The organism is Anabaena azotica FACHB-119 (assembly GCF_014697625.1).
Classification (GTDB): domain Bacteria; phylum Cyanobacteriota; class Cyanobacteriia; order Cyanobacteriales; family Nostocaceae; genus Trichormus; species Trichormus azoticus_A.
On sequence record NZ_JACJSG010000065.1, the window covers coordinates 1 to 40,572 of the forward strand.

The 40,572-nt window shown below is 41.9% G+C and carries 36 protein-coding genes and 1 rRNA gene; 23 read left to right on the forward strand and 14 right to left on the reverse strand.

Features of this window, described 5'->3' with window-relative positions:
* Positions 1–194: 194 nt before the first annotated feature.
* On the reverse strand, positions 195–1,784 hold the full coding sequence (locus H6G83_RS30930; protein ID WP_190479304.1) for a photosystem II high light acclimation radical SAM protein: 1,590 nt from the start codon (positions 1,782–1,784) through the stop codon (positions 195–197).
* 525 nt (positions 1,785–2,309) lie between these two features.
* On the opposite strand from H6G83_RS30930, the gene H6G83_RS30935 reads away from it, so the two are divergent.
* Both H6G83_RS30935 and H6G83_RS30940 read left to right on the forward strand, forming a co-directional pair.
* Positions 2,310–2,684: a DUF1830 domain-containing protein gene (locus H6G83_RS30935; RefSeq protein ID WP_190479370.1), complete on the forward strand. Its 375-nt coding sequence runs from the start codon at positions 2,310–2,312 to the stop codon at positions 2,682–2,684.
* 714 nt (positions 2,685–3,398) lie between these two features.
* On the forward strand, positions 3,399–3,698 hold the full coding sequence (locus tag H6G83_RS30940) for a ferredoxin (protein WP_190479306.1): 300 nt from the start codon (positions 3,399–3,401) through the stop codon (positions 3,696–3,698).
* Positions 3,699–4,143: 445 nt separating this feature from the next.
* Here the strand turns inward: H6G83_RS30940 and mrdA are convergent, their stop codons facing one another.
* Complete coding sequence (mrdA, locus tag H6G83_RS30945; RefSeq protein WP_190479308.1) at positions 4,144–5,979, reverse strand: penicillin-binding protein 2; 1,836 nt, start codon at positions 5,977–5,979, stop codon at positions 4,144–4,146.
* A 304-nt stretch (positions 5,980–6,283) separates the two neighbouring features.
* On the opposite strand from mrdA, the gene H6G83_RS30950 reads away from it, so the two are divergent.
* From H6G83_RS30950 to H6G83_RS30985, 8 genes are all read left to right on the forward strand, one after another.
* Entirely contained in the window at positions 6,284–7,417 is a 1,134-nt protein-coding gene (locus H6G83_RS30950; protein ID WP_190479310.1) for an ABC transporter ATP-binding protein, read from the forward strand.
* 113 nt (positions 7,418–7,530) lie between these two features.
* Positions 7,531–7,902, forward strand: a complete 372-nt coding sequence (locus H6G83_RS30955; protein ID WP_190479312.1) for a four helix bundle protein — start codon at positions 7,531–7,533, stop codon at positions 7,900–7,902.
* A gap of 94 nt (positions 7,903–7,996) precedes the next feature.
* Positions 7,997–9,079 (forward strand): polyamine ABC transporter substrate-binding protein, encoded by a 1,083-nt coding sequence (locus H6G83_RS30960; protein WP_190479314.1) that lies wholly within the window; start codon positions 7,997–7,999, stop codon positions 9,077–9,079.
* A 186-nt stretch (positions 9,080–9,265) separates the two neighbouring features.
* Positions 9,266–10,171, forward strand: coding sequence for an ABC transporter permease (locus H6G83_RS30965; protein WP_190479315.1), 906 nt, complete (start codon positions 9,266–9,268; stop codon positions 10,169–10,171).
* Positions 10,172–10,387: 216 nt separating this feature from the next.
* Positions 10,388–11,110 (forward strand): hypothetical protein, encoded by a 723-nt coding sequence (locus H6G83_RS30970; RefSeq protein WP_190479318.1) that lies wholly within the window; start codon positions 10,388–10,390, stop codon positions 11,108–11,110.
* A 37-nt stretch (positions 11,111–11,147) separates the two neighbouring features.
* The gene (locus tag H6G83_RS30975; protein WP_190479320.1) at positions 11,148–12,221 is read left to right on the forward strand and encodes a DUF1822 family protein; all 1,074 of its coding nucleotides are present in this window, start codon (positions 11,148–11,150) and stop codon (positions 12,219–12,221) included.
* 88 nt (positions 12,222–12,309) lie between these two features.
* Positions 12,310–15,015, forward strand: coding sequence for an ABC transporter substrate-binding protein (locus H6G83_RS30980; protein WP_190479322.1), 2,706 nt, complete (start codon positions 12,310–12,312; stop codon positions 15,013–15,015).
* A gap of 793 nt (positions 15,016–15,808) precedes the next feature.
* On the forward strand, positions 15,809–16,663 hold the full coding sequence (locus H6G83_RS30985; RefSeq protein ID WP_190479324.1) for a DUF2207 domain-containing protein: 855 nt from the start codon (positions 15,809–15,811) through the stop codon (positions 16,661–16,663).
* A 92-nt stretch (positions 16,664–16,755) separates the two neighbouring features.
* Here the strand turns inward: H6G83_RS30985 and prmA are convergent, their stop codons facing one another.
* Together prmA and serA are read right to left on the reverse strand one after the other, a co-directional pair.
* Complete coding sequence (gene prmA, locus H6G83_RS30990; RefSeq protein WP_190479327.1) at positions 16,756–17,676, reverse strand: 50S ribosomal protein L11 methyltransferase; 921 nt, start codon at positions 17,674–17,676, stop codon at positions 16,756–16,758.
* A gap of 97 nt (positions 17,677–17,773) precedes the next feature.
* Positions 17,774–19,354, reverse strand: a complete 1,581-nt coding sequence (serA, locus tag H6G83_RS30995) for a phosphoglycerate dehydrogenase (protein WP_190479329.1) — start codon at positions 19,352–19,354, stop codon at positions 17,774–17,776.
* A 172-nt stretch (positions 19,355–19,526) separates the two neighbouring features.
* Here serA and H6G83_RS31000 point away from each other — a divergent pair, with 172 nt between their 5' ends.
* Both H6G83_RS31000 and H6G83_RS31005 read left to right on the forward strand, forming a co-directional pair.
* On the forward strand, positions 19,527–19,679 hold the full coding sequence (locus tag H6G83_RS31000) for a hypothetical protein (RefSeq protein WP_190479331.1): 153 nt from the start codon (positions 19,527–19,529) through the stop codon (positions 19,677–19,679).
* 281 nt (positions 19,680–19,960) lie between these two features.
* A complete protein-coding gene (locus tag H6G83_RS31005) occupies positions 19,961–20,659 on the forward strand; it encodes a Uma2 family endonuclease (RefSeq protein WP_190479333.1) in 699 nt (232 codons plus the stop codon).
* Positions 20,660–20,936: 277 nt separating this feature from the next.
* Here H6G83_RS31005 and H6G83_RS31010 read toward each other — a convergent pair whose 3' ends face one another.
* Positions 20,937–22,313 (reverse strand): lysophospholipid acyltransferase family protein, encoded by a 1,377-nt coding sequence (locus tag H6G83_RS31010; protein ID WP_190479335.1) that lies wholly within the window; start codon positions 22,311–22,313, stop codon positions 20,937–20,939.
* A gap of 185 nt (positions 22,314–22,498) precedes the next feature.
* Between H6G83_RS31010 and H6G83_RS31015 the strand changes: the two genes are divergently transcribed.
* Together H6G83_RS31015 and H6G83_RS31020 are read left to right on the forward strand one after the other, a co-directional pair.
* Positions 22,499–24,313, forward strand: coding sequence for a proline--tRNA ligase (locus tag H6G83_RS31015; RefSeq protein ID WP_190479336.1), 1,815 nt, complete (start codon positions 22,499–22,501; stop codon positions 24,311–24,313).
* A 546-nt stretch (positions 24,314–24,859) separates the two neighbouring features.
* Entirely contained in the window at positions 24,860–25,480 is a 621-nt protein-coding gene (locus tag H6G83_RS31020) for a GerMN domain-containing protein (RefSeq protein WP_190479338.1), read from the forward strand.
* A gap of 105 nt (positions 25,481–25,585) precedes the next feature.
* Here H6G83_RS31020 and H6G83_RS31025 read toward each other — a convergent pair whose 3' ends face one another.
* The 4 genes from H6G83_RS31025 to H6G83_RS36110 all read right to left on the reverse strand — a co-directional run bounded on the left by H6G83_RS31025 (position 25,586) and on the right by H6G83_RS36110 (position 27,714).
* Positions 25,586–25,930 (reverse strand): ArsR/SmtB family transcription factor, encoded by a 345-nt coding sequence (locus tag H6G83_RS31025; RefSeq protein WP_190479340.1) that lies wholly within the window; start codon positions 25,928–25,930, stop codon positions 25,586–25,588.
* Between the two features lie 208 nt (positions 25,931–26,138).
* Positions 26,139–26,684 carry an acetyl-CoA carboxylase biotin carboxyl carrier protein gene (gene accB / locus H6G83_RS31030; RefSeq protein ID WP_190479342.1) on the reverse strand — a complete coding sequence of 182 codons (546 nt, stop codon included), beginning with the start codon at positions 26,682–26,684 and terminating at the stop codon, positions 26,139–26,141.
* A gap of 188 nt (positions 26,685–26,872) precedes the next feature.
* On the reverse strand, positions 26,873–27,430 hold the full coding sequence (gene efp / locus H6G83_RS31035; protein WP_190479344.1) for an elongation factor P: 558 nt from the start codon (positions 27,428–27,430) through the stop codon (positions 26,873–26,875).
* A gap of 155 nt (positions 27,431–27,585) precedes the next feature.
* On the reverse strand, positions 27,586–27,714 hold the full coding sequence (locus tag H6G83_RS36110; protein ID WP_277876462.1) for a hypothetical protein: 129 nt from the start codon (positions 27,712–27,714) through the stop codon (positions 27,586–27,588).
* A gap of 27 nt (positions 27,715–27,741) precedes the next feature.
* Here H6G83_RS36110 and H6G83_RS31040 point away from each other — a divergent pair, with 27 nt between their 5' ends.
* The gene (locus H6G83_RS31040; protein WP_190479346.1) at positions 27,742–28,848 is read left to right on the forward strand and encodes a peptidylprolyl isomerase; all 1,107 of its coding nucleotides are present in this window, start codon (positions 27,742–27,744) and stop codon (positions 28,846–28,848) included.
* 63 nt (positions 28,849–28,911) lie between these two features.
* Here the strand turns inward: H6G83_RS31040 and H6G83_RS31045 are convergent, their stop codons facing one another.
* Entirely contained in the window at positions 28,912–29,484 is a 573-nt protein-coding gene (locus tag H6G83_RS31045; RefSeq protein WP_190479348.1) for a Uma2 family endonuclease, read from the reverse strand.
* 187 nt (positions 29,485–29,671) lie between these two features.
* Between H6G83_RS31045 and thiL the strand changes: the two genes are divergently transcribed.
* Positions 29,672–30,751, forward strand: a complete 1,080-nt coding sequence (gene thiL / locus H6G83_RS31050) for a thiamine-phosphate kinase (protein ID WP_190479350.1) — start codon at positions 29,672–29,674, stop codon at positions 30,749–30,751.
* 105 nt (positions 30,752–30,856) lie between these two features.
* Here thiL and H6G83_RS31055 read toward each other — a convergent pair whose 3' ends face one another.
* Together H6G83_RS31055 and nadD are read right to left on the reverse strand one after the other, a co-directional pair.
* Positions 30,857–31,870, reverse strand: a complete 1,014-nt coding sequence (locus tag H6G83_RS31055) for a type I glyceraldehyde-3-phosphate dehydrogenase (RefSeq protein ID WP_190479352.1) — start codon at positions 31,868–31,870, stop codon at positions 30,857–30,859.
* A 116-nt stretch (positions 31,871–31,986) separates the two neighbouring features.
* Positions 31,987–32,613 (reverse strand): nicotinate (nicotinamide) nucleotide adenylyltransferase, encoded by a 627-nt coding sequence (gene nadD / locus H6G83_RS31060; RefSeq protein ID WP_190479354.1) that lies wholly within the window; start codon positions 32,611–32,613, stop codon positions 31,987–31,989.
* Positions 32,614–32,763: 150 nt separating this feature from the next.
* Here nadD and H6G83_RS35030 point away from each other — a divergent pair, with 150 nt between their 5' ends.
* The 6 genes from H6G83_RS35030 to H6G83_RS31085 all read left to right on the forward strand — a co-directional run bounded on the left by H6G83_RS35030 (position 32,764) and on the right by H6G83_RS31085 (position 38,202).
* Positions 32,764–32,925, forward strand: a complete 162-nt coding sequence (locus H6G83_RS35030) for a hypothetical protein (RefSeq protein ID WP_206759010.1) — start codon at positions 32,764–32,766, stop codon at positions 32,923–32,925.
* Between the two features lie 82 nt (positions 32,926–33,007).
* Positions 33,008–34,492: a UDP-N-acetylmuramate--L-alanine ligase gene (murC, locus tag H6G83_RS31065; protein WP_190479358.1), complete on the forward strand. Its 1,485-nt coding sequence runs from the start codon at positions 33,008–33,010 to the stop codon at positions 34,490–34,492.
* A gap of 96 nt (positions 34,493–34,588) precedes the next feature.
* Entirely contained in the window at positions 34,589–35,584 is a 996-nt protein-coding gene (gene murB / locus H6G83_RS31070; RefSeq protein WP_190479360.1) for a UDP-N-acetylmuramate dehydrogenase, read from the forward strand.
* Positions 35,585–35,763: 179 nt separating this feature from the next.
* Positions 35,764–36,111 carry a YbaB/EbfC family nucleoid-associated protein gene (locus tag H6G83_RS31075; protein WP_190479362.1) on the forward strand — a complete coding sequence of 116 codons (348 nt, stop codon included), beginning with the start codon at positions 35,764–35,766 and terminating at the stop codon, positions 36,109–36,111.
* 231 nt (positions 36,112–36,342) lie between these two features.
* Complete coding sequence (gene tnpB / locus H6G83_RS31080; protein WP_190479364.1) at positions 36,343–37,521, forward strand: IS200/IS605 family element RNA-guided endonuclease TnpB; 1,179 nt, start codon at positions 36,343–36,345, stop codon at positions 37,519–37,521.
* Positions 37,522–37,713: 192 nt separating this feature from the next.
* Positions 37,714–38,202, forward strand: coding sequence for a low molecular weight protein-tyrosine-phosphatase (locus H6G83_RS31085; protein ID WP_190479366.1), 489 nt, complete (start codon positions 37,714–37,716; stop codon positions 38,200–38,202).
* 89 nt (positions 38,203–38,291) lie between these two features.
* On the opposite strand, the gene H6G83_RS31090 is transcribed toward H6G83_RS31085, so the two are convergent.
* Positions 38,292–39,545 carry an ABC transporter substrate-binding protein gene (locus tag H6G83_RS31090; protein ID WP_190479368.1) on the reverse strand — a complete coding sequence of 418 codons (1,254 nt, stop codon included), beginning with the start codon at positions 39,543–39,545 and terminating at the stop codon, positions 38,292–38,294.
* 276 nt (positions 39,546–39,821) lie between these two features.
* Between H6G83_RS31090 and recR the strand changes: the two genes are divergently transcribed.
* A complete protein-coding gene (gene recR, locus H6G83_RS31095) occupies positions 39,822–40,379 on the forward strand; it encodes a recombination mediator RecR (protein WP_199328649.1) in 558 nt (185 codons plus the stop codon).
* Positions 40,380–40,460: 81 nt separating this feature from the next.
* Here the strand turns inward: recR and rrf are convergent.
* A 5S ribosomal RNA gene (rrf, locus tag H6G83_RS36555) occupies positions 40,461–40,572 on the reverse strand; the annotation flags it as partial.

Consider the following 40,572-nt stretch of genomic DNA (forward strand, 5'->3'; position numbering starts at 1 on the left):
AACATGGAGGCATGGCTGCGGGGGTGGTTTCTTTCATGAGCTTTTTTTAACGTGAAACCTATGCTAGTTAAACATTATACCCCTTTTTGCTCTCTAGTTTTGTTTAAGTCCCGTTAGTAGTGACAAGTTATTTCTCCTGATAATGAGTAATTTGTAGTTAATGCACAAATTACCCATTATTTGCTTATTTAAACTTAAACCTCCACTAATTGCTTACCTTTTGTTTCCATTGGTGCAGAAAGTGCTGCTTCCAAATCAGCACGCCCCAATCTTTCTTCTAAAATATTCATGACTTCCCGCCCGAAGTCGTTGGGGTTTTGTCGCCAAGCTTGTAAGCAGACTTCACCAAAGAAAGAACCAAGGGGTTCCGGGTTCCATAGGAGTTTCTTAGCTGTCCAAGGCATCAAACTCATGGGATTGTAACCTGGTTTGAGGATACCTTCTTTCAAAGCATACTCTTCTAAATGAGTATGCGGTTGTAACCCAATAAAGAAAATCGCTGGTTCGACTTTATCAGCACCGAAGATTTTTTCCAGTTCGCGGTGGTAGGCGATAGTTTGGCGGATGGTTTCAGGACGTTCATCAATAACGTTAAAGGAGTAATTGACAGAAACCAAATCATTAAAACCAGCAGCTTTTAAATCACGGCAGTTTTGCAACACAGTCCGCAAGTTGTAACCCATCCGCATTTTGCGAACAAGTTCTTGAGAACCGCTAGTAATGCCAATCTCAAAATAGTTCATCCCGGTTTTCGCCATCAACTCACACAATTCTGGTGTGAGGTTGTCGGCTCTAATGTATGCTGCCCAGTGAATATCTGTCATGCCAGAATCGACAATTTTCTGTAACAATTCGACAGCATCATCCATAAATTTCTTTGCGGGAATGAATTGGGCATCGGTAAACCAGAAGTTGCGAATGCCACGATTATATAACTGCCGCATTTCCGCTATGACTTCATCGGCTGGGTTAATGCGTACCTGCTTACCTTCCACAACGGTGTACACGCAGTAACAGCAGTTGTGCGGACAACCGCGCTTGGTTTGCACACCGATGTAAAAGTCTTGATCTTGTAGATAATAGTTAAACTCCGGCCAGATAGTTTCGATATAGTCGTAGTTACAGGCAGTTTTTTCCAGTGGCGTAGGTTGTTCGTGAATTAGGCGGTGACGTGGTTTCGCTTCTCCCACCACATAACAACGCTCATCCCGGAACTCTTTACCGCTTAAGAACTTTTCTAATAGGGTTTCGCCTTCACCAACGGAAATAATTGTACCTTTAGGCAAACTTTTACCCAGTTGTTCGTAAAAGACGCTGACAGCACCGCCACCCACAACCGCACGAGCATCAGCATGATATTTAGCGGCACGCTTTAAGCCACGTTTAATCAGTCCCAAGTTACGCCATAACTCTACATAGTAAGCTATGAAGATGCGTAAACCACCCAAAGCACCACGCAATTTAATTAGCGGATTCTTCGCATAGTAAAATTCAAAGGCATTTTGCAGGGGATTTCCACCACGTCCACCAACAGGGGCATAAATTTGAATATCCCGCCAAGAAAATACTAACAATGTGGGTTGAAATTCGTCTATACAACGATCTAAAGCAGAGGCGTAATCTAAAGGTGGCACTGTTCCTAAATCGAAAATGCGTTGTTCGATATGAGGAAAAATCTTATGGACATGATCGCTCAGGTAAACAACCCCAATGGGAAAGATAGGGTTACAAGGAAGGCGAACGTAAAGGATGCGATTTTCCATCATGGGTGTTTTAACTTCCATCTTGCCTTATACCGGGGAAATTCAAAGAAACAATCAATATGCCAAGTCTGAGTTAGTGAGAAGTCTTTATGACAAGCTTGCTTGACATTTAAGCAGATTCTTGATAGAGGCAGTAACTTGGCAGCAACGTCATATAGATTGGGTTTATGAAGAAAAAATTCATATATCTTTACCATAACATTGAGTTCATTCCTTAAGCGATGATCCCTGCTGGCAAGTTCCGCAATCAAGAAAATCAAAAATTTTCCGGCAATGGTTAGCAATTGAGTCATTGCTATCTTTGATCCCTACCTTAAGGCAGAGATTCTTAATTTATTAGCGAAAAAATTAAAAAAAATTATCTATTACTGTATAATTATAAAAAATGCAATTTTTTGTATAAAAATTTGATAACTTGAACATAACTTTAGATAGAAATAACGTAGAAATTTTCAGTTGGTAGTCGGAGTTACAGCAGATGGGGATCAGCAAGTGTTAAGTTTGCAAGTGTAATGTAAAATTGTGGCAACCAGCTCCTCAGCAGTTATGGCTCAAATACTAGACCCTCTACCACCTGAGCAATCAGGAAAAGTTCTCTGCTGCTACGTTAATGCCACGAGCAAAATCCAGGTCGCTCGCATCACCAATATTCCTAATTGGTACTTTGAAAGGGTGGTATTTCCTGGACAACGCCTCGTGTTTGAAGCTCCTGTAGAAGCTCACATGGAAATTCATACAGGTATGATGGCGAGTGCAATTATATCTGACACCATTCCGTGCGATCGCTTGGTCATGGACGACCCTAGCAGCAATGAATTTAATACAGATTCTGTAAACACAGACCCTATTAGTACAAAATCAATTGTGCAAACAAATAATACAAAACCTTTAACAGTTGCTGGTTTAGCATCCGTTGAATAAAAAAATAATGTTCCCAAAATTAAAGGTTGCTGGAGTCAGCAACCTTTTTGTTTTTTTGGTCATTAGTCATTAGTCCATAGTCCATAGTCAACAGTCCATTGAAGGAGCATAGCCTTCTCCCCTTCCCCCTACGGACTATTTGCGTCAAACAAGACTTACGCAACTGGCACTTGGGGTAGGGTGCGTCAGATGTGAAAAATCCTCTAATATCATGTCCGCCTAATTAGTTGTAATTCGGTGCATCTGTGCAAAAAGGTGAAAACTCTTTCTCCCCCTACCCCCTGCCCCCTTGCAGTTTTAATGATAAGTCTTTTACCGGACAAGATATAATTTGTACGAAATTATTGGGGCTGACGCACCCTACAGTTAATTTGATTATGACACTTGCGTAAGTCCTATCAAACTTAAGGTGAAATGGTATGAGTCGTGATCCCATAGCAACCCCTGACATTTATTTTGATATTTCCGATTCAAATCATAAGTTTTACTGATATTTATGACTTTATTGTAGTTCAAGTATAAATAAAACTTATTTTTATCAGGTAACTAAATTTCATTACTAATCGTGGTGAATTTCCAGTTATATACTTGACTTTTTCTCGTAGTATCAGAAGTGAGCTAATTTTAAATCTGCGGCTAATCACCTACGAGTAGCCGTGTAGACTCGCTTTAGGATAACTTATACTGCCGTTCACACAAGAGAGGATTACGAAAATGGCAACTTACAAGGTTACATTGATCAACGAAGCTGAAGGAACTAAGAATGAAATCGAAGTTCCCGATGATGAATATATTCTAGACGCTGCTGAAGAACAAGGTTATGATCTGCCCTATTCCTGTCGTGCAGGTGCTTGCTCTACCTGCGCTGGTAAATTAGTGTCTGGTACTGTTGACCAATCTGACCAATCATTCTTAGACGACGATCAAATCGAAGCTGGATACGTCCTGACCTGTGTTGCTTACCCAACTTCTGATGTAGTCATCCAAACCCACAAAGAAGAAGAACTCTACTAAGAGTCAACATAGTGGAAAAATAAAAGCTAGAGACTGGGGATTAAACACTAGTTTCTAGCTTTTTTGTTTATCAGTTGTCAGTTGACAGTTGACAGTTGACAGTTGTCAGTTATCAGTTATCAGTTGTTATTCTCCCCTGCTCCTCTGCTCCTCTGCTCCCCTGCTCCTCTGCTCCCCTGCTCCCTCATCTCCCTCATCTCCCCCCAGGGTGGTTTCATACAGAAAAAGAAAAATTTATAAGTTCTGATTTCTAGTGTTGTAGCAGAGATTTTGCCCCCTCTCCAAACCTCTCACGCCAGTTTGCTCAAGTCGGGAAACCCGCCCACGCAACTGGCTCCCCGACGGGGGGAGAGGCTTTGAAACACAATAATCTTTTTTCTCTGATTGTATGAAACTACCCTGCCCACTCCCTCATCTCCCCCCACTCCTGTCACCTGTCACCTAACTAATCTCCATTAGCCTTAACTTCTGATTCTTGCTGTTGGGGTTTGGCGTATTGACCTGAGTGGTAGTGCTGAAAATAGGCTTCTAATACTTGTAATACCATCGGCCCGCACACTGTACCACCGTGATCGCCGGAGTTTTCGCCAAAAGCGACTACGACAATCTCTGGTTTATTACTGGGTGCATAAGCACCGAACCAGGTATGGTTGGGGCGACCGATACCAGCTTCCGCCGTACCACTTTTACCTGATGCGGGGGGAATTGAAGGTACATCTAAACGTTTACCTGTCCCCTCACTTACCACTTTCCGCAGTCCATCGCGCAAAACTGAGATTGTGGTTGCTTTCATGTTTAGAGACTCTCGCCAGCTTTTTGCTTGTTCGTTGTCCTTGAGTAAATGGGGTTTGACTCGATAGCCGCCATTGGCGGGGACGGAAAACATCATGGCTGATTGTAGTGGGGAAACTTGTAAAGCACCTTGACCAATTGACATATTAATGGTGTCGCCTATAGTCCAGGGCATTTTCCAGACTTTCTGTTTCCAAGTTTCATCGGGGACTAAGCCTTTAGATTCTTCATTGACAAACTCAATCCCTGTTTTTTGACCAAAGCCATATTTGCGCGTCCATTCGATTAAGGTGGGGCCGCCGACTTTTCTGCCAACTTGATAGAAGAATGTATCACTACTCATGGCGATCGCACGCGGAAAACCCAAGGGGCCAAATCCTGCATGATTCCACTCACCAAAGTTGACTCCACCAATGTTGAGAGAACCATAGGTTTGTAAAATGGTATCAGGAGAAAATTTTCCTGATTCCAATCCGGCGGTTGTGGTAACAATTTTAAACGTACTAGCAGGAGGAAAGGCACTCAAGGCGCGATTAACTAGAGGATGGTCTTTACCTTGGACGCTTTCCCAATCTTTCTGAGAGAGTTTTTGTTTAGAAAAAATATTGGGGTCAAAGCTGGGATGAGACACCATCGCTAAGACTGCACCATTGTTAGGGTCAAGGGCGACAATTGCACCTCGACGATTCCCTAAAGCTTTATCTGCTGCTGTCTGCAAGACTAAATCTATAGTTAAATGCAGGTCTTTACCCGCTTTTGCTTCTTTTTCTCCCAAAACCCGAATCGGGCGACCTGCACCATCTACTTCCACCTGTTGACCGCCCCATTCGCCCCGTAGCATTGACTCGTAGGCTTTTTCCACACCCATTTGACCAATCACGTCACCCAAGCGGTAGCCTTCGCTTTTCCTTTGTTTTAACTGGTCAGCGTTTAATTCTCGCGTGTATCCCAGTACATGGGCTAATGCACTACCTTGGGGGTAATAACGCACTGCTTCTGTATTGATTTCTACGCCAGGTAATTCACTTTCATATTCTTTTAAGGCTGTCACTTGTGCTTCATTTAAATCACGGGCAATGCGGATAAGTGAAGAAGAGTTAGGCCCAGCCTCTTGTAGTTTCTTTTCCATCTCTTCTTGAGAAATATCTAAAATCTTCGCTAGACGTGGCCCGACCACTGACCATGAAGGCTTGGTATGTGCCATCGGCCAAAGGTAAACAGAACGGGGATACCTTGTACTGGCGAGTAACTTACCATTACGGTCAAAAATATTTCCTCTTTCTGGATGTTTGGGAATCATCCGAATGCGGTTTGCTTCAGCACGTTGGTGGAAGTCATGCCCTTCAAAAATCTGTAAAAATGCTAACCGAGCCTCGATCCCAGCGAGTGTTGCTAGGGTAAATAGGATGAAAAATATAGATTGATAACTTCGTCCTACTGTACGGGTATCTTTTTTATGGTTCCGTAGAAATGAGGGTAATAAAGCCATAAGTTAAATAAAAATTTAAAAATATAGGGACTAACTTCTATATAATTCCCGAAAATTACTATAGCTATTGAGCTTGTAACAATTCGGTATGTTGGGGACTGGGGAAGGGGGAAAGGGGAAAGGGGAAGGGGGAAGGGGGAAAGGAACTAATGACAACTGATAACTGATAACTGACAACTGACAACTGACAACTGACTAATAACTAAACTATTGTTTTGGGCAGAATAAAATAAAGCACAAGCAATCAAGAGTCTAATCGACTACATTAAATCACAATACTCTTTAAAATCACGGCATTCTACTAATGAATATGGCTCAAACTGTAACCCAGAATACCAGGGGCATGAAAACGCTTCAACCGCTTGATGTTGAACTGCGTGGTGTGTTCAAGTTTTTCAATCAAGAACCGGCGGTGCATGGAATAGACTTAGATGTTAAGCAAGGGGAATTTTTTAGTATTTTAGGGCCTTCTGGTTGTGGCAAAACCACAACATTACGTTTAATTGCCGGATTTGAAAGTGTTGACGCTGGTAAGTTATTGATTCAAGGTCAATCGATGACTCATATTCCCCCCTATCGGCGGCCAGTCAATACTGTATTTCAAAGCTATGCCTTATTTAATCATCTTAACGTTTGGGATAATATCGCTTTTGGATTACGTCTAAAAAAATTCCGTAAATCGGAAATTGAAAGTCGAGTTCAAGAAGCGTTAAGACTGGTGAAAATGGAAAGTTTGCGATCGCGTTTTCCTAGTCAACTTTCTGGTGGTCAACAGCAGCGTGTGGCTTTGGCTAGGGCTTTGGTTAATCGTCCTGCTGTGGTGTTGCTGGATGAACCTTTGGGGGCGTTGGATTTAAAACTGCGTAAGGAAATGCAGGTCGAGTTATCGAATTTACACAAAGACCTGGGTTTAACCTTTATTATGGTGACTCACGACCAAGAAGAGGCGTTATCGTTGAGCGATCGCATCGCTGTGATGAATCAAGGGAAAATTGAACAAATTGGCACACCCAGTCAAATTTACGAACATCCTCAAACAGCCTTTGTTGCTGATTTTATCGGTGATACCAATTTATTTAGTGGTGAAATCACAGCATTAGAAGCTGAATACGTGCAAATCGTCACGAAAACTGGACTTTCAATTGTTGTCGCCCGTACTGAGGATACACCAACAGAATTATTAAAGTCTGTAGTTGTCAGCGTTCGCCCAGAGAAAATTCAACTTTCCCTTTATCAACCTAGTTTAGTTAATAACTGCTTTGAGGGTAGGTTAGTAAATGTCATGTATTTAGGCACACACGTTAATTATGTTGTGCAATTAATTAACGGCATTAATATTAATGTTTTACAGCCTAATACTTTAGGTAATTTACCAGACTGTAACACACCGATTTATGCTTGGTGGGCGGAAAGTGATTGTTTGGCAATTAGTCAATAGTCCATAGTCCATAGTCCATAGTCCATGGTCCATGGTCAATAGTCCATAGTCCATAGTCCATAGTCCATAGTCAATAGTCCATAGTTCATAGTTCATAGTTTATAGTTTTACAGATGGCTAGTAAGTATTTTCAGGAATTACGAGTTTACCAATTAGCTGAAAAGTTAGCTGACGAAATTTGGCAAATAGTTAATGATTGGGATATTTTTGCTAAAAATACAATAGGTACACAAATAGTACGTTCAGCAGATAGTATTGGAGCGAATATAGCAGAAGGTGTTGGTAGAGGTAGTTTTCAGGATAATAAAATATTTATCAGAATAGCCAGAGGTTCTTTAAATGAAACACAACATTGGCTAAGACGAGCATACACTCGTAAATTGTTAACTGTAGAACAGATAGACACATTAAGGCTTATGATTAATGACCTAGCACCTCAACTAAACTCCTACCTAAAATCCATCGGCAATAATGTTGAAAAATAACCATCAACTATGGACTATGGACTATTGACTATTGACTATTGACTATTGACTATTGACTATTGACTATTGACTATTGACTATGGACTGTTGACTAATGACTAATAGAAGAAAATTTTTACAAGGAATCACTGCACTTTCTAGTTTATCTTTAGCTGGTTGTGGTTGGAGATTAGCTAATGTGCGGGCTGTTGCGGGTTCTGGTCGCAGCGATCAATTGTATCTTTATACTTGGACACAATATTCTGATCAAAAATTATTACAAACTTTTAGTTCTCAAACTGGGTTGAAGGCGCTTGTAGATGTTTATGATTCTAACGAAGTGATGCTAGCTAAACTGCTGGCTGGTGGGGGTGGTAGTTATAGCTTGATTTACCCATCTGACTATATGGTGCAAAAGATGGTGCAACGAGGTTTATTAACCGAATTAAAACACGATCGCCTAATTGGTTTAAATAGTTTATTACCCCAATTCCAAAATCCTAGCTATGACCCCAAAAACCGTTATAGTATTCCTTTTAGTTGGGGAACTACTGGATTAATCTATAATTCAGAAGTTCTCAAACAACCGCCAAAAGATTGGGAATATCTCTGGCAAAACCAACAGTTACTTAATAAGCGCATGACTTTATTAAATGATGTGCGTGAGGTTATAGGCGCGGCTTTGCGGATGTTGGGCTATTCTTATAATTCTACAAATGAAGATGAAATTAAACAAGCTTATGAAAAATTAACTATTCTCAAACCCGCGATCGCCGCCTTCGATACCGATGCTTGGAGAAATCAAATCTTAGCAGGTGATTTAGTATTAGCTATGTGTTACTCAGCCGATGCTATCAAAATTATCAAAGAAAATCCTCAGTTGAAGTATGTCATTCCTCGTAGTGGTTCTTCCCTGTGGACTGACACAATTGTAATTCCTAAATCTGCCCCTAACGTGGATGGTGCTTATGCTTGGATTAATTTTATTCTCCAACCAGAAGTAGCAGCTAATATTAGCGAACGATTAAAGATTTCCACTCCTAATAGTGCTGCATTTGAACAATTACCTAAACAAGTTAAAAATAATCAAAATTTATATCCTCCCTCCTCAATTCTAGAAAAGTGTGAACGCATCAGCCCCGTGGGTGCGTTTGAGGAAGTTTACGAACGTTATTGGACGCAATTAACTAGTAGTTAGTCAGTTATCAGTTATCAGTTATCAGTTATCAGTTATCAGTTATCAGTTATCAGTTATCAGTTATCAGTTGTCAGTTATCAGTTGTCAGGTTGTGTTCACTGTCCCCTGTCCCCTGTCCCCTGTCCCCTATCCCCTATCCCCTATCCCCTGTCCCTTGTCCCCTGTCCCCTATCCCCTATCCCTACAGTGACTACAAAAATACGTGATATTCCAGATGATATTGTTGGACTTGAGAAATTAAATCGTCCACGGTTCAACTTTATTCAACCTTTGGTATTGTTAGCACCGTCTGGTATTTGGTTATTACTTTTGTTGGTGTTACCAACATTAATAATTTTTCAGTTGAGTTTAGTACCTAATATTCGACCAGGGGATATAGTTAACCCTAGCGGGTTTGATAATTATATTCGCATAGTTGATCCGTTATATTTGCACGTTATCTGGCGATCGCTCACTTTAGCACTCGGTACAACGGCAATTTGTCTAATTTTAGGTTTCCCGGTTGCCTATTGGATCGCCCAAATTGCCCCTCAGCGTTGGCGAAATTTACTGGTATTAGGCTTTGTTTTACCTTTATGGACTTCTTCTCTCCTTCGTTCTTACGCTTGGATAACTATTCTTCGTCCTACAGGTTTATTAAACAGTTTGCTTAGTAGTGTAGGTTTACCCACTTTAGAATTACTCAACCGCACACCAGCTGTTTTAATTGGCATGAGCTATAGCTTACTGCCTTACATGGTGTTGATTTTATATGCTTCCCTAGAGAAATTAGATAGGCGGTTACTAGAAGCAGCCGCAGATTTGGGTGCAAATCCTGTGGAAGCCTTTTGGAAAGTCACAGTTCCCCAAATAGCCCCAGGAATTACGGCTGGTTCTTTGCTTGTCTTAATTACAGCCTTGGGGGATTTTATCGATCCTGAATTACTAGGTGGTGCTTCTAGTATGACGGCGGCGCGGTTAGTTTATAACCAATTTCTTGGTGTTACTCAAAATTGGGGATTTGGTTCAGCTTTGAGTATGACATTAATTTTGGCTGTGAGTATTGCGATCGCTCTTTTAATTAAGTTCGGCGAACCTACACCCAAGGAGTAGGGAGTGAAGCTTTATATAGCGAGCAATAATGTAGAGACGTTGCATGCAACGTCTCTACTTCATCAAGAAACGGTATTAGGACATAAAATATATAAATTTTTGTAAAAAATTACCAATTCCTCGCCCGCCAACTGCGATAACCCTTCAGATCATTCAGAGGAGGACTGGTGCTGTGATCATATTCAAACCTAAACTAATTGGGTCTGGATAATCTCTATGTCTAATGAATTTATTCGCTGGGTGCAAGCGGCTTTAAGTAATCCCATTGAAAAGAGCAAGCTGTTACAGCAACCTCAAAAACTCCAGAAAATCATGAGCGATATTCCGGCGCGTCAATGGTTATTTGAGCAAGCCTGTCAAACGGATGATCCCGATTTGGCAATTCAGGCAAAGAATTTAATTATCAACATGATGAAATTTTCCAGGTTGATTTGGTATGGTGCTGGACAGATATCGCCAGATATTTATGAGGAAGCCTTATCACGCACCTGGGAATGGTTTAACAAGGAATTGTGTCTAGCATATAACCCCGAAAAAGCTAGCTTTGTCACTTGGTTTAACCGAAGGCTGAAATTCAGAATCTTAGATGTGATTCGGGAACAGGAGAGAGAACGTAATAGGCGTTTACATCTTCCTCCCGATGAAGAAAATAATGAATGGATTTTTCCGCCTGCGCCTGAGCCTGAAAGTTGGCATGAAACTATTCAAGAATGGCTAGAGTTAGTGCAGCGACATTCACAGTTGAGAAATTGTCGAATGCAAAATCATCCTGATATTAACTGTCAGTTTTTATTGATGCAAATCTTGCAGATGTTACGCGACTCTGGAAAATTTTCTTGGCATAGTTTAGCTCAACAGTATAAAGTCGATCAGTCTTCATTAAGGAGATTTTGTAAGACGCGGTGCTTCCCTATTTTTAAACAGTTGTTGTCTGAATAAGATACCGCAAAGTCCAAACGTTTTTTTGCTATGCACCATGATTGAACCTATCACAATTGCGATAACATCTGCTGACCGTAAGCTCGCTTATGAGTTTGCTCAACAACAGCCAACGCGAGAGCGATCGCAACAAGTTTACCGTAATACTTTAGCTGTATTAGTCACACAGCGTTGTTTACAAATGCTAGGTATTGATACAGATTTAGCCGCCAGTCATAGTTGGAATCCCTTAGAACAGCAGCTAGAAAATATTGCAGATTTATATATTCCTAGTTTGCAAGGTTTTGTAGAATGTCGTTGCTTGCACAGGAGCGATCGCAAATGTTACATTCCCCCGGAGGTATGGTCAGAACGTCTGGGTTACGTGATAATTGAACTTGATGAGCCTTACCAAGAGGCGCAAGTTGTGGGATTTGTGGAATCTGTATCTGTTGCAGAACTACCACGTAGTTATTTTCAAACTCTTGATGTCTTGCTAGATTGTTTAACCTCATCGCCACAACCACAACCAATGGTGCAACTGAGTCATTGGCTCAAACGCACCTTTGAATATGATTGGCGACCTCCCAAACAGTTGCGGAAAATGATGAAAGAACTCGAACCACAACGCAGCGATGTTTTTATTCGTCAACAGGTTGAACAACTATACCGCCGACAGTCTCCTCGTGGAATACAAATTCCCCATCATCTCAATCCTCAAGAAGCTTTGGTAAATCTCATCCAAACTACCCCCGATGATGAGATTCGTTGGCAATGTGCAGAATTGTTGTGGGAACTAGATCCCAAACATCCAGCTTGTCCCGTCATCAGTGCCAAGGATTTAGGAATTTATCTGTTAGGTCAGGCTATAGTGTTGATTGTGGGGATTTTGCCTAAATCTGATGGCAGGATGTTAATTTTGTTGAGGTTGTACCCTCCCGAAAAACAGTCTCATTTACCACCTGGGGTGAAGCTAAAAGGGCTAGATGAGGAAGGAAACCTATTTTTTGAGGTGGAATCACGCCAGCAAGATGCCTATATACAATTTAAGTTTACCGGAGATAGAGGCGATCGCTTTACGGTGTCTGTTGTCTTGGATGATGCTAGCTTTACTGATAATTTTGTGATTTAACTGACCGTTAGTTGATTATTGCTTAGTTTTACAAAATCATGCTTATCTTATAAATAAATTCTTCATTTCCCAATGCTCTGTCTTGGTTATGGTGTCATCATCCTCTAGTCCTCAACCCCATGAAAATGTCAGTGTCATACTTGAGTTTAGTGACGGTAGCTTCGATAACGGATTTTCCGTGAAGCTGCGGATCTTAGAAGATGGTGTGATCATTCGCGAAGACAATGATTTCCCAATCATTCCGGCTGCACCGGCAATGCCTCAATTGTATGATAGTTGGCAAAATACCTCACTAGAGAACAGTCGTAAATTACAAGCAGTTCCAGCACAAATCACCCACCAAGAAGTAGATACTGAAGCTTGGAAAGAAAGAGCTGAAGCACTAGAACAATATTGTCGCAGTTGGTTTAAACATTGGGCGTTTAAGAGTTTGCGCGATTGCATTCTCGCCAATATCAACATCAACAATAACCAATCTATCCCGATTATCATTAGATGCCAAGCAGAAAATAACGACCAAAATGAACTGCTACGCAGAATCCCTTGGCATACATGGGATTTATTTACGAGCCTAAAAAATGCTGAGTTTGCCTTATTTACAAAATTTTCCAAGAGTGTTCCCACTCTCGCCGCACCAGTGAGAGTTTTAGCTATTTTCGGCAGTCCTGAAGGAGGTTTACGACTAGAAGAAGATAGAAAAGCATTAGAACTATTAGAACAACGTGGAGCGCAAATTACCAAAATATTTGAGCCGGATGATGATACTCTTTCGCATTTGTTTTTTGATCAAGAATGGCAGATTCTATTTTTCGCTGGTCACTCATCTAGTGAGGGGATGAGTGGGAAGATTCAAATTAGTACGGGTATATGTATACCGTTACATACATTAGAAAAACGGTTTACCAGTGCTGTAACAAAAGGGTTAAAATTAGCAATCTTCAATTCTTGTGACGGATTAAAAATTGCAGATTTTTTAAGCAAGTTGAATGTACCGACGGTAATTGTGATGCGAGAACCTGTTGCTGATCGCATTGCTTATCAATTTTTGCTGCACTTTTTGCAAGAATTTTCTCAAGGTGTACCCTTATGTTTAGCAGTGCGTAAAGGACGCGATCGCCTGGAAAGTTTACAAAGGGATTTTCCGGCTGCTACCTGGCTCCCCACCGTTTGCTTAAATCCTAATCAATCAGAGTTTGTTTGGCCTGACGACATCATCATCCCGCCACCACCTCCCTCACCCTTTTTACTCCTCCTCAACTCACTTTCACGCATCAAATCTTTCCTAATTCGCCCTCAGATGATGCTGGCGCTAATTGCTGTTGTGGGGATTATTTCTGTATCTAGATTACTTCAAGTCAACAAATGTCAAATTTTTCCCTCAACCTGCTCAAAAACTGAACCTCCTTCAATTGATAATATTAACGACTTTATTAGCTCTGGTGAAAAGCTGCTAATTAATAATAGTGTAAATAGCATAGTCAAACTAAATGAGAAATATTTCGCATTCAAGCAGGAAGGAATTCAAGCATTTTCTGAAGGTAGATATGCCGATGCAGTCGCAAGTTTTGAAAAGCTACCTAGTCGCCTAACCAAAGACCCCGAAAGTTTAATTTATCGTAACAACGCTTTTGTGCATCTTCGGAATACCAATTACCCCAATTTGCCAATTTACACAATTGCTGTTGCTGCACCATTGAATGACAATGCTGGATTCGATATATTAGCAGGAGTTGCCCAAGCCCAAGATATAGCTGTCAAGCAAGGGATGAACTTGCAAGTTGTAATTGCTAACGATCGCAATCAGCCTTCTCAGTCGCAGCAAATCGCCAAAAAACTCTCCGATGACGAGAAAATTTTGGCTGTGGTAGGACATTTCACTTCTCCTAATACCTGTGAAGCCTTGAATATTTATTCCCCAAATGAACTAGTAGTTATTTCTCCCACTACCACCTTAGTTAATATTAGAGCCAATCCAGATTGCGGCGATATCAACAAAGTCTTTTTTCGTACCACTTCGACAAGTTATATAGAAGCGCTTAGTCTGGTGGAATATTTAGTCAAACCAAATGGACTCAACAAACCTCAGCCAAAAGTAGTTGTTTTCTACAATAAAAATGAGTTGTTTAGCAAGGATTTGTTCACTCAGTTTAACGATATTGTTACAAATAGATTTGATGGACGTATAATTGCTAGCTTTGACTTATCTGATCCGAATTTCAACAGCAATCAACTACCACCGCAAGTTAAAGATGCAGATGCTTTAGTATTATTACCTGATGGCAGAACTAACAATAGTACAGCATGGGAAAAAGCGATTGATATTATCAAGTTGAATAGAGGTGAAAAATACATTTTAGCGGCGAATACCTTATATCTCCAAGAAGCTATTAATAAAACCCAAAATGCCACAGTCAATCGCCTATTTATAGCAGATGATTGGCATCCTAAGCAGTGTGGTGCAGCAGAATTTGCCCAACAAATCCGTACTTATTGGGGTGGTGATTTGAATGGAAGAATGGCTTTATCATTTGATGCTGTGACAGCAGTTTTAAAAGCAATTGAACTTTCTGGGACATCTGTTAATCGAGAACAGATAAAAGAAAAATTATCGCAAATGGCTAATAAACCTGAAACAGCAGCATCGAGCGCTACTATTAAAGGCTTAAAGATTAGTTTTGATAGTAGAGGCGATCGCAAAGAAATCACCGCACAACCCATCTTTACTGTTAATATTAATTTGAAGTTTGATTTGGTCAAAAATGTGGAAAATGTTCCTTGCCAAAATCAAAAGTAGTTTGTAGCCTGCGTCGGTACATATACTCCTCACTAACACATTTTATAACCCTTATAGAATAAGGCTTTTAGCTAAACAAGAAAAATGTGTTTGTTTTATTCGTTGCAAGGGGGTTTAATACTTTTGACTTTTGACTTTTGACTTTTGACTTCCCCCTTGTGGGGCGCTTACATCTTGCACCATTCTCTTAAGGCTTTGCTGACTTTTCACGGGATCTGAAAAACCCCACTTCCAAACCTCTCCCCTGCAAAAAGAGAGGCTTTAATTGCTCCCCCTTCCCTTATAGGGAACTGACTTTTCACGGCATCTAGAAGACCTCTCTCCAAACCTCTCTCCTACAAGGAGAGAGGCTTTGATTTCTCCCCCTTCCCTTGTAGGGAAGGGGGCTGGGGGGTTAGGTCTGACGTTGACTTTTCCACATAACGTGAAAAGTTAGTATAGGGAAGGGGGCTGGGGGGTTAGGTCTAGCGTTAACTTTTCCACATGACGTGAAAAGTCAGAAAGGCTTTGAGAGAATTACGAAAAATGTGTTTCTTAAAAGCCTCCCACGGGCGTGATGAACGCTAGAGCAAAATATGAAAGAAACACAACTATTCCCTATTTTCTTGTTTCTGTAACCTGTCACCTGTAACCTGTCACCTGTGTTTCTTAAAAGTTATAAAAAATTACCTCTCATCAAAAATAAAACTGTTTGTAAATTTAAGTAAAAAAAACTGGTAGTTGTCCCCCTAGCTGACGATATTCCCTTGGAAGGGTAATGGCATTTTGAATTTTAGATATGGAGTAATTCATAATGTTTCGTCAAATCATTCAAAAGGTGTTGCTATTTTTTACAGCAGTTGTTCTCAGCCTCACGTTTTCTCTGCATCACGTTCAAGCTCAATCAGTGCCTTTTTATTGGGAATTTATTAATGTTGATATTGCTGTGCAAACTAACGGTGATATGTTAATCACTGAAACCCAAAAATATACATTTACAGGCGACTATAAAAATCAACGATACAGGTATATTCCTTTGGACAAAGTAGACGAGATTACCGACGTAACAGTATCAGAAAACGGTAAATTATTAGCCAGTGAAACAGGCAGAGAAAATAATCAACTTTGGATTCGTTGGCAACATCAACTTAACCCGCCCGAAAGCCATACATTCGTCTTAAAATATCGTGTTATTGGTGGATTACACATTAACGGTAATGATGCTCAAGTTTACTGGAAAGCTATATTTTCCGACCGTCAAGCCCCTGTAAAACAGGCACAAGTAAGAGTAGAATTTCCTGAAAAATTTGCTGCTACCATCAAGGATTTCCAAAGCTTTGGCACATCGGCTAACATCCGCAAAGTCGATGCAAAAACGATTGAAGCTGTAGCTCAAACCGCTATAGAACCAGGGCAAGAGTTAGAAGTGCAGGTGACATTTGATCGCTCAGGTACTGAAATAAAAACCCCTCAATGGCAAAATTCTCAGTCCGATGATTCTGCTTTGTTTGGGTCAATTATGGGCGTATTCATGTTTCTCTTCTTCTTTGGTTTCATACTTTTTGGTGGTCGTGGTAGCAGCAGTTACGCCGGTGATGGTGGTGGCGGTGGTGGCGGCGGCGGTGGTGGCGGCGGTGGTGGCGGCGGTGGCGGTGGCGGCGGTGGTTAACTGTTTGCCTGAGAGAAGATGAGTTTTGTAGTAAGAAGTCTATTAAAGACTAAAGTCTTTACTACAAACTTATTTCCCAAATCAAATATCAGTTAAGAACGCCTAACATTTAAGCAACACCATTCTTTGCGCTTCCACATAGTAGCGACAACCCAACCATTTTTTGCTAAAGCCTCAGCTACAGAGGTAGATTGCTCAACTAAAATACCGCTAAAAATAGCCCATGTACTCGGTTTACATATTTCGCTAATTTCTGGCAATAATTGAATGATGACATCAGCTAAAATATTGCAGACAATTCCATCTACTGGGCGTTCAATTAGTTTCTTTAAAATATCTACGCTACCTTCGGCTGGTACTAAGCGTTCTGGGCTAACATCATTAAGTGCGCGATTACTGAAGGTTGATTGTACTGCTAAAGGGTCGGTATCTACAGCATAGACTTTTTCCGCACCTAACAGCACTGCACCAACTGAAAGGATACCAGAACCGCAACCGATATCCGCAATTACCACAGATTCTTGTTTACCACCTTGACTGAGAAAAGATTTAGGTACTTCACTCAGCCGCATTTCTAGGGATTCTAGGCATAATTGAGTAGTTGCATGGTTGCCTGTGCCGAAAGCTACACCAGGGTCGAGGCGAATTACTAACCTATCTGAGTTTTCCGGTAATGGTAGCCAGGCGGGGTTGATGAGGAAGCGATCGCCTATTTCCTGTGGATGCCAATATTGCTTCCAGCTACTCGCCCAATCTTCCTCATCAATTAACTGCCAAGTCAAGCTAGGCGCAGATAAACCTATACACAGCGCATCTTGTTGCAACCACAGCCCCAACGCCGCCAAATCTAATAACTGTGCTTGAAATACTGGCAAATAACCCTTAACCAAGCAAGACTCCCCTTTACTCTCACTAGCTGTTCCCCGACAACCAAAATCTTCCAACCGCCAAGAAACAGAGTCTTCCAGCGCCGGCTCACATAAAATCTGTAATTCCCACCAAGTGTTTGCCATGTTTAAGTGCTGAGTGTTGATTGTTGCAGAGACGTTGCATCCAACGCCTCTACAAGATTTATTTGGTGCGGCTGCTCATAGAACTGGTATCAGCACACTATAGAGTTACTGTATAAGCATCTCGGATGCCAGGGACTTTGGTAATTTCCCCCAAAATGCCATCGGGTAAGGGATCATCGATGCTCAGAGCCATTACAGCATCACCACGGACGATTTTCCGTCCTACCTGCATACTAGCAATATTGACATTAAAGCTACCCAACAGGGAACCGAGTTTGCCAATGATTCCCGGCATATCGCGGTGCAAGGTAAACAGCATATATTTGCTGGGGGGGACGTTAATTGGGAAGCCGTCAACGTCGGTAAGGTGAATTTCTTTCTCACCTAACAATGCACCAGTGACCGAATGAGTTCCTAACGTTCCTGTCGCTTCTAAGCGTAGGGAACCAGCATAGTCACGGGCGGAAGCGTCGCGGGTTTCGATCACGCGAATTCCCCTTTCCTTGGCTTCTATGTTGGCGTTGACGTAATTTACCCGTTCACGCAGGGCTTGGTGAAGTAGTCCTTTGAGTGAGGCAATAACTAAAGGCTGACTCTTGTTGGTGGCGAGTTCCCCTTGTAAGCGAACTGTAAGTAATTCTACTCTACCGCCTGCTAGCTGTCCTACCAACTTACCCAAGGTTTCCGCTAGTTCCATATAGGGTTTGAGTTCTTCCAACACATCGGGGCCGAGTCCGGGGATGTTGACGGCGGAACGTGCAGGTAAACCCAGCAGCACATCGCGGATTTGTTCGGCTACATCAATTGCCACATTCACCTGGGCTTCTGTAGTGGATGCACCTAAGTGGGGTGTCAGAATAATATCTTTACCAACTGTCCGCAGTTCTGACTCACCCAAAGGTTCAGACTCGAACACATCCAACGCCGCACCCGCAATTTTCCCTTCTTTGATAGCTGCGGCTAAGGCTGCTTCATCAATGATGCCACCACGGGCGCAGTTGATAATCCTGGCTGTGGGCTTCATTTTCGCCAGAGTATTGGCGTTGATCAGGTGGGTGGTTTCCGGGGTTTTGGGGATGTGCAGGGTAATATAATCAGATTGCTGCATCAGCAAATCTAAATCTACCAACTGACAGCCTAGTTGTTCTGCCCGTTCTGTAGAGATGAAGGGGTCGTAAGCCAACAACTTCATCCCCATTGCTTTGGCTACAGTCGCCACATGGGAACCAATTTTACCCAAGCCGACAACCCCTAAAGTTTTTTTGTAAACTTCCGCACCCACGAAAGTTTTGCGATCCCACTCGCCGCGTTTGACGGAAGCGTTAGCATCGGGGATGTGGCGAGACAATGACAACATCATTGCTAGGGCGTGTTCGGCGGCGGCGATGGTGTTTCCTTCCGGGGAATTGACGACGACAATTCCTCGCCGGGTAGCAGCCGGAACATCGACATTATCCACACCCACACCGGCACGACCGATGATTTTCAGTTGTGTACCTGCTTCAATGATTTCTTGAGTAACGCGCGTACCCGAACGAATCATTAACGCATCATACTCACCAATAATTTCTATTAATTCTGCTGGTTTTAGACCTGTTTTGACATCAACGGTAGCGACTTGCGAGAGAATGTCAATGCCAGCCTGGTCAATAGGATCGGAGACGAGAACCTTAGACATGATTACATCATTTATATAGTGACAATTGCTGCACAAGACTTTTTAGTTTAGTCTTTATTCGTTACAATTCAGCAAAAAAATCTGTGTTTTAATAACAACTTAACCTTAGTGGTAAGGGATTGGGGGCTGGAGACTGGGTATAAACTTAAAAGCTACTTGGTATCAAGATTTGATGGTTCATCTATGCTGTAAGATATTTGGCGATCGCTATCCTTTCATTTTAATGCTTGAGGGTTGCCATGATTTATTATGGGCGATCGCCTATATTAGGTCTGACTTTTCACGGTATGTGGAAAAGTCAGAGGGTGTGGGGTGTAGGGTGTAGGGTGTAGTAAGGCTTTCTTCTTTTTCCCTACACCCTACACCCTATCCCCTACCCCCTGTCTTGACGGGGATTTTAGGACTTCCCGTGAAAAGTCAGATATTAGGTGACTCTTAACAGGTGATAGGTGACAGGTAAGGATTTTATGGCTGATCAATTAACCGATGTGGCGATCGCTTAACTCTTAACTTTGGCAACTCTTAAGTATTTTACACCCCTACACCCCTATAAATCGCTATAATACTGATAAAAACGCTGGCGTAGAAGATTTGTTGTCACCAGTTATGTTAAATTTGAACCTACCAAGGTACTTACCTTCAGCCGACGAACTACCCGACTCTGATGATGCGCCAGTGGATAATGAACTGCAAGAACTCGTCCCCGGCTTACTTAAAGCTATTCTGCTGATACTTTGGGCGGAACGCATGGATTGGTTTTTTGGGGTGGATATGGGTATCTATTATCACCCAGATGAATCGGCGATCGTTCCTGATGGCTTCTTGAGTCTTGGGGTGGAAAGATTTTATGATGAGGAACTGCGTCCCAGTTATGTACTTTGGGATGAAAAGGTGGTTCCCATTTTTGTGTTAGAAGTGGTTTCGCCAAAATATCGCAAAGAATACAGCGATAAATTAAATGATTATGCCGCTTTGGGTGTACTCTATTACGTGATTTATTCTTCTCACCGTCGCCGTAAACCGCGTTTAGAAGTACATAAATTAGTTAATGGTAAATATGAACTGCAAACAGGAAACCCCGTTTGGCTACCAGAAATTGGTTTAGGAATTGGTTGTGAAAGGGGAAATTATTGTGGAGTAACGCGAGAATGGATGTATTGGTACGACGAACAAGGAAAGCGTTACCCAACACCCCAAGAACAGATTAAACAGGCGCAACAACAAGCGCAAGCAGCGCAACAACGCGCCCAGCAGTTAGCTGAAAGATTACGTGCTTTGGGAATAGATCCTGATAAGATTATTTAAATCAGTTATCAGTTATCAGTTATCAGTTATCAGTTATCAGTTATCAGTCCTGACGACATATGGTGGGGGATAAAGAAGCGCCAAAATACCGCCTTCCACCAATTGGTGTGGTGTTTTACCAACGTATTTAAGTACGGGCGTGTTTAGCGGACATATCTGTTTTCCCCATGAATTTCTCAATCAACCCGCCCCTACTTACTGTTCACTTCTCCTTTTAGGGGAGAGGAATGGAAGTGGGGTTTTTTCCAGTCGTCGAACTCAGGTTAACCTAAGAATTTTAAAGTAAGTTATCCATTGCTTGTTGTAAATCGTTAGTGAAATCAGCAACGGCTTGTCTTGCACCTAAACGACTCTCTTTATATTTGGGATACATTTCTGTTATGGATAGCGGTTTACCAATGGTAATTTTGACTTTTTGCTTGCCTAATTTAGGACGCTGAAAAGATTTTGCCCCTTGAATTTTCGCTAACATTTGCCAGACAATTAAAACGGTTTCGGCAAATCTTTCTACAGTTGGTTTTTCGCGGATATAATTACCAGAAACAGCCACAAAACTTTCCACTAATCTCATGTGCCACATTCTCGCATTGGCTTCTTCTGCAACACGATCGCCTAATGCCCTCTCAACAGCAGATAATCCTTTAATATCCTTATAATCTTCCCTAAATATATAATTCCATCCCGCCTGTTCTACCCGACGACAGCGATCGCTCAAACTTCCCTTAGACTGTATATTAAAATACTGCTCGGCTATTTGTAGCGCTGCATTCAACAAAGCTTGTAACCGCAATTTTAAAGCTTCGTTGCGGTCAACACCTACCTCCTCTGTCACCACAGACAACTGGAGATGATAAAACCGCGTGTAAAACTGTTCCATCAAAGATAATAAATGTTCCGCCAAAGTCAACAAACGCGGATAAAGTGACTCTAAATCAGGAACTTGGGTATTAGCAGTTGTATCTACAGGTAAACCGCTAGCTACAGCCAACTCATCTAAAAGTTGAGCGATCGCACCCCAAGGCGCATCAACATAACTATATTTAATCCCAACTGGTACAATTAAAACCTGCTCGGTGCGTCCGGCTTTTTGCAAATCTTCAGCACACCAAAAACCCATTTGGGCAATTCCCGGTTCTAATGGACTCATCTTCTCCGATAACCCATTAGTAGCACCTTCTGGCGCAGCCGCCATCGGAAACTTACCATTGGCGAACAGATCCCGCGCCGAACGTAACCCAGTCCAGTCAGCCTTACCCCTCTGTATAGGAGTCCCACCCAATTGAGACGCAAGCCAGCCAACATAGCCACCCGCCCATAGTGGAATCCCGCGATCGTAGATAAAATGAGCGTGAATAGGAGATTCTAGTGTTATACTTTGCTGTCGTGCTACCCTCGGCACGATTTGCGAAAGCAGATAAACCAAAGAAAATGGATCTTCTGTCTGCGGATGGCGAAAAGCCAATAAAAAGCGGATTTTCTTCTCCTGAAACTCACGATAGAGTTTCACTAGAACCTCAACATTCTCTGCTTCAATGTGGTTAATGGTTGTTTGACTGCGTAACCACAATGGTAAGAACGAGTGAAAAAACCGCAGAAATAAAGGATTAAATGCTGGGGGAATAAATTCTAAAGGTGGTTGTGCTTGGTAAATCATATGTTGGGGACTGGGGGAGATAAGGGAGAAAGGGGAAAGGGGAAAGGGGAAAGGGGAAAAAGAACAACTGATAACTGATAACTGTCAACTGTCAACTGATAACTGTCAACTGATAACTGATAACTGTCAACTGATAACTGTCAACTGTCAAGTGATTTTGCAATTAGGAGTAAAGGAAGATAACGATGCGACTGTCACAAATGTTATTCGTTACACTGCGGGATGATCCGGCGGATGCGGAAATTCCTAGCCATAAGTTGTTATTACGTGCAGGATATATTCGTCGCATCGGTAGCGGTATTTATGCTTATCTCCCTCTGATGTGGCGGGTGTTGCAAAAGGTTTCCCAAATTGTGCGGGAAGAAATGAATGCTACAGGCGCACAAGAATGTCTTTTACCTCAATTACAACCTTCAGAATTGTGGAAGGAATCGGGACGTTGGGATACTTATACTAAAGCTGAGGGGATTATGTTTTCCCTCATTGACCGTCGTGAACAACAATTAGGGTTAGGGCCGACCCATGAGGAAGTAATTACAGCGATCGCTCGTGATATGATTCGCTCTTACCGTCAGCTACCCCTACATTTATATCAGCTACAAACCAAGTTCCGGGATGAAATTCGTCCCCGGTTTGGTTTGATGCGTGGACGGGAATTTATCATGAAGGACGGTTATTCTTTCCACGTCGATGAGGAAAGTCTGAAAAAAACCTACCAGGATATGTACCAAGCCTACAGCAATATGCTACGGCGTGCCGGTCTAGCGTTTCGTCCTGTAGAAGCTGACTCTGGTGCAATTGGGGGTTCTGGTTCAACAGAATTTATGGTGTTGGCGGATGCTGGGGAAGATGAAGTTCTCTACACTGATGATGGAAAATACGCCGCTAACGTAGAAAAAGCCGTTTCCTTACCTGCGGATGCTGAACCATCACAATTTACAACTTTTGCAAAGCGAGAAACACCGGGAACAGAGACAATTGAAAAGGTGACTCAATTCCTCAATGCGTCTCCTACGCAAGTGGTGAAAAATGTTCTTTACCAAGCTGTATATGATAACGGTTTAACAGTTTTGGTATTGATAAATATTCGTGGTGATCAAGAAGTCAATGATGTTAAATTACAAAACGAATTGACAAAATTGGCAGCTAATTACGGTGCTAAAACTATCATTAGTTTAACTGTCCCCAGTGCAGAAACACAGCAAACATGGACGGCAAAATCTTTACCATTAGGTTATATTGCACCAGATATTGCTGATGATTATATCGCTGGAAATAAACAAATTCATCCAAAATTTGTCCGCTTTGTTGATAAAACAGTCGTTGAGTTAAAAAACTTCATTACTGGTGCAAATGAAGCTGGTTATCACGTCGTTGGTGCGAATTGGGGCGAACAATTTACCTTACCAGAAATTGTTGTCGATGTGCGAAAAGCGAGACCGGGCGATCGCGCACTTCATGACCCTACACAAATCTTAAAAAGTGCTAGAGGAATTGAAGTCGGTCACATCTTCCAATTGGGTACAAAATATTCCCAAGCTTTAGGCGCAACTTATACCAATGAACAGGGAGAAGAAAAACCCCTCGTCATGGGTTGTTATGGTGTAGGTGTATCACGGTTAGCCCAATCAGCCGTAGAACAATCCTATGATAAAGATGGCATTATCTGGCCAGTAGCGATCGCTCCTTATCATGCAATTGTGACAATTCCTAACATTAACGATGCTCAACAGGTCGAAATTGCCCAAAGGCTTTACACTGAACTGAACCAAGCAGGAGTAGAAACTTTATTAGACGACCGTGATGAAAGAGCCGGAGTAAAATTCAAAGATGCCGATTTAATTGGCATTCCTTATCGTATTGTTACCGGAAGAGCTATTAGCAACGGTAAAGTTGAAGTAGTAGAAAGAGCCACTCGCCAATCTCAAGAAATCCCCATTGATGAAGTGATTATCACAATCAAACAGTGGATTAAAGCAGCCACAGAAAATAAAAATTGAATATTCACAGATGCGGAATAATCAATAAGCTATTACGCTTTGTTAACTGCTCACTGTTAACTGTTGACGGTTAACAGTTAACAGTTAACAGTTCCCACGAAAGCATATACAAGTTCAATACACGACAGATGATTCCGCTTTTCTCTACATTTCTAATTTAATCGTTGCAAATCTCAAGAAAAAACTAAGATTTACAGATTTACATAATTTGACAGGTGACGAATCCAAATGCAAATTCTAAAATTAAATATAAAGTTTCTAGAATGAGAAAGCGCAGCATTTGGATCTACAGAGCTATCCTTTAGGTTTTTTTGGAAACTCTCCATTTATTAACATCGTCCTTAACCAGGCTGCTCTTCATATCAAGACTACTTTAGGAATTACCCATGATGAAGAAAAGTTATGGTTTAGGCGGATATAGGGGTATAGGTGTATAGGAATGTAGGTTTCCACCTTACACCCCTACACCCTCACACCCCTACACCCTTACTTCAAGAAATTATCGTGTAAATCCTGTTTCAGCCCACAGTCAGGAAGGTTTTAAATATGAATAACCAACAAGGATCAAATCGTATATCTTCAGGTGTTATTGCCGCAGTCTCAGCAGCAGTTGTAGCGGTTAGCGGTGGCGTGGCTTGGATAACCTCCAAGACCCCCAGTCCATCCACACCCTCAAACCCATCCCACAGCGTCCAGCAACCAAACCAACCAACAACCAGACAGCCAAGTAATAACAATGAGCAAACAGCCAATGTTTACTGGCTACAACCGAAAGGCAACAATGTTGATTTAGTACCCCAACCTATCAAAGTAGCTGCTGTACAGCCAAATCAAGTATTAGAGATAGCTTTTAAAAACTTGTTAGAAGGCCCGACTGAAGGAACCAACTCTACCACCATTCCCAAGGGAACCAAGCTCTTAGGGTTAAAAGTGGAAAATAATAATGAGGTACACGTTAACTTATCAGAAGAATTTACCAGTGGTGGCGGTAGCACCTCAATGATGGGACGTGTAGGACAAGTAGTTTATACAGCCACAACATTAAACCCCAATGCCAAAGTTTACATTGAGGTAAATGGAAAATCCTTAGATACATTGGGAGGCGAAGGTGTGGTTTTAGACCAACCCCTAACCCGCGACAGCTTCAAGAAAGATTATCCGCTTTAGTCATTAGTCATTAGTCATTAGTCATTAGTCATTAGTCATTAGTCAATTGCTTTACACTATGGACTATGGACTATGGACTATGGACTATGGACTATCGACTATCGACTAATTCTTATTTAACACCCTAAAGTTACGGGCTTGCTGTTCTAACCTTGTCGCCAGGCGATCGCAAACCCGATTACATAACTCAAAAATCATTTCGTCTTCTACCCTGTAGTAAGCACTAGTCCCTTCGCTGCGGCGGCTGAGGATGCCTGCTTGCCACATTACTTTCAGGTGTTTGGAAACATTCGCCTGCGAAGTCTGGGTCGCCTCTACCAATTCTTGTACGCATTTTTCTTCATCCCGTAGCAAGTGCAACAGCCGCAGACGCATCGGCTCACTTAACAGGCTGAAGTATTCGGCTACTTGTTGCACCACTTCTGGAGATACAGGCAAGGCTTGTTTCATCAGGATTGACCCGCAGGACTGACTGTTTTACAAATGGTTCATTGCTATACGTCAGTTGTTAGTTATCAATTTCAGGGCTGGTAATGGGTAATGGGTAATAGGTAATAGGTTAATATTTCTTTTCAATTACCAATTACCGAACCCAACAACCATATATACATAACTAGTAACTTAGGTTAGTAATGACTCACTTAATATAGATTAATACTTAATCAGGTTTAATTCTCATTAATGGTTGGTTATATTCTACAGGTTCGCCATTTTGGATGAGAATTTCCACAACTTGTCCAGAAACCTCAGTCTCAATTTCGTTCATCAGCTTCATCGCTTCGATAATGCAGACCGTTTGGCCTTGACGCACGCGATCGCCAACTTCCACAAACGCCGCTTCACCAGGAGCCGGAGCGCGGTAGAACGTCCCCACCATTGGCGAAGGTACTTCCACCAATTTAGGGTCAATTATTTTTGCGCTTGGCAGTGTAGTAGCAGCTCCCCCGTTATCTGAAGTACGGCTTGTCCCCACCTCTGGCGCTGGAGTAGGAACCGCCTGGGTGATAATCGGTGTTACCGATGGCAATCCCGAACCAACCACACCGCTTAATGTCGCTTGAGCAACCGGCACAACTTGATTAGTAACACTAACACCTTTACGTACTGTTAGTTCAAAGTCATCACTTTTGAGAGTTACTTCTGCAATATCTGTTTGTGCAATAGTTGTCAGCAGTTGACGGATTTCATTAAAGTCCAATGGCACAGTTTTTATTACCTCGACCAGTCCGTAAATTAAGAATATTTAATACCAATTTGGCAAAATCCATAGTTCCAAGCTCAAAAATAATAATGGAATCTGGTTTTTTGAATTTTGAATTGGCTTAGTGTGGCAGGGGATTTAATCCCTAAATAGGGATTGAAATCGGGAGTTGTTCTCGGATGAGATCAAACTTATTCCCTGCCTAAATATTTATCATCGCGTGTATCAATTTTGATCCGTTCCCCTTGAGAAATAAACAAAGGAACCATGACAATTGCACCTGTTTCCACAGTTGCAGGCTTAGTACCACCTGTAGCAGTATCACCTTTAACACCAGGATCTGTTTGCACAACTTCCAAAACTACGGAGTTAGGGAGTTCAACTTCCAACACTTGGTCGCCCCAGCGAATCACGTTTACTTCCATACCTTCCTTGAGGTATTTGACGCGATCGCCAATTTGTGATGCACTAAGCCGTCCCTCTTCATAGCTTTCCATATCCATAAAGACGAACTCATCGCCCTCTTTATAGGTATGCTGCATCGTAATTTTTTCTAACGTAGCTTGTGGTACAGTTTCCCCAGCCCGGAAAGTTCTTTCTAAAACCTTACCACTTTGCACATTTTTGAGAGTTGTCCGCACAAAGGCAGAACCCTTACCAGGCTTAACGTGAAGGAAATCAATCACTCGCCATACAGACCCATCAAGGACAATGGATACACCAGGTCGAAAATCGTTACTAGAGATCATGAAGCTTTCAAATTTTGGAAGACAATCGGCATTTATTGTACCCTTCAACAGGAGTCATTAGTCCATAGTCATTAGTCATTAGTCCATAGTCATTAGTCATTAGTCCATAGTCATTAGTCCATAGTCATTAGTCCATAGTCATTAGTCATTAGTCATTAGTTTTTCTCCTCATCCCCCTCATCTCCCTCATCTCCCTCATCTCCCTCATCTCCCTCATCTCCCCAATCCCTTGAATACTCATGCTCGTACTGTGGGAAGATGATTGATGGGTTACGCCTAGTCAACAATTTGATGCTACATTGAGCTATTCCATGTTGAATTTATTAAAATCCTGGCTGAAGAACAGCCTCATGGCAATACTGCTAGTAACAATATTTTTAGGCATAAATACAGCTGTCTGGACTCCTTCCAGTAACGCTGCTTTACCATCTGGAAATGCAATTACTGACGGCAGAGCTTTGTTGCGGTATGCACTCCCGATAGATAATAAGCCAGTACGCGAACTACAAGCCAGTTTAGAAGATATTTCTAACCAACTGCGTGCTAATAAACGCTGGGGTGCTGTCTCCAAAGACCTGAGTAAAGCATCCCGCATTCTTGATAAACCTTCACAAATCCTAACCAGCGTTCCGGAAGAACACCAACCCCAAGCCGAAACTTGGATTAATGAATTGAAATCTGGTGTAGCAAAAGTTCAAGAACTTGCTCAAACCAAAAATAAAGAACAAGTTCTCATAGAGAGAGGGAAACTGTTAAATTTAGTTTCCCTGTTGGAAGAATCAATGGTCAAGGAATTTCCCTTTGAAGTTCCCGAAGAGTACAGCAACCTTCCCCAACTCAAAGGACGCGCCACTATCGCCATTAAAACCAATAAAGGCGATTTAACCGTTGTCGTAGATGGTTACAGCGCCCCCGTCACCGCCGGGAACTTTGTAGATTTAGTACAACGAGGATTTTATAACGGTTTAGAATTTACCCGTTCTGAAGAATCTTACGTTCTACAAACAGGAGACCCCCCAGGCAAAGAACAAGGCTTTATTGACCCTACAACAGGTAAATATCGAGCTATCCCCCTAGAAATTCTCGTAGAGGGCGATAAAGAACCCACCTATGGCATTACCTTAGAAGATGCTGGTCGTTACCTAGATATGCCAGTATTACCATTCTCTTCCTTTGGTGCGTTAGCAATGGCTCGTCCAGAAAGCGAAGTTGATGGTGGTTCTTCTCAAGTCTTCTTCTTCCTGTTTGAACCAGAACTCACCCCAGCCGGACGCAACCTCTTAGATGGTCGTTATTCAGTTTTTGGCTATCTGATAGAAGGTAAAGATATTTTAGATACACTCAAAGCCGGCGACAAAATCGAATCAGCCACCGTAGTTCAAGGTATAGAAAACCTAGTAGAACCTCAATCAACCTAATCTATAAAGTTAGTAGTAAGCACTTTAGTGCTGACACCCAACTAAAGCGCTTACTACAAAGACCTAATCAAGCTTCCCAGCAGCCAACACTTGCTCAGGTGCGATCGCTAATTCGGGAAAAGTCCGCGATACAATCTTCTGGTCAGCAGTAAACACAGTCTCCTCATAAAACCCTTCTTCGAGCAAGAATACAGAAATTTTCGCTTCTAGTGGGTCAATAATCCAATATTCTGGCACTTCAACCGCCGCATACTCAGACCGCTTATGGCGATAGTCCCGCTTGATAGAATCTGGACTGACTACCTCTACAATCAGTAATGGTGGTGTCTCAAACACGGCTGATACATTGAGCAATTCTTTTGCTTGTTCCTGCGTCACTACAGACAGGTCAGTTAACCGAGATTTATTTTTCCCCGTCCTCACCCCAGTTTCTCGAAAAGTTAACCAAGGTAAACTCAAGCGATGGATTTCTGCTATTAATGCGGTATCTAAAAAAGCCACAATCAAAAAATGTTGAATTGTCGGGGGATTCATTAATTCCAACCTGCCATCCACAAGCTCGTAATGAAAACCAGTGCCATCATCATAAGTTAAATACTCTTCAAAGGTGAGATTTGTTACTGGTGTAGTGACCATCTCAACAGACCCCTAGACGATACAATTATCGTAACTTGAGGCAGTGGACAGTTATCAGTGAACAGTGGAAATAACCAGACAACTGCCAACCGTCAACTGTCAACTGTCCATCACTCAGGTGTTGGATGTTTTGGGTGTTTAATTATTGGCAACAGTCAATTGTCAACTGTCAACTGTCAACTGACCAATGACCAAAGTAAAAGATATTGGCGAACAAGGACTACTGGAAAGATTACAACGCTTCTGTCCACCAGATGTTATTGGTGATGATGCGGCGGTACTGGTGACAGACCCAGAGCAATCTTTGGTAGTCACAACAGATATGCTCGTTGATGGTGTGCATTTTAGCAATGCTACCACTTCCCCAGAAGATGCCGGTTGGCGGGCGGCGGCGGCGAATTTGTCCGATTTGGCGGCGATGGGTGCTACTCCCTTGGGGATCACTGTTGCACTGGGGCTTCCAGGGGATTTGAGTGTTAATTGGGTAGAAAGCTTATACCAAGGCATGACAGAGTGCTTGCAACAATACCATACCCCGATTGTGGGTGGGGATGTGGTGCGATCGCCTATCACCAGCTTATCCATTACTGCTTTCGGTCAAGTCCATCCCAACAGGATTATCCGCCGTGGTGCTGCTCAAGTTGGGGATGCGATCGTTGTCACAGGTGTTCATGGAGCCTCCCACGCTGGCTTAAAACTGCTTTTAGACCCCCAAATAGGCAAACACCTCACCACCACAGAACAGGCGGCTTTAATCAAAGCACACCAGCGTCCTCAGCCACGATTAGATGTCCTCCCCCACCTATGGAAAATCCTCGACAATTCAAAATTCAAAATTCAAAATTCAAAATTAAGAATCAACAACTCTCCCAGTCCCCAGTCCCCAGTCCCCAGTCCCCAGTCCCTAACACCCGTCGCCGGCATGGATAGCAGTGACGGTCTAGCCGATGCGGTGTTACAAATTTGTCGCGCCAGTGGAGTTGGTGCTGTGCTAGAAAGTTCCCAAATTCCTCTACCAACAGCCTTTGATCATTGGCTAACATCAGAACAAGCCTTGAACTATGCTTTATACGGTGGCGAAGACTTTGAATTAGTGTTGTGTTTACCACCAGAAGCTGCAAAAACCCTAGTACAACAATTAGGTCAAGACGCAGCTATCATCGGCAGCATTACATCAGATACAAAAGTACTATTGCATCATCAAAATCAAAAAATCCCTGACCAAGTTCTCAACCTTAGCCAGGGATTTCAACATTTTAGTCCATAGTCTATAGTCCATAGTCCATAATTAAAAACTGTTTTAGTCAATAGTCTATAGTCCATAGTCCATAATTAAAAACTGTTGACTATTGACTATTGACTATTGACTAACTTAAACCCACTTCTGGGCCACCAATTCTGCCAAATCGAGAACGCGCTGGCTGTAACCCCACTCGTTGTCATACCAAGCCATGACTTTTACTAAGTCATTACCCATAACTAGGGTTAAGCTTGCGTCAATGATAGAGGAAGCATCGGTTCCTTGATAATCGGACGATACCAATTGCAGTTCGCTGTAGTCCAAAATGCCTTTGAGTGGACCTTCAGAAGCATCCTTGAGGGCTTGGTTGACTTCTTCAGTAATAGTACGCTTCTCAACCTGAACCACGAAATCTACCATTGAGACGTTCGGGGTAGGTACGCGCAAGGCAACACCATTCAGTTTGCCTTTGAGTTCTGGGATAACTAAGGCCACTGCTTTCGCCGCACCTGTGGAGGTGGGGACGATGTTGATGGCGGCTGCTCTTGCCCGGCGCACATCACGGTGAGAAGCGTCTAATAAGCGCTGGTCACCTGTGTAGCTGTGGGTGGTGGTCATCGTACCCTTGATGATACCAAATTTTTCGTGTATTACCTTAGCAATGGGAGCTAGACAGTTAGTTGTACAGCTGGCATTACTGATAACGTGGTGTACGTTGTGGTCATACTCATGATGATTGACACCAATTACAAAAGTGCCATCCTCGTTTTTACCGGGGGCTGTAATCAAAACTTTCTTAGCTCCAGCATTAACGTGCTTTAACGCACCTTCTTTGCTGGTAAACACGCCTGTGGCTTCAATAATTAAATCAATTTCCCATTCTTTCCAGGGCAAGTTTTCTGGATTGCGATCAGATACGCATTTAATGGTTTTACCGTTAACGATAATAGAGTTGTCGTCAGCCGTAATGTCAACATCCTTTAACTTCCCAAGCATGGAGTCATACTTTAGGAGGTGAGCATTAGTTCTTGGATCTGATGTGTCATTGATAGCTACTAGGTCGATATTGCTATTTTGTCTTCCTAGCCAGCAACGTGCAAAGTTACGTCCGATGCGCCCGAACCCGTTGATTGCGACTCTAATCACAGTGTCTTGCCCTCTGTATTTATGCCTATAAGTTGATATCTTTGACCCCAATCATATCGCAAAGGGGGAAGGTATTTATAACCATAAAGTGTTAGATCCAAAAAAAAATACATATTTTATTCAGAATTTTCTGAATAGAGGTTGTGAGTTGTGATGTAGGCTCTAACATTTTCTGGCACTAAGTAACGAATTGACTTGCCTGAGCGATAAAGTTTACGAATTAGACTTGACGAAACTCCCATTAAGGGGATATGCAATAAGTGCCAGTGAATAGTAATTGACTGCTCCCCCAGTTTTTGCTTCACTTGCTTGCAGATTATCTCACTTTGAGCTATATTCTCACCACCTAGCAATCGGGGTGCGATTAACCAATCACACATTTGCGCTAGTTCATGTCCACGGTACCAGTGAGGTAAGGTTTGGAAGGTATCCAAGCCTACTATCCAGTACCAGTGAATATTTGGGAAATAAGCAGATAAGTCGATCAAGGTATTGATCGCATAAGAAACTCCTGGGCGATTTTTCTCCACAGAGGAGACAGTAAACGCCGGGTTATCTTGTGTAGCTAAATGCAGCATTTCCAGGCGATGTCTAAAACAAGACGCTTTTTTATGAGGAGGATTTGATGAGGGAACCCAAATTAATTTTTCTATGGGTAACTGCTGTAAAGCCGTCTCGGCTATGAGTAGGTGTCCCCAGTGGATGGGGTCAAATGTACCGCCAAAAATTGCCAAATGCTGCATGGTGATGTCTTGGCTATATGCGCTTGAAAATGATTTTCATCGGCAACATCATAATTTTAATCAAATTCATGCTCAGGCTTGATGGAATATTCAAAGCAGTTTCGCTAGGAATATGGTTATGTAGGCAATACCAGTAAGGAATGGAATAGTATGTATTTCACATTACAAGAATTTCTTTCCCGATGTGACAAAAATTTACTGAATAATCATAAAAACAGTATAGAAATAGCAAAAACCTCTAACCAAGGTAAAATCATTCTCAATAATCAAAACCCTAGTAAAAAATCATCCTTGAAAAACCTATCGGAGTAGTTACAGAAAAAATACAAATCCTGTTATGATACCCGTGTCATTTGTGATTTATGGTGTGGTGTGGTGTTAAGAGGAGTAATCAATGAATAATAGCGTAGATTTTGCTGGTAGACCGTTTCATTTCATCGGCATAGGCGGTATAGGAATGTCGGCTCTGGCTTATGTTCTGGCAAAACGTCAATTGCCAGTTTCGGGTTCTGACCTACGACCGAATCATATTACGCGCAAATTGGAATCTATCGGCACTCATATATTTAGTAGACAAGAAGCAAGTAATCTTGAGTTCTTTGGGACTAAAGTAGAATCTAAAGAAATAGAATTAAATTCACAACAAAGGTTTCCGGGTGGAAGTTCAACATTACCCCAAGTAATATGTTCTACCGCAATTAACGCCAACAATTTAGAATATCAAGCAGCAATAAAATTAGGTTGTCCGATTTTTCATCGTTCAGATGTACTAGCTGCTTTAATTGCCGAACATCATAGCATTGCTGTAGCCGGAACTCACGGTAAAACCACAACTAGTAGCATGATTGGCTATATGTTACTAGCAGCAGGTTTAGACCCGACAATTATTGTCGGTGGAGAAGTTAATGCTTGGGAAGGCAATGCTAGAATAGGTCAAAGTCCCTATTTAGTAGCTGAAGCAGACGAATCAGATGGTTCTTTGGTGAAACACGCTCCAGAGATTGGCATTATCACTAATATTGAATTAGACCATCCTGACCACTACGACACCTTAGAAGAAGTAGTTGAGATTTTTCAGACATTTGCCAAGGGTTGCAAAACCTTGATTGGTAGTATCGATTGTGCAACAGTGCGCGAGTTGCTACGCAACGCCGGAGGCGATCGCCTAAAACCAACAATTACTTATAGTCTCCATCAAGATACAGCAGCTGACTACACCGTTACGAATATTGACTACCGCGCAGATGGGACTACTGCTTTAGTCTGGGAAAAAGGCAAAGCTTTAGGTGTGCTGAAATTAAGATTACTAGGTCGCCATAACTTGAGTAATGCCCTAGCCGCAGTAGCTGTTGGTCGCCACCTGGGTTTAGCATTTGGGGACATCGCTAAAGGTATCGCCAGCTTTGAAGGTGCAAGACGACGCTTTGAATTTCGAGGCGAAGTCGATGGTATTACCTTCATTGATGATTACGCCCATCACCCTAGCGAAATTCGCGCTACCTTAGCCGCCGCCCGCCTCCAAGCCAGACCAGGACAAAGAGTGGTTGCTATCTTCCAACCCCATCGCTATAGTCGTACCCTGACCTTTTTAGAAGAATTTGCCGAGTCCTTCAGCCACGCTGATTTGGTAGTTCTGACCGATATTTACAGCGCCGGCGAACCGAATTTAGGACAAATTAGTGGTGAACAGTTGGCAGAGAAAATTGCTCAACAACATCCACAGGTAGTTTATCAGCCAACGATCGCCACAGTTTGCGAGTACCTACTGAAAACTCTCCGCCCTGGTGACTTAGCCCTATTTCTGGGTGCAGGAAATCTCAATCAAGCAATTCCAGAAATTATTACCACACTATGCGAACCTGCTACAGCCACATTGTAAGGATACTTATAAGTGTCTGTTTAGCGACAGTTTTAGCAAAATTGCCGTATTTTTACGGCAAATAAATGTAAAAATTTCACAAATAATTGATGTAAGATGAAAATTTCCCAGGCAGTCGGAAACGCCTGCACAGTTCCTGCTTCCAATGTAGCGACACAGGATAGCAATCGAGCAAGAGAGAGTAAAATTATTTACTTACCCGGTACAAATTGCGAGATTAAATCCCAGGCTTTGTTATCAGCCTATACTTCCTATCAGGTTGGTGGGGCGGCTGAATTATATGTTGCACCTCGTGATGTAGAAGGATTGCAAGCGAGTCTTAAGTATGCAAAAGAACGTGATTTAAGAGTAACAACCTTGGGCGCAGGGTCTAATCTGTTAGTTAGCGATCGCGGGATCTCTGGTTTAGTTATTGCTACCCGACACCTGCGTTACAAATATTTTGACCACCAAACCGGACAAATAACTGTAGCGGCTGGTGAATCAATTCCCAGCCTAGCATTAGAAGCGGCGAAACTGGGCTGGCAAGGATTAGAGTGGGCTGTGGGTATCCCTGGTAGTGTTGGCGGTGCGGTAGTGATGAACGCCGGAGCGCATAATAGCTGCATCGCAGATATATTAGTAAGCGCTCAGGTACTTTCACCAGATGGCACCTTGGAGACACTTACGCCAGAGGAATTGGGTTATGCGTATCGTACTTCATTATTGCAAGGGAGCGATCGCGTAGTTACCCAAGCCACACTCCAATTACAACCAGGCTTTGACCCCGCTCTTGTCACAGCCACAACTAAACAACACAGACAGCATCGTCTAAGCACCCAACCTTACAACTACCCCAGTTGTGGCAGTGTGTTCCGTAACCCCAAACCCTATGCGGCAGGCTGGTTAATTGAACAATCTGGCTTAAAAGGCTATCAAATAGGCGGCGCACAAGTAGCTAATCTCCATGCCAATTTTATCGTTAATCGTGGAGGAGCCAAAGCCAACGACATCTTCCGCCTCATCCGTCATATCCAACAGGAAGTTCAAGAACGTTGGTCAATCCTGTTAGAACCAGAAGTGAAAATGCTTGGAGAATTTCAGGCGGCTTGAGAGGCTGGGGACTGGGGATTCAGTCAGTGATACAGTTATTAGTGAACAGTTATCAGATTATGTTCACTGATAACTGACACACCCAATCGCTAAAATTTCGGTAAAAAAAGAGGCAAATCACCCACCGCATCTATAATTGAATTTGACTTGTTATTCAACGCACACGCGGACTATCAATTATGACAGGAAAAGGACAAGGATTTGGCTTTGGCTTGGGAAAAATGAAAGAACTGGCCGATGCTTTCAAAAAAGCGCAGCAAGTTCAAGAAGGCGCAAAGCGACTCCAAGAAGAATTGGAGCAAATGGAAATTCAGGGAGAATCTGGCGGTGGCTTAGTCAAGGTAATTGTCAGTGGCAACCAAGAACCAAAGCGGGTAGAAATTTCCCCGGATGCTTTAGCACAGGGGGCAGATTTACTTTCGGATTTGGTAACGGCTGCAATGAAAGATGCTTACAACAAGTCCACAGCCACCATGCGCGAACGTATGGAAGATTTGACCAGTGGTTTAGAATTACCTGGATTTTAGTTAATAGTCATTAGTCATTAGTCATTAGTCATTAGTCAACAGCTTTGTAGACTATAGAGTTTCGACTACTGACTTTTGACCTTATTTATCAATCTTTGCGGGAAGACCCCATGCGAAACATTCGCGTAGCGTGCCGTTAGGAAAGTGGAGCTTGGGGATGAAAGCAAAGCCAAAGTCTATGGCACTTAACTAATTGAGTTGAAGAGCGATAAGTATTGTATAGTAAGCATCATGGGAAATAAAGCTTACAAATTTCGACTCTATCCAAATAAAGAGCAATCTGCATTTCTGGCAAAGTGCTTTGGTTGCTCCAGGTTTGTATACAACCATTTTTTAAGGCTCACAACAGATGTCTACGCCGATTCTAAAAAGTCTCTGCGTTACAAAGAATGGGCGAAGCTATTAACAGATTTGAAGTCAGATTTTGAATGGCTCAAAGAAGTTAATTCCCAGTCACTACAGCAAACTCTTAAGGATTTAGAGTCAGCATTTGTCAGATTTTTTAAAAAGTTAGGAGGATTCCCAAACTTTAAAAAGAAAAGTAATCGGCAATCGTTCAGAGTGCCACAACACTTTTTAATAGACAATAATGGGTTTCTCAAGCTCCCTAAGATGACACCTATCAAAATGGTAATTCATAGGGAAATACTAGGAACACCAAAAAATGTTACTATATCTAAGACCCCATCTGGGAAGTATTACGCATCAATAGTAAGTGAACAAGACATCCCTCATGCACCCTTAAATGGTGACAAGATTGGTGTAGACTTAGGGTTAAAAGAGTTTGCAATTACATCAAAGGGTGAGAAGTTTGAGAATCCTAGATATTTTCAAAAATCTTTACGCCGACTCAAGATAAGACAGAAGAGATTAAGCAGAAAACAGAAAGCTTCTAGTAATCGCAGTAAAGCTAGATTAGTTGTAGCTAAGATTCATGAAAAGGTGGCTAATCAACGGCAAGATTACCAACACAAAATTAGTCGGAAACTGGTATCCGAGAACCAAAGAATATCAGCAGAAAGTCTAAACATTAAAGGGATGGTAAAAAACCGTAAATTAGCCAAACAGATCAGTGATGTGGCGTGGGGTAATTTCCTCACCATGTTGGAATACAAAGGAGATATCTATGGTTGTGAAGTTCACTACGTAGATAGGTTCTTCCCTAGTTCTAAAAGATGTTCTAATTGTGGCTACATTAAGCAAGATTTAACCCTTGCCATTCGTGAATGGCGGTGTCCAGAATGTTCAAAAATATGGGACAGAGATATAAATGCTGCCCTGAACCTGATGCTGTTTATGAAGTCAAAAATACCCTTGGAAGAAGGGAAATTTACGCCTGATCAGCTAGTTGAAAGACTAGGGATGAACCGGGATACTAGTTCAGGACAGGAAGCCACAGGTGCAGCGTAGCGGAACCTGTGGTACTTCACACAAGCTTATAGAAAGATAGTAGGTGACAGTATCAGAAGTTACTTGCTATAAAACTTAATCAAACTAATTTATAGGATTCATACTGAATTTGAGAAATATAAGTAGGCAATGCCCACTAAAACTATAATAAGGTGGGCATTGCCTACCCTACTTAATTACGTATTAGTATTTATGCCTTACAAACTACTGTTTGTCTGCTTGGGGAATATTTGTCGCTCACCCTCGGCAGAAAATATTATGAATCATCTTATTGAACAGGCTGGTTTGAGCGATAAAATTATTTGTGACTCTGCTGGTACTTCTAGCTATCACATCGGTAGCCCACCTGATCGAAGAATGAATGCTGCGGCGGTGGCAAAGTTAGGAATTACATTGCGTGGTCGAGCTAGGCAATTTATTAAAGCTGATTTCCAAGAATTTGATCTCATCTTGGCAATGGATAGAGACAATTACGACGACATTATTGCACTTGAGACCACTGGAAAATATCATGACAAAGTGCATTTGATGTGTGAGTTTTGCTCTCGCCACAAATTGAAGGAAGTGCCAGACCCCTATTATGGTGGGACAGAAGGATTCAATCAGGTAATTGATTTGCTAGTTGATGCTTGTGAGGGTTTACTGGAATATGTTAGGGAACAGGAGACAGGGGACTCTTAACAGGCTTGACAGCTTCTTATTTTCGGGGTTTTAGTACTTTATTTTCGTAAATATGTAATGAGGACTTTAGTCCTCATTACAAACTTCTTTTATTTGATATTTAAGAAAGTAAATTTACCATTGACACCGTTTGGTTCCATTTTCAATTGAGCTACATAAAACTCTTTTTGAATTACTTCGCCTACTGGTGTAAAAGCAATTTCACCAAGAGGAGTTTGATAGGTTAGTTTAAGTAATTCTTGATTCAATTCTTTACGCAACTGTGGCATTGATAAATTATTAATTTGTCTTTTTTTGTTTAAAGATTGCAACGCTTCTACATATACCTGTAAAGCAGCAAAAGATTGGGCGCTGACTTGGGATGGTTCTTTACGATATTGCTCTATATAGGCTTTACGAAATGCTGTGTTAATTTCATTTTTGTATTCTGGGCTGTAAGCTTGGGCAATAATTATGCCATCACAAAGCAGGCTACAGACTGAAAATATATGTGATGTATTAAATCCATTCCCACCAATGATTATGCCTTTATAACCAAGTTCTCGCAATTGTTTTACTAAATTTCCTCCATCGACAGCTAACCCAGAAATAATTGCTAAATCGGGTTTTAAATTAATTGCACTGCTGGCTTGAGTTTGAAAATCAGTATCTGTAGTTTGAAACTTTTGGACTGTGACTAAATCTAATCCTAAATCTTTAACTGTTTTCTGAAAAATCTCTGTTTCGGATTTATTAAACGCATCATTTTGTGCGTAAAATACAGCTACTCTTTTGATTTGAGGATTTTGTTTAAGTGCTGCTTTCACTGCATAAGGGGCTACGACAGCCACAGATGAGGAAACACGGGCTACATAATCACCAATTTCGGGAATACCTTTAGCTGTATTTGATGAGCCAATAACTGGAGTTTGATTGCGTTCTGCTATGGGGTCAGCGCTAAAGGCTTGTTGTGACAGGGTAGGGCCAATAATGCCAACAACGTTATTTTGATTAATTAAAGTTTGAAAGGCGTTAATCGCACCAACTTCATCGCCACCCGTATCTTGAAATATTAATTTAATCTGTTTACCGTTGATACCACCTTTGCTATTAAAATATTTTTCGGCAATCTTTACCCCGTCAGTTCCTTCTTGACCCAGTAACGCTACATTACTTGTTTGGGCAAAGGCAATACCAATAGGAATAGTGTTAGCTGGGCTTGTTGTGGCTGTGGCATTATTGGCGGAGTCTATTCCAACACTGCTACTCTTACCACAAGCTGTCACTAGGACAGAGCAGATGCAAAATAATGTTGTGTAATGAGGGATACTAAGGCGGAATCTAAGGGCGATCGCATTTTTCATATTGATATCAATCCGATTTTATAGCTAGAAAACACATACGTTCATTTACAAAATACCGTATGTTGAAGAAAGAGAGTTTTTAGTAAAATTTAAAAGACTGCTGATTGTCTGAACTAGCACGTGAATTACAAAAGTCATCTTATAAATATGAATCAGTCATCATAATTAAATAAACAATTCACAATTCTGTAAAAATGTCATCATAGTTAAAGTAATAAATATTCTGGAGACAAAACCACGGTTTACGCACGCCCCTTAGCACGGTTAATAGAACAATTGCAACGCTTACCAGGAGTTGGTCCTAAAACTGCCCAAAGACTAGCATTGCATATTTTAAAACGACCCGAATCTGAAGTAGAAGCTTTAGCCCAAGCATTGGTTGAAGCCAAAAAACAAGTAGGCTTATGTTCTGTCTGCTTCCATCTATCTGCTGAACCAGTTTGTGAAATATGTCGCAATCCTAACCGTGACAACAACACATTTTGCGTTGTCGCAGATTCTCGTGATGTAATTGCACTAGAGAAAACTCGCGAATACAAAGGTAAATACCATGTTTTAGGCGGAGTCATCTCTCCAATTGATGGAATCGGCCCAGAACAGTTAACTATTCAAGCGTTAGTCAGGCGCGTGAGTCAGCAAAAACCACGAGAAGTAATCTTGGCAATTAGTCCAAGCGTAGAAGGAGAGACAACTACCCTTTATGTAGGTCAACTACTGAAGCCATTTACTAAAGTGACACGAATCGCCTTTGGGTTACCCGTAGGTGGAGATTTAGAATATGCTGACGAGATTACACTAGCAAGAGCATTAGAAGGACGCAGGGAGTTATATTAACTATAGTCAATCATCAGATATAAAATTAGCCAACAAAAAAGCGCTCTCAGTATTTGAGAGCGCTTTTCTGATGAAAAATAAACCTGGCACCGAGCGATTGTGGCGTAGGGCAACCCCTAAACTATCGTAGCCGTAGCAGAGTTTCACAACTGAGTTCGGGATGGGTTCAGAGTGGGACCAATGCACCATAGGC

Excerpts from the sequence above, each read along its gene's own strand:
- H6G83_RS30930 (WP_190479304.1), bottom strand. The coding sequence starts at position 1,784 with ATGGAAGTTAAAACACCCATGATGGAAAATCGCATCCTTTACGTTCGC.
- H6G83_RS30935 (WP_190479370.1), top strand. The coding sequence starts at position 2,310 with ATGGCTCAAATACTAGACCCTCTACCACCTGAGCAATCAGGAAAAGTT.
- H6G83_RS30940 (WP_190479306.1), top strand. The coding sequence starts at position 3,399 with ATGGCAACTTACAAGGTTACATTGATCAACGAAGCTGAAGGAACTAAG.
- mrdA (WP_190479308.1), bottom strand. The coding sequence starts at position 5,979 with ATGGCTTTATTACCCTCATTTCTACGGAACCATAAAAAAGATACCCGT.
- H6G83_RS30950 (WP_190479310.1), top strand. The coding sequence starts at position 6,284 with ATGAATATGGCTCAAACTGTAACCCAGAATACCAGGGGCATGAAAACG.
- H6G83_RS30955 (WP_190479312.1), top strand. The coding sequence starts at position 7,531 with ATGGCTAGTAAGTATTTTCAGGAATTACGAGTTTACCAATTAGCTGAA.
- H6G83_RS30960 (WP_190479314.1), top strand. The coding sequence starts at position 7,997 with ATGACTAATAGAAGAAAATTTTTACAAGGAATCACTGCACTTTCTAGT.
- H6G83_RS30970 (WP_190479318.1), top strand. The coding sequence starts at position 10,388 with ATGTCTAATGAATTTATTCGCTGGGTGCAAGCGGCTTTAAGTAATCCC.
- H6G83_RS30975 (WP_190479320.1), top strand. The coding sequence starts at position 11,148 with ATGATTGAACCTATCACAATTGCGATAACATCTGCTGACCGTAAGCTC.
- H6G83_RS30980 (WP_190479322.1), top strand. The coding sequence starts at position 12,310 with ATGGTGTCATCATCCTCTAGTCCTCAACCCCATGAAAATGTCAGTGTC.
- H6G83_RS30985 (WP_190479324.1), top strand. The coding sequence starts at position 15,809 with ATGTTTCGTCAAATCATTCAAAAGGTGTTGCTATTTTTTACAGCAGTT.
- prmA (WP_190479327.1), bottom strand. The coding sequence starts at position 17,676 with ATGGCAAACACTTGGTGGGAATTACAGATTTTATGTGAGCCGGCGCTG.
- serA (WP_190479329.1), bottom strand. The coding sequence starts at position 19,354 with ATGTCTAAGGTTCTCGTCTCCGATCCTATTGACCAGGCTGGCATTGAC.
- H6G83_RS31000 (WP_190479331.1), top strand. The coding sequence starts at position 19,527 with ATGGTTCATCTATGCTGTAAGATATTTGGCGATCGCTATCCTTTCATT.
- H6G83_RS31005 (WP_190479333.1), top strand. The coding sequence starts at position 19,961 with ATGTTAAATTTGAACCTACCAAGGTACTTACCTTCAGCCGACGAACTA.
- H6G83_RS31010 (WP_190479335.1), bottom strand. The coding sequence starts at position 22,313 with ATGATTTACCAAGCACAACCACCTTTAGAATTTATTCCCCCAGCATTT.
- H6G83_RS31015 (WP_190479336.1), top strand. The coding sequence starts at position 22,499 with ATGCGACTGTCACAAATGTTATTCGTTACACTGCGGGATGATCCGGCG.
- H6G83_RS31020 (WP_190479338.1), top strand. The coding sequence starts at position 24,860 with ATGAATAACCAACAAGGATCAAATCGTATATCTTCAGGTGTTATTGCC.
- H6G83_RS31025 (WP_190479340.1), bottom strand. The coding sequence starts at position 25,930 with ATGAAACAAGCCTTGCCTGTATCTCCAGAAGTGGTGCAACAAGTAGCC.
- efp (WP_190479344.1), bottom strand. The coding sequence starts at position 27,430 with ATGATCTCTAGTAACGATTTTCGACCTGGTGTATCCATTGTCCTTGAT.
- H6G83_RS31040 (WP_190479346.1), top strand. The coding sequence starts at position 27,742 with ATGTTGAATTTATTAAAATCCTGGCTGAAGAACAGCCTCATGGCAATA.
- H6G83_RS31045 (WP_190479348.1), bottom strand. The coding sequence starts at position 29,484 with ATGGTCACTACACCAGTAACAAATCTCACCTTTGAAGAGTATTTAACT.
- thiL (WP_190479350.1), top strand. The coding sequence starts at position 29,672 with ATGACCAAAGTAAAAGATATTGGCGAACAAGGACTACTGGAAAGATTA.
- nadD (WP_190479354.1), bottom strand. The coding sequence starts at position 32,613 with ATGCAGCATTTGGCAATTTTTGGCGGTACATTTGACCCCATCCACTGG.
- H6G83_RS35030 (WP_206759010.1), top strand. The coding sequence starts at position 32,764 with ATGTATTTCACATTACAAGAATTTCTTTCCCGATGTGACAAAAATTTA.
- murC (WP_190479358.1), top strand. The coding sequence starts at position 33,008 with ATGAATAATAGCGTAGATTTTGCTGGTAGACCGTTTCATTTCATCGGC.
- murB (WP_190479360.1), top strand. The coding sequence starts at position 34,589 with ATGAAAATTTCCCAGGCAGTCGGAAACGCCTGCACAGTTCCTGCTTCC.
- H6G83_RS31075 (WP_190479362.1), top strand. The coding sequence starts at position 35,764 with ATGACAGGAAAAGGACAAGGATTTGGCTTTGGCTTGGGAAAAATGAAA.
- tnpB (WP_190479364.1), top strand. The coding sequence starts at position 36,343 with ATGGGAAATAAAGCTTACAAATTTCGACTCTATCCAAATAAAGAGCAA.
- H6G83_RS31085 (WP_190479366.1), top strand. The coding sequence starts at position 37,714 with ATGCCTTACAAACTACTGTTTGTCTGCTTGGGGAATATTTGTCGCTCA.
- H6G83_RS31090 (WP_190479368.1), bottom strand. The coding sequence starts at position 39,545 with ATGAAAAATGCGATCGCCCTTAGATTCCGCCTTAGTATCCCTCATTAC.